The 55044-nt window shown below is 56.8% G+C and carries 38 protein-coding genes and 3 pseudogenes; 20 read left to right on the top strand and 21 right to left on the bottom strand.

Features of this window, described 5'->3' with window-relative positions:
- From G5380_RS19665 to G5380_RS19695, 7 genes are all read right to left on the bottom strand, one after another.
- The coding region (locus G5380_RS19665; RefSeq protein WP_421206388.1) for a retention module-containing protein at nucleotides 1-956 on the bottom strand (956 nt) is incomplete at its 3' end.
- 269 nt (nucleotides 957-1225) lie between these two features.
- Nucleotides 1226-3151, bottom strand: coding sequence for an EAL domain-containing protein (locus G5380_RS19670; RefSeq protein ID WP_216953336.1), 1926 nt, complete (start codon nucleotides 3149-3151; stop codon nucleotides 1226-1228).
- A gap of 3 nt (nucleotides 3152-3154) precedes the next feature.
- A complete protein-coding gene (locus G5380_RS19675; protein ID WP_254204305.1) occupies nucleotides 3155-3907 on the bottom strand; it encodes a transglutaminase-like cysteine peptidase in 753 nt (250 codons plus the stop codon).
- A 138-nt stretch (nucleotides 3908-4045) separates the two neighbouring features.
- The gene (locus tag G5380_RS19680) at nucleotides 4046-5371 is read right to left on the bottom strand and encodes a TolC family outer membrane protein (RefSeq protein ID WP_216953335.1); all 1326 of its coding nucleotides are present in this window, start codon (nucleotides 5369-5371) and stop codon (nucleotides 4046-4048) included.
- A 37-nt stretch (nucleotides 5372-5408) separates the two neighbouring features.
- Nucleotides 5409-6842 (bottom strand): HlyD family type I secretion periplasmic adaptor subunit, encoded by a 1434-nt coding sequence (locus G5380_RS19685; RefSeq protein WP_216953334.1) that lies wholly within the window; start codon nucleotides 6840-6842, stop codon nucleotides 5409-5411.
- Nucleotides 6835-8979, bottom strand: a complete 2145-nt coding sequence (locus G5380_RS19690) for a type I secretion system permease/ATPase (RefSeq protein WP_421353047.1) — start codon at nucleotides 8977-8979, stop codon at nucleotides 6835-6837. Before G5380_RS19690 ends, G5380_RS19685 begins: the two co-directional genes overlap by 8 nt.
- Nucleotides 8980-9330: 351 nt before the next feature.
- Nucleotides 9331-10260, bottom strand: coding sequence for a TIGR01212 family radical SAM protein (locus tag G5380_RS19695; RefSeq protein WP_216953332.1), 930 nt, complete (start codon nucleotides 10258-10260; stop codon nucleotides 9331-9333).
- A 611-nt stretch (nucleotides 10261-10871) separates the two neighbouring features.
- Here G5380_RS19695 and gltB point away from each other — a divergent pair.
- The 4 genes from gltB to G5380_RS19715 all read left to right on the top strand — a co-directional run bounded on the left by gltB (nucleotide 10872) and on the right by G5380_RS19715 (nucleotide 19144).
- The gene (gltB, locus tag G5380_RS19700; RefSeq protein ID WP_421353048.1) at nucleotides 10872-15329 is read left to right on the top strand and encodes a glutamate synthase large subunit; all 4458 of its coding nucleotides are present in this window, start codon (nucleotides 10872-10874) and stop codon (nucleotides 15327-15329) included.
- A 12-nt stretch (nucleotides 15330-15341) separates the two neighbouring features.
- Nucleotides 15342-16757: an FAD-dependent oxidoreductase gene (locus G5380_RS19705; protein ID WP_335819269.1), complete on the top strand. Its 1416-nt coding sequence runs from the start codon at nucleotides 15342-15344 to the stop codon at nucleotides 16755-16757.
- A gap of 342 nt (nucleotides 16758-17099) precedes the next feature.
- Nucleotides 17100-18395, top strand: a complete 1296-nt coding sequence (locus G5380_RS19710; protein ID WP_266135581.1) for a DEAD/DEAH box helicase — start codon at nucleotides 17100-17102, stop codon at nucleotides 18393-18395.
- Nucleotides 18396-18493: 98 nt separating this feature from the next.
- The gene (locus G5380_RS19715) at nucleotides 18494-19144 is read left to right on the top strand and encodes a DUF2913 family protein (RefSeq protein ID WP_202005516.1); all 651 of its coding nucleotides are present in this window, start codon (nucleotides 18494-18496) and stop codon (nucleotides 19142-19144) included.
- A 99-nt stretch (nucleotides 19145-19243) separates the two neighbouring features.
- Here G5380_RS19715 and G5380_RS19720 read toward each other — a convergent pair whose 3' ends face one another.
- The 3 genes from G5380_RS19720 to G5380_RS19730 form a co-directional block, all read right to left on the bottom strand.
- Nucleotides 19244-19483, bottom strand: a complete 240-nt coding sequence (locus G5380_RS19720; protein WP_005350974.1) for a FeoC-like transcriptional regulator — start codon at nucleotides 19481-19483, stop codon at nucleotides 19244-19246.
- Nucleotides 19480-21753 carry a Fe(2+) transporter permease subunit FeoB gene (gene feoB, locus G5380_RS19725; protein ID WP_421208749.1) on the bottom strand — a complete coding sequence of 758 codons (2274 nt, stop codon included), beginning with the start codon at nucleotides 21751-21753 and terminating at the stop codon, nucleotides 19480-19482. The genes G5380_RS19720 and feoB overlap by 4 nt, the downstream gene beginning before the upstream one ends.
- Nucleotides 21754-21881: 128 nt before the next feature.
- Nucleotides 21882-22109, bottom strand: coding sequence for a FeoA family protein (locus G5380_RS19730; protein WP_005337384.1), 228 nt, complete (start codon nucleotides 22107-22109; stop codon nucleotides 21882-21884).
- 119 nt (nucleotides 22110-22228) lie between these two features.
- Here G5380_RS19730 and G5380_RS19735 point away from each other — a divergent pair, with 119 nt between their 5' ends.
- From G5380_RS19735 to G5380_RS19770, 8 genes are all read left to right on the top strand, one after another.
- A complete protein-coding gene (locus tag G5380_RS19735) occupies nucleotides 22229-22558 on the top strand; it encodes a translation initiation factor (protein WP_139428489.1) in 330 nt (109 codons plus the stop codon).
- Between the two features lie 259 nt (nucleotides 22559-22817).
- Nucleotides 22818-23375 (top strand): TMEM165/GDT1 family protein, encoded by a 558-nt coding sequence (locus tag G5380_RS19740; RefSeq protein ID WP_005337386.1) that lies wholly within the window; start codon nucleotides 22818-22820, stop codon nucleotides 23373-23375.
- Nucleotides 23376-23531: 156 nt separating this feature from the next.
- Nucleotides 23532-24470 (top strand): DUF2157 domain-containing protein, encoded by a 939-nt coding sequence (locus G5380_RS19745; protein WP_421171943.1) that lies wholly within the window; start codon nucleotides 23532-23534, stop codon nucleotides 24468-24470.
- The gene (locus tag G5380_RS19750; protein WP_421208748.1) at nucleotides 24463-25467 is read left to right on the top strand and encodes a DUF4401 domain-containing protein; all 1005 of its coding nucleotides are present in this window, start codon (nucleotides 24463-24465) and stop codon (nucleotides 25465-25467) included. Before G5380_RS19745 ends, G5380_RS19750 begins: the two co-directional genes overlap by 8 nt.
- Nucleotides 25464-25982 (top strand): GDYXXLXY domain-containing protein, encoded by a 519-nt coding sequence (locus G5380_RS19755; RefSeq protein WP_227342433.1) that lies wholly within the window; start codon nucleotides 25464-25466, stop codon nucleotides 25980-25982. Before G5380_RS19750 ends, G5380_RS19755 begins: the two co-directional genes overlap by 4 nt.
- A 71-nt stretch (nucleotides 25983-26053) precedes the next feature.
- The gene (locus tag G5380_RS19760; RefSeq protein WP_216953323.1) at nucleotides 26054-26800 is read left to right on the top strand and encodes a substrate-binding periplasmic protein; all 747 of its coding nucleotides are present in this window, start codon (nucleotides 26054-26056) and stop codon (nucleotides 26798-26800) included.
- Between the two features lie 120 nt (nucleotides 26801-26920).
- Nucleotides 26921-27676 (top strand): substrate-binding periplasmic protein, encoded by a 756-nt coding sequence (locus tag G5380_RS19765; RefSeq protein WP_421353049.1) that lies wholly within the window; start codon nucleotides 26921-26923, stop codon nucleotides 27674-27676.
- A gap of 127 nt (nucleotides 27677-27803) precedes the next feature.
- On the top strand, nucleotides 27804-28559 hold the full coding sequence (locus G5380_RS19770) for a substrate-binding periplasmic protein (RefSeq protein WP_216953321.1): 756 nt from the start codon (nucleotides 27804-27806) through the stop codon (nucleotides 28557-28559).
- 391 nt (nucleotides 28560-28950) lie between these two features.
- On the opposite strand, the gene G5380_RS19775 is transcribed toward G5380_RS19770, so the two are convergent.
- The 3 genes from G5380_RS19775 to G5380_RS19785 are packed head-to-tail and all read right to left on the bottom strand — an operon-like array spanning nucleotide 28951 to nucleotide 34062.
- Nucleotides 28951-30936 (bottom strand): MtrB/PioB family decaheme-associated outer membrane protein, encoded by a 1986-nt coding sequence (locus G5380_RS19775; RefSeq protein WP_421353050.1) that lies wholly within the window; start codon nucleotides 30934-30936, stop codon nucleotides 28951-28953.
- An 11-nt stretch (nucleotides 30937-30947) separates the two neighbouring features.
- Nucleotides 30948-31922, bottom strand: a complete 975-nt coding sequence (locus tag G5380_RS19780) for a DmsE family decaheme c-type cytochrome (RefSeq protein ID WP_421353051.1) — start codon at nucleotides 31920-31922, stop codon at nucleotides 30948-30950.
- Nucleotides 31923-31977: 55 nt separating this feature from the next.
- Complete coding sequence (locus tag G5380_RS19785) at nucleotides 31978-34062, bottom strand: OmcA/MtrC family decaheme c-type cytochrome (RefSeq protein ID WP_421353052.1); 2085 nt, start codon at nucleotides 34060-34062, stop codon at nucleotides 31978-31980.
- A 246-nt stretch (nucleotides 34063-34308) separates the two neighbouring features.
- Here G5380_RS19785 and pdsA point away from each other — a divergent pair, with 246 nt between their 5' ends.
- From pdsA to nrfD, 4 genes are all read left to right on the top strand, one after another.
- The gene (gene pdsA / locus G5380_RS19790) at nucleotides 34309-34920 is read left to right on the top strand and encodes a periplasmic diheme shuttle PdsA (RefSeq protein WP_216953317.1); all 612 of its coding nucleotides are present in this window, start codon (nucleotides 34309-34311) and stop codon (nucleotides 34918-34920) included.
- 153 nt (nucleotides 34921-35073) lie between these two features.
- Nucleotides 35074-35694, top strand: coding sequence for a cytochrome c nitrite reductase pentaheme subunit (nrfB, locus tag G5380_RS19795; RefSeq protein ID WP_421171939.1), 621 nt, complete (start codon nucleotides 35074-35076; stop codon nucleotides 35692-35694).
- Nucleotides 35691-36359 (top strand): Nrf-like electron transfer protein NetC, encoded by a 669-nt coding sequence (gene netC / locus G5380_RS19800; protein WP_323912211.1) that lies wholly within the window; start codon nucleotides 35691-35693, stop codon nucleotides 36357-36359. The genes nrfB and netC overlap by 4 nt, the downstream gene beginning before the upstream one ends.
- Nucleotides 36360-36428: 69 nt before the next feature.
- The gene (gene nrfD / locus G5380_RS19805; RefSeq protein WP_421353053.1) at nucleotides 36429-37382 is read left to right on the top strand and encodes a cytochrome c nitrite reductase subunit NrfD; all 954 of its coding nucleotides are present in this window, start codon (nucleotides 36429-36431) and stop codon (nucleotides 37380-37382) included.
- Between the two features lie 177 nt (nucleotides 37383-37559).
- Here nrfD and G5380_RS19810 read toward each other — a convergent pair whose 3' ends face one another.
- From G5380_RS19810 to G5380_RS19825, 4 genes are all read right to left on the bottom strand, one after another.
- The gene (locus tag G5380_RS19810) at nucleotides 37560-40994 is read right to left on the bottom strand and encodes an ImpA family metalloprotease (RefSeq protein WP_421353054.1); all 3435 of its coding nucleotides are present in this window, start codon (nucleotides 40992-40994) and stop codon (nucleotides 37560-37562) included.
- Nucleotides 40995-41291: 297 nt separating this feature from the next.
- The gene (lpxH, locus tag G5380_RS19815) at nucleotides 41292-42047 is read right to left on the bottom strand and encodes a UDP-2,3-diacylglucosamine diphosphatase (RefSeq protein ID WP_421353055.1); all 756 of its coding nucleotides are present in this window, start codon (nucleotides 42045-42047) and stop codon (nucleotides 41292-41294) included.
- Entirely contained in the window at nucleotides 42044-42835 is a 792-nt protein-coding gene (locus G5380_RS19820; protein WP_421353056.1) for a DUF4269 domain-containing protein, read from the bottom strand. The genes lpxH and G5380_RS19820 overlap by 4 nt, the downstream gene beginning before the upstream one ends.
- Complete coding sequence (locus G5380_RS19825) at nucleotides 42825-43322, bottom strand: peptidylprolyl isomerase (RefSeq protein ID WP_005337417.1); 498 nt, start codon at nucleotides 43320-43322, stop codon at nucleotides 42825-42827. The genes G5380_RS19820 and G5380_RS19825 overlap by 11 nt, the downstream gene beginning before the upstream one ends.
- 212 nt (nucleotides 43323-43534) lie before the next feature.
- Between G5380_RS19825 and cysS the strand changes: the two genes are divergently transcribed.
- Nucleotides 43535-44911: a cysteine--tRNA ligase gene (gene cysS, locus G5380_RS19830; protein ID WP_216953310.1), complete on the top strand. Its 1377-nt coding sequence runs from the start codon at nucleotides 43535-43537 to the stop codon at nucleotides 44909-44911.
- 118 nt (nucleotides 44912-45029) lie between these two features.
- A complete protein-coding gene (locus tag G5380_RS19835) occupies nucleotides 45030-45671 on the top strand; it encodes a hypothetical protein (RefSeq protein WP_421353057.1) in 642 nt (213 codons plus the stop codon).
- A 131-nt stretch (nucleotides 45672-45802) separates the two neighbouring features.
- Here the strand turns inward: G5380_RS19835 and G5380_RS19840 are convergent, their stop codons facing one another.
- Complete coding sequence (locus tag G5380_RS19840) at nucleotides 45803-47452, bottom strand: MBL fold metallo-hydrolase (RefSeq protein ID WP_421353058.1); 1650 nt, start codon at nucleotides 47450-47452, stop codon at nucleotides 45803-45805.
- Nucleotides 47453-49366: 1914 nt separating this feature from the next.
- Between G5380_RS19840 and G5380_RS19845 the strand changes: the two genes are divergently transcribed.
- Together G5380_RS19845 and G5380_RS19850 are read left to right on the top strand one after the other, a co-directional pair.
- Complete coding sequence (locus tag G5380_RS19845; protein ID WP_421353059.1) at nucleotides 49367-50722, top strand: 8-oxoguanine deaminase; 1356 nt, start codon at nucleotides 49367-49369, stop codon at nucleotides 50720-50722.
- 176 nt (nucleotides 50723-50898) lie between these two features.
- Nucleotides 50899-51533, top strand: a pseudogene (locus G5380_RS19850) (integrase core domain-containing protein); the annotation flags it as partial.
- Nucleotides 51534-51596: 63 nt separating this feature from the next.
- On the opposite strand, the gene G5380_RS19855 reads toward G5380_RS19850, so the two are convergent.
- From G5380_RS19855 to G5380_RS19865, 3 genes and pseudogenes are all read right to left on the bottom strand, one after another.
- Nucleotides 51597-52775 carry an acyltransferase family protein gene (locus tag G5380_RS19855; protein ID WP_216953306.1) on the bottom strand — a complete coding sequence of 393 codons (1179 nt, stop codon included), beginning with the start codon at nucleotides 52773-52775 and terminating at the stop codon, nucleotides 51597-51599.
- 220 nt (nucleotides 52776-52995) lie between these two features.
- Nucleotides 52996-53847 (bottom strand): annotated as a pseudogene (locus G5380_RS19860) (IS5 family transposase); the annotation flags it as partial.
- Between the two features lie 93 nt (nucleotides 53848-53940).
- Nucleotides 53941-54676 (bottom strand): annotated as a pseudogene (locus G5380_RS19865) (IS3 family transposase); the annotation flags it as partial.
- Between the last annotated feature and the right edge of the window lie 368 nt (nucleotides 54677-55044).

Below are 55044 nucleotides of genomic sequence, written 5' to 3' on the forward strand. Positions count from 1 at the left end.
TCGCCATCGCTGATACTCACCGTGTTGGTCAGCAGCACCTGTACCGTGCCATCCGTTTCGGTCGCACCCGCATTCAGGGCCTCGACGTTGAAGTCGATGTCACCTTGTGGCGTCACTATCAGCGTCAAGGTCGAAGTAACAACATCAGAACTATCGGTGACCAGATAACTTACTGTAGGAACTGCACCAGAATAGTCAGGAGCGGGGGTAAAGGTGAAAGAGCCATCACTGTTGATGATCAGCGTACCAATGCCAGTAAGGGTCGATGTAACACCTGCGGGAACATCAATATTACTACCCCAGCTATAGCTGATGATGGATTGAGCCAAGGGACCATCCGGGTTGGAGCTATTGGCCAAAAGATCACCACTGACAGGGTTATCTTCATCCATCGAAAATACTTCACTCTCATCCAACAAGAGATTAGTTAGTGGCTCCGGTTCTAACAGTGGTTCAGCCGCTTGCTCAGTGTTGATAATGGGTTCAGCCTGATAATTGGTATCAAAACCGGCCTCGGCAATGGTCGCATCACCGGTTCTATCAATGGTGACAAAGCCACCATTGCCGCTTGCTCCTGCTACCCCGCCAATACCACCGCCACCACCGGCAGCAGGTGCACCACCTGCTGCTGAAGCCTCAAAGTTTTGCGTCGGGTCAACGCCTTGCAAAATTGACTCTTGCAATGCAGCAATGTCAGAAGGAGTGCCCTCCGTGCTGGCACCACCTTGCGGTTGTCCCGGTTCTGCTAATTCGGAACCGGTGGGTACATTCTGCGCTGGTGTATCGTCATAGGGGGAAAGAACAAGCTTGGCATCATCCGCTATGGTCAATTTGGCACCGGGCTGGAGTATTTCCCCCTTTTGCAGGGGGCGACTGCTGCCATCAGCCAGCACAATCTCCACATTCCCTTCGATAGCTGAGACAACCACGGACTTGTCGATGATTTGGGTACGCATATCCATTGCTCCAACGTGACAGATCTTGATGTCTACACCGTAGAGGGAGATAACGTGCTTTTCCGTTGCAATAATCTATAGGTTTGACTGCCCTCAAACCGATATAGAGAATAAAATCGAAAGGTTATTTTTTCTTCATTAAAATCATAACGATATAAATGGAACCAAATAACACCCATATTAATTTGATAATAAAAAAATCAAAAAATATATTGTATTGATATAAAAAATGACCCCATTCGGGGCCATTTCTACACTGCACATATCAATCAAGACAAGGGGAAAGCAGGATGCACAAATCCCTGATAACCATCGATATGCAACTTGGAAAGCAGTTCCACTTGATGTTGATCTTCGACGCGGGTTGCAATGGTGGTCACACCGGCATTGTGTGCAGCTCGGCACACTGCAGCCAAGAATGAGGTGTCAGCACCCGGCTCCATGACCTGACTGGTATAACCGTGATCCACCTTGACATAGGCAGGCGCTAACTCCTCCAGATAGCCCAGTGACTGGAAGTGACGGCCGTAGTGGTCAACCCCCCACTGGAAACCATGGACCTGCAATGCGCCTACCAAAGCGGCCACATGATCTTTGTGCTTCATAATGGCTGCCTCGGGTATCTCGAATAACAGCCGTTCTTTCAATTCGCCATGTTCGACCAGATAGTGCGTCAGCCAGGTCAAAAACTCATCCGAACAAAGCGAACCTGCCGTTATATTAATTGCCAGCACTAGATCCGCTTGTTTGTGCAGTAAGGGAACACATGCATCAAGTATTGCCTGATCAAAATCGCCCCCCAATTTGAACTGTTCGATGGCAGGCAAAAACTGACCGGCAAAATAGTCCGTGCCATCGCGAGAGATAGATGCAAACAACTCGGCATGCAACCTGGCCCCGTTATCAAATCGGCAAGCTGGCTGAGCCTTGAATCGCCAGAGGTGATGCGAAATAGCATCCTGAACCAAATCACGCCATGCCAAGCGCCCCATCAACCCCTGCTCGGCTCCCCCTTCCATGACAACAGCACCACGGCGTTCATTACGCGCCTTGCCGAGTGCATTATCCGCTTTAGTCAACAGGACTGAGAGATCATCATTACCATCACGGCCTGCAATACCAATGACGGAGAGAGGATTACCCTCCGCCATTGGGTTCACGACCAGATCAGCAATACGAGAATTGATAATTTCTGCCAACTCCTTAAGCTGACCCAAATCATCTGTCGGGCAGAGCAGAGCATATTCGGTCGCTGATATCCGCGCCACAGCTGCACCATCCCATCCCTTAAGCTGTTCGCGTAAGATTTGTGCTATAGATTTGACCATATTATCACGGGCAGCAAAACCTTCATCACGGTAGATATCATCGAGCATATCTACCGCAACCAACATGATGCCCCCTTGGCCAGATTCTGCAATCCAGGCATTAACCTGACCAACAAAATAGGCTCGATTACCCAAGCCAGAAACGGCATCCACATAAACTCGTTCACGCAGTTTCTCCGCCTCGTCGGCCTGCTCTTTGAACTGCACCGCCAACTTTCCGGATAAGATGTTGATCGCTTGTACAACCTGCTTCAATTCATAGGTCTTGGGCTCTGGAATGGTATGCCCAAAATGATGCAATTCAATCTCGACGGCCTGCTCACAAATCTGCTTGAGCGGTTTTAACAGGAAATTAAGTGCACGCATAAGCAAGATCGTGGTTACCAAAAATCCAATCACAAACCAGGTCGCCAGTTCGCTCATCCCTGCCCACAGTTCGTGATAGGCTTGTCCTGGGTGGCCCACCACCTTGAGCTTGCCAAGTTGCAGCCAGCCAGACGTCAGAATTGACTCATTGGATACTTCCGGAAACAAGCCAAGTTCAATAAACCAGTCAGGTACACCTTGAATACGGCTGCTGTTTTCTTCTTCAATCACATCTTTCGACGCAAGCAGGTCAAGACGAACCATACGGTAATAACCACCATCAAATATGGCCTTAATCACCGACTCAGCTCCCACCTTGTCGCCATTTTCAAGATAAGGAGTTAATGCCAGTCCCAGTGACGTAGCGGTGTTGATTACCGTTGTCTCCTGCTGTTGTGCCAGATAAGTTCGTGTCGAATTGAATTGCACCCAATACGTAGCTGCAAACAACAGTCCAAACAACAGCAACATGGTGGCCAATAACTGTCTATAAAGCGTCATAGGTTAATCATCCAAATTCACCACAGGCCTAGCCAATCGCCCCGATGTCATGCGATTGCGTAAATCATTCCATAATCCCAAGCGAGATGATTGGCCAGCCAGCTCCCCTTGGCCTCGCGCCTTCATCAACCACAAGTGACTACCGTTAAAACTATAGATAGGTACCAAATCTCGCCGTTGGGTAGCAGGTCGAATAGAGCCTATCAAATTATCCAAAATAACCGGAACAGAAGAGGGGGTCTCATAATATGCCACCACCATGTGGAACTGGTTGTAATCAAGGGCCTTGACATAAACCATCCGCATTTTTTCATCCGGGATCCCCAATTCCAGTAGTGTGGAATATTTGGCAATACTGAAATCTTCGCAATCTCCTCCGGCAGCTCCCAGAAACTCGAGCGGGGTTGCCCAGTAATCTTTCTTGCGCCACAACTTGATGTCATCAACAAAGCGCATTTGATTAAAAAAGTTGTTCACTCTTTCGAGCTTTTTCGTCTCGCTCAGTGCCTTTCCCTTCGTTTCCATCACCAGCATGCGCCAACTGGTTACACGCTTGCCAGCTCTGGCGCCATAGGTCTGCTCCGCCCGCTTGATCAAGTTGAGGTCTTCCTGTGGCAGAGGCTGGCTGGCACAGAGCAAAAGTGAGAAGGGTAACAGCAGGATCCATAAGGAGTGGCGCAGAGTACGTAGAGATCGGTATCTCCATTTATTGAGGAGATCATACCATCTGCCTCCGGTACCACGCTGGAGTGTCACGTCATATGCCTGCTGCATGATTGCTTCTGCACTCCTCAAAAACCGCGCAACCACCTGCTTTAGCCAAACATGGTGACTGCCAGCTGCAGTCACCATGTTGGCGTTCATCATCATCCCGGCGGGATCATTGGCAAACGGTTATTGCCTGGGCTGCCATTCAGCGGGTTGCTTGACGCTAAATGCGTTGAGCAGACTTCCAGTCGCATTGAGGATGCGATAGTCCGCCAGCAATGCATCATACTCAGCAGTGATATAACTGCGACGCGCTTCGAACAATTCGTTTTCGGTGTTCAATACGTCCAGCAAGGTTCGCTGACCCAAGCCAAACTGCTTCTTGTATGCCTGAACGGTATCGTAGCTTGCATCCACATGCTCTTTAAGGAAGGTTTTCTGTTTGGCCAGCGACTCTTTCGCATTCCATGCCAAACGGGTTCCCTCTTCTACCTGACGAAATGCATTCAGATGAATGTCTTTCGCCTGAGAGTACAGTGCCGAAGTTGCATTGCTCTCGGCTACGTCAGAACCACCTCGGAACAGGTTGTAACGCATCCGCACCATAGCTGTCAGATCGTCATTGCGACCTTTAACGGCATCAATATCCTCATTCCAGTTTTGGTCCACTTCAAAAGTGACGTTAGGGTAGAAACCGGATTTGGCACCTTCATGCTGATACTTGGCCGCTTCAATATCTTGCAGGGATGAGAGCAGGGTCGGGTGAACTTCTGTCGCCGTTTTCAGGGCAGTATCGAGACTAGCCGGGACCAACTCGGCATTAGGTACCGGTTGAACGAGATCTTTTGGTACCTCGTTAACCACCCGAATAAACTCGCTTTCCGCATCACGGTAGTTGTTTTCAGCGGCGGCTTGGTTGGCGTAGGCCCTGGCAACACGACCATCAATCTGGGTCTGATCAGCAGTAGAACCAAGCCCTGAATCAGTCCGTTTCTGAATGTCGCTACGGATCTGTTCGTGGGTTTCCAGGTTCTGTTTGGAGAGTTCCAGGATCTCCTGCTGGCGCAGCATATTGAGGTAGACCTCAGCCACTCGCAGCGCGGTATTCTCTGCTTCGGAGATCATCGCCAGACGCTGGGCGTTGGCTTCAGCTTCAGTTCGGGAGACGTTGTTGCTGACATCAAAGCCATCAAACAACATCTGCCGCAAACTGAGCCCAGCCTCTTTGCGAGTCATGGAGTCATCAATATTGCTGTTTGAACCAGCAGCCCGGGTAGAAGGGCTGTCAGTCTTTTCATAGCCTACGCCGCCACGCAGATCGATCGTTGGATAATAGCCACCCTTGGCGCCATCATGCTGATAGAGGCGTGCCTGGTAGAGATCAAACGCTTCCTTGATCTTGGGATGCGTAGCGAGTGTCTGTGCCACCGACTCTTCCAGAGTCTGGGCCTGACCCAAACTAGGGATCAGGGTGATGCCACTGACCAGCATGGCAACAATCGTTTTTTTCATGTTATCTCCAGTCATGTTTTGTTTTTAGATTGTTGGCTTATCGTTCTCTCAGTGCCGACTGCTTAGCCCGTAAAATCGGCTTAAGTAAATAGTCTAGGACACTTTTTTTACCAGTAATGATATCAGCACTGGCTAACATACCGGGGATGATGGGAAGTGCGTTAAGCTCATCGCCCAAGTAACTCTTCTCGGTACGCACCCGAACCAGATAAAAGGAGTTCCCCTCCTCATCCTGGATCGAGTCCGCACTTATCTGTTCAACCTTGCCATGCAATCCTCCATAGATTGTAAAGTCGTAGGCAGTGATCTTGACGATGGCATCCAGCCCCGGTCGCAGGAAGGCGATATCTTTCGGCGACACCTTGGCTTCAACCAACAAGGTGTCCTCCAGCGGCACTATCTCCATCAAATCCATGCCGGGCTGCACCACGCCGCCCAGAGTGTTGATCTTGAGTTTCTTGATGGTGCCCTTGAGCGGAGCAATCACGCTGGTCCGATCAACCCTATCTCGCAAGCCAACCTGCCCTTCTGACAACTGGCCAAGTCGCCCCTGCTTCTCATTCAGTTCCGTCTGGGAGTCAGCACGGAATTTCAGCGCTATGTCATTGCGCTTGGAAATAGTCTCACGCAACACCGAATTGAGTTTTGGGATCAGCAGACGGTTGCTCTCCAGCTCCCCCTGCATCTCGTTGACCTGCCGCTCCAGCTTGATTAGCTCCACTTGAGGCACTATACCCTCTTTTGCCAGTGGACGGCTAATATTGAGCTCTTGTCTGGCCAGATCCACACTGCGATTCACGGTGCGAATTTTGGCATTCAGTTCAATCAGTTCCTGCTCTTTCTGCTCGATCTGTTGACCAAGAATATAGAGCTGGTTCTTCAGGTTATTAAGGCGATCCCGTTGTACCGAGCGTTCACGGTTGGCATATTCGGGAAAGACGGTTTCATAGCCATCCGGAAACTGAATTGGCGCTTCTCCCACCACTACCTGTTCACGCCACCCCAGTGCAGGGTCATTTTTAACCTCAACACTGGCCATTTCGGCCCGTAACCGGGCAATATCTCCTTTCAGAGTGACCAGCTCCTGCTCACGCTCTCGAAAATCGGAGCGGAAACGGGTGTCATCGATACGCAGCAGCGGCTGTCCCTTCTCGACGATATCTCCCTCTTTGACGAAGATCTCTTTTACTATCCCCCCTTCCAGATTCTGGATCACCTGCAGTTGGCGGGATGGGATCACCTTGCCCTGACCCACGGTGACTTCATCCAGCTCGGCCCAGGCAGCCCAGACGATGGCACTCATGAAAAAGAGGAAACAGCACCACAACAGGATGCGGGCACCGGTTGGGGTAGTAAGCAACACAGCGGCCGCGCCGTCATCGACAAACTCCAGATGCTCGGGGGCCGGCAATACATCACCGGAAGGCGCCTTTTTGCTGCGTTTTAACCAGTCCATGAGCCCCTTAACCATGGGACACCTCCTGCACGCGCACCTTGCCTTCCTTCAACTGCTGCAACACCACCTCTTTGGGGCCATCTGCCACAATCTGTCCCTGCTCGATGACAATAACCCGCGAGGCCACATCCAGCATTGAGGTCTTGTGGGTGATGAGGATCAAGGTGGTTTCCGGGCCCAGTCTGGCGAGCTCCTGTTTGACCTGCATCTCGGACTGGTTGTCCATGTTGGAGGTAGGCTCATCCATCACCAGAATGGGGGGATCATTGAGCAGGGCGCGTGCCAGCAGGATCGCCTGACGCTGGCCACCGGAGAGCTGGCGGCCACCCTCGCCGATCTGCCGATCCAACCCGTTGGGATCACGGTTGGTAAAATTGGTGACGCCCGCCCGCTTGGCAGCGCGCAAGACTCTCACGTCATCCACCAGCGGATTACCCAGCATGATGTTGTCTCGCACCGAACCAAAAAAGAGAATGACATCTTGGGGAACACAACCGATATTGCGACGAATCACCGAGGGAGGTAACTGGTCTATTTCGAAACCATCGATCCGGACCGAACCGTCAGTCGGCCGATACAGCCCCATCAACAACTTCTCGAGGGTCGTTTTACCCGCCCCAATCCGGCCGATAATTGCCACCTTTTCACCCGGCTGAATACGCAAATTGATATGGTGCAGGGTGCTGGTTTCCATTCCTGGATATTTGAACGAAACATTTTCGAATTCAATTCGACCGGCAATCACCGGATGATGGATATATTGCTTGCCCTCCTCCTGCTCACCCGGGGTTTGCATGATTTTTTCCAGAATATCCAGTGCAGATTTGGCCTGGTTATAACGGGTCGACAACACTGAGAGTTGCACCATGGGCGCAATGGCACGGCTGGAGAGCATCACGGCAGCAATCATCCCCCCCATGGTGACCAAGCCTTCGGAGATCTGGTAAACACCGACGATCACCAGACCGACCGTCACCACCTGCTGGATATAACTGGCCAGTGACGACATGGAGTTGGTAATTCGCCGTGTTTGTACACCCCAGGTGGAAATATGGGAAACAGCCTGCTCCCAACGGTGCTGGAACAGACTCTCGGCGCCAAAGATTTTGACCGTTTCCAGCCCGGAAATACTTTCGATCAGGTTGGCATTTTTCTGAGAGGCCAGCCGGGAACCCTCTTCGATGGACTTTTTGAGCGGCTCTTGAATATAGAAGCTGTAGGCGATCAGGATCAGCATGGCGACGATGGGGACCACCACCATCACACCGGCAAACATCCAGATAATAAAAAGGAAGAAGACGGCAAAAGGCAGATCGATAAGAGTAGAAACCGTCGCGGAAGTGAAAAACTCCCGCACCGATTCAAATTCCTGCAGATGTTTGGCGAAAGCGCCGGTGGAAGCGGGACGAGACTCCATCCGCATGCCCATCACCTTGGCGAAAATCTTGGCGGACAGCAGCACATCAGACTTTTTGCCAGCGATATCGATAAAGTAACTGCGCAACTGCCGCATCACAAAATCGAAGGTAAAGACCACCATGGCCCCGACCGCCAGCACCCAGAGCGAATCAAATGCCAGATTGGGCACAATCTTGTCATAGACGTTCATGGTAAAGAGGGGGCTAGCGATGGCAAACAGGTTGATCAGAATGGAGGCGATCAGCACATCGCGATAGATTCCGCGAGATTCAAACAAAGTGCTCCAGAACCAGTGGCCATCACGGGTCTCCAGCACCTTGGGAGAGCGCTCGTCAAATTTGAACTGCTTCTTAACGTAAAAGAGACGCCCCAAATACTCATCACCCAGCTGGGCAGCAGTCAGCCATTGGGCGGCATCACCTGCCTGCGGGAAAATCACTTTCCCCTGGCTGCGATCTTCGTTCCACTCCAGCAAAATACAGGCGCCACCGTTACGCATCTGCAATACGCAGGGCAGCAGCAAGGGAGAGATCTGATCAAGCGGCTGGATCACTTCACGGGCAGATAGCCCGCCCCGCTCGGCAGCACGACAAAAGAGTGCTGTAGTCAGTCGTCCGGAGACCAGTGGCAACCCGGTCGTCAGGGCATCCTGGCTGTTGGGCACACCATAAAAGCGGGTCAAGAAGACCAGACACTCCAATAACTCATCGATACGACTTGTTTCTGCTTGCATAGCATCCCGTCACTGCATTAATAAGGTCGATACGAGAGGGGTATCACTCATATTTTCCTGCTATAGCGACTCTAAAAACGAGCCCCCTCCCACAGATGAGCCTGATCAGGGAATAAACCTATCCGGATACATCGTGACACTCACCACCAATTTTCCTTGCATGATGATTGGTAAAACCAGCCTGTGAGCATCATGCCGACGCCTCCCTCAGGTAAATGGAGGTGTTAATTGATAATGGCATTTATTGTGGCGCATCACTATATCAACCTGCAGGTACCAAAACTATAGTTTATGGTATGAACTTTTTATATAACCCTATGTTTTACGTGAAAATAATAATTACGAACTCAATTATAGGTCAGGAAGTATGAAGGGTCTTCCCAGTGCATGACCCTGAGGGCCACTCAAGGAGAGTGCTCGTGCAATGTCCGCCATCGCAGTCCAGCGATTCTCGCACCAGGCGGGAGCAAGCAGGGTTGGGCGGCGCGCCGATGCCGAAATCCGGTGATACACCACCTCGGGTGGTGTGTGCTGGATCATGGCGACAGCGGCTTCCACATACTGCTCCAGCGTCAATACCTCAAGCCGCCCCGCTTGCCACGCTTTGCCAAGAGTACTGCCCTCTACCACATGAAGCGGATGCAGCTTGATCCCCTCAACACCGGTCCCAACGATACGATGCAGGGTATCGAGGCTGTCCATCGACACCTCGCCCGGCAGGCCGACGATCAGATGAGCACATACCTTGATGCCGCGCTGATGGGCACGTCTTACCGCATCCTCATAGGCGGCATAACCGTGGCCGCGGTTGATCCGTTGCAGAGTCTTGTCGTTGGCGCTTTGCAGCCCGAGCTCCAGCCACACCTCGTAGCCCCGGGCCTGATAGCCCGCCAACAGATCCAGCACCGCATCCGGCACGCAATCGGGGCGAGTGCCCACACAGAGCCCCACCATATCGCTCACCGACAGCGCCTCTTCATACATCCGCTGCAGATATTCGACCTCGGCATAGGTGCTGGTATAGGCCTGAAAATAGGCAAGATAGCGCTTGGCACGGGTGACTTCGTCCCGGCGAGCCAGCAGTTGTTGCACCACTGAGAGTTGCTGAGCCGACTCGTCGGCAAAAGAGGAAACGTTGCAGAAGGTGCAGCCACCACGGCCCAGGGTGCCGTCACGGTTCGGGCAGGTGAAGGCCCCGTGGATGGAGAGTTTGTGGATCTTCTGACCATGACGCTGCTTGAGATCCTGACCGAATGTATTGACGAGTTCGTGTAACTGCATGACACCTCCGCTAAAGGAGCGCCATTGTACGAGCTTGCGCAAAACAGGGGCTGAGCTGGATCAAGCTAGCGGATAGAGTAAAACATATAAATACCCGACCAATTTTGAATAAATATAGAGAAAAAGCGCAAAAAAAGGATTTTTACTGTTCTTTGACGATTCAAACAGTAAACATCCATATGAAAATGAGACCTGATAACCCACTGTTGAACAATGAAAAATTCAAAGAGACCCGACAGCACACAATTGCAAGCATGGGATATTGAAAATGTGATCCCTTCCGCTGTCAGCCACATCGGGTTGGTAAAATTACTACATTCGCCCATCGTCGCCGAGCACACCATTGAGCCCGTCAATTACGATATATTTAACCAACAAAATCAAACTATACAGAATAAAAACTACATAACTGCGAGCAAATCCCCCTAACCCGACATTTTGTTATGCGAATGTAACCATGAAGACAAACCTGACCTGCGATTGACCTCGCCAGAAAATCCCATTAGTTTGGAGATTCGCCACGTCAGGCAGACGGAACCACAAGAGCCAATCGCAATTTATGCAGTCAGGTGATGACTGTGCGATACAAGGCCGAGCAAGGGAGAAATGCAATGTCACTATATGATCCAAAGCTGGAGAGGGATAACTGTGGCTTCGGCCTATTGGCCCACATGGAAGGGGAAGCCAGCCACAAGCTTGTCCGTCTCGCGATGTCAGCATTGGCTCGCATGCAGCACCGCGGCGGGATCTCCGCCGATGGCAAGACCGGCGATGGTTGCGGTCTGCTGCTGCAAAAACCGGACAGCTTCTTCAGAGCTGTCGCCGAGGAGAAGGGATGGCACCTTGGCCGCAACTATGCGGTCGGCATGCTGTTTCTCAACCCTGACCCCGTATTGGCCCAGCAGACCCGCGACATCATCGACGAAGAGCTGGAAAAAGAGACCCTGAGTCTGGTCGGCTGGCGCAAGGTGCCCGTCGATACCAACGTACTGGGTACTATCGCAAAAGCCTCCCTGCCCAGCATTGAACAGGTCTTTGTCAACGCCCCGCCCGGCTGGGTCGACAAGGATCTCGAGCGCCGTCTCTATATCGTGCGTCGCCGCATCGAAAAGCGCGTCAACGACGACTACTTCTATGTGGTCAGCCTCTCCAACCTGGTCACCGTCTATAAAGGGCTGTGCATGCCGGTGGACTTGCCGCGCTTCTATCTGGATCTCGCCGACATCCGTATGCAGGCGGCCATCTGCGTCTTCCACCAGCGTTTCTCCACCAACACCAGCCCGCGCTGGCCGCTGGCCCAGCCGTTCCGCTATCTGGCTCACAACGGCGAGATCAACACCATCGCCGGCAACCGCCAGTGGGCCAAGGCGCGCAGCTACAAGTTTGCCACCCCGCTCATTCCCGATTTGCAGGAAGCGGCCCCGTTCGTCAACACCACCGGCTCTGACTCCTCCAGCCTCGACAATATGCTGGATCTCTTCCTCGCCGGTGGTATGGACCTGTTCCGCGCCATGCGCCTGTTGATCCCGCCTGCATGGCAAAAACATCCGAACATGGATGATGACTTGCGCGCCTTCTACGACTTCAACTCCATGCACATGGAGCCGTGGGACGGCCCGGCCGGTATCGTCATGACCGACGGCCGCTACGCCACCTGCGCACTAGATCGCAACGGTCTGCGTCCGGCCCGCTACGTCATCACCAAGGACAAGTTCATCACCCTCGCCTCCGAAGTTGGCACCTGGGACTACACCCCGGACGAAGTGCTGGAGAAGGGCCGGGTCGGCCCTGGCGAGCTGTTCGTGGTGGATACCAGCAACGGCAAGGTGTGGACCAGCTTCGAGATCGATGACGACCTCAAGAACCGTCACACCTACAAGCAGTGGATGGATAAACACTGCCGCCGACTGGTCCCCTTCGAGCAGATGGACGACAGCCAGACCGGTAGCCGCGAGTTCTCCGACGACCAGCTGAAAACCTATCAGAAGCTATTTGGCTACTCCTTCGAGGAGCTGGATCAGATCATCCGGGTTCTAGGTGAAAACGGTCAGGAAGCGGTCGGCTCCATGGGGGATGATACCCCGATGGCGGTGCTCTCCTCCGGCCCGCGCACCCTCTATGACTACTTCCGCCAGATGTTTGCCCAGGTGACCAACCCGCCCATCGACCCGCTGCGGGAGAACCACGTGATGTCGCTGGCCACCTGTATCGGTCGCGAGCAGAACGTCTTCAACGAGACCTTCGGCCACGCCCACCGGGTGCTGTTCCAGTCGCCGATCCTGCTCTACTCCGACTTCCACCAGCTGCTGGCACTGGAAGGTGAGTACTACCGTCATCAGGTGATCAGCCTCAACTTCAAGCCCGAAGAGGGACTGGAAGCAGCCATCCTGCGTATCTGCGAGGAGGCAAAAACTGCTGCCAAGAGTGGCACCGTACTGCTGGTGCTGTCGGATCGCGATATCAGCGCCGACACCCTGCCGATCCCGGCCGCCATGGCGGTGGGCGCGGTACAGCGCACCCTAGTGGACAACAACCTGCGCTGCGACGCCAACATTCTAGTGGAGACCGCAAGCTGCCGCGATCCGCACCACTTCTCGGTGCTGCTGGGCTTTGGCGCGACCGCCATCTACCCCTATCTGGCCTACGAAACCCTGGCCAAACAGGTTGAAGAGGGTGTGCTCGCCATGCCCCTGCGCCAGGCGATGGTCAACTACCGCAACGGCATCAACAAGGGGCTCTACAAGGTGATGTCCAAGATGGGCATCAGCACGGTCGCCAGCTACCGCTGCTCCCAGCTGTTTGAGGCAGTGGGTCTGGCCAAAGCCGTGGTCGAGACCTGTTTCCGCGGCGTATCGAGCCGTATTCAGGGCGCCGACTTTGCCGACATCCAGCAGGATCAGCTCAAGCTGGCCCGTCAGGCCTGGCTGGCCCGCAAGCCCCTCGCCCACGGCGGCCTGCTCAAGTTCGTCCACGGCGGCGAGTACCACACCTACAACCCGGATGTGGTGCAGACCCTGCAAACCGCGGTGCGTTCCGGCAACTATGCCGATTACAAGGAGTACGCCCGTCTGGTCAACGAGCGCCCGGTCTCTACCTTGCGTGACCTGTTGGCCCTGAAGAAGGTCGACAATCCGGTCGCACTGGATCAGGTTGAGCCGGCCGACAAGCTGTTCCCCCGCTTCGACTCCGCCGCCATGTCCATCGGTGCCCTCGGTCCTGAGGCCCACGAGGCACTGGCTGTTGCCATGAACCGCCTCGGCGGTCAGAGCAACTCCGGCGAAGGTGGCGAAGATCCCAAGCGCTTCGGTACCGAGAAGAACTCCCGCATCAAGCAGGTGGCTTCCGGCCGCTTTGGCGTCACCCCCCACTACCTGATGAACGCCGATGTAGTGCAGATCAAGGTGGCTCAGGGGGCCAAGCCCGGCGAAGGGGGCCAGCTGCCCGGTGACAAGGTGACTGCCCAGATCGCCCAGCTGCGCTATTCCGTGCCCGGCGTGACCCTGATCTCGCCGCCGCCGCACCACGACATCTACTCCATCGAGGATCTGGCCCAGCTCATCTTCGACATCAAGCAGATCAACCCGAGCTGTCTGGTGTCGGTGAAACTGGTCTCCGAGCCCGGCGTTGGCACCATTGCCTGCGGCGTGGCAAAGGCCTATGCCGACTTCATCACCATCTCCGGTTATGACGGCGGTACCGGTGCCAGCCCCCTCACCTCGGTCAAATATGCCGGCTCCCCGTGGGAGCTGGGTCTGGCTGAAACCCAACAGGCGCTGGTCGCCAACGGTCTGCGCCACAAGGTGCGGCTGCAGGTGGATGGCGGCCTCAAGACTGGTCTGGACATCATCAAGGCGGCCATCCTCGGCGCCGAGAGCTTCGGCTTTGGCACCGGCCCCATGGTGGCGCTCGGTTGCAAATACCTGCGGATCTGCCACCTGAACAACTGTGCCACCGGCGTAGCCACTCAGGATGAGAAGCTGCGTCGCGAGCACTTCACCGGCCTGCCGGAGATGGTGATGAACTACTTCAAGTTCATCGCCGAAGAGACCCGCGAGCTGATGGCTCAGCTCGGCGTCACCCAGCTGACCGACCTGATTGGCCGCACCGATCTGCTGGAAGCTCTGCCCGGCCTCACCGCCCGTCAGGCCAAGCTGGATCTCTCCGGCATTCTGGCTCGTCCGGTGGCACCGGCAGGTTCCAGCCTGTTTAGCCAGCAGCACAACCCCACCTTCGACAAGGGGCCGCTCAACCTGAAAATGGTGGAGGATCTGCTGGAGGCGGTGGAAACCTCAAGCGGCGGCGAGTTCCGCTACGACATTCGCAACACCGACCGCTCGGTGGGTGCGCGCCTCTCGGGCGAGATCGTCAAACGTCACGGCAATCAGGGGATGGCGGCGGATCCGGTCAAGGTGCACTTCAACGGCACCGCAGGCCAGAGCTTCGGCGTCTGGAACGCAGGGGGCCTTGAGATGATCCTCACCGGTGACGCCAACGACTACGTGGGCAAGGGGATGACCGGCGGCAAGCTGGTGATCAAGCCCCATGTCGGCGTGGCGTTCAAATCCCACGAAGCAGCCATCATCGGCAACACCTGCCTCTACGGCGCCACCGGCGGCAAACTCTACGCCGCGGGCACTGCCGGCGAGCGTTTCGCGGTGCGCAACTCAGGTGCCCTGGCGGTGGTCGAGGGGATTGGCGACAACGGTTGTGAATATATGACCGGCGGCATCGTCACCGTACTGGGTCAGACTGGCGTCAACTTCGCGGCGGGCATGACCGGCGGCTTTGCCTACGTGCTCGACGAGTGCGGCAACTTCGCCAAGCGCACCAACCCCGAGCTGGTGGAACTGCTGGACGTGGCGGATCTCGCCATCCATCAGGAGCACCTGCGCGGCATCATCACGGCGCACCTCAATGAGACCGGCAGCTCGCGCGCCGAGGAGATCCTGGCCAACTTCGACTCCTATGTGCCCAAGTTCAGGCTGATCAAACCCAAGTCCAGCGACGTGAAATCGCTGCTGGGTCACACCAGCCGTTCCAGTGCAGAACTCAGAATCCAGGCGCAATAAGGAGGGAACCCTATGAGCCAGAACGTATTTCAGTTTATCGATGTCCAGCGGGTCGACCCGCCCAAGAAGCCGCTCAAGATCCGCAAAATCCAGTTTGTGGAGATCTACGAGTCCTTCAATCAGCCGCAGGTACAGATGCAGGCGGATCGCTGCCTCGAGTGCGGCAACCCCTATTGCGAGTGGAAGTGTCCGGTCCACAACTACATCCCCAACTGGCTGAAACTGGCCAAAGAGGGGCGCATTCTTGAGGCGGTGGAGCTCTCCCACCAGACCAACAGCCTGCCGGAAGTGTGCGGTCGGGTCTGCCCGCAGGATCGCCTCTGCGAGGGCTCCTGTACCCTCAACGATCGCTTCGGTGCGGTGACCATCGGCAATATCGAAAAGTACATCACCGACAAGGCGTTCGAGATGGGCTGGAAGCCCGATCTCTCGAACGTGGTCAAGACCGGCAAGCGGGTCGCCGTCATCGGCGCCGGCCCTGCTGGCCTTGCCTGTGCCGATGTGCTGGCACGCAATGGCGTCACCCCGGTGGTGTTTGACAAATATCCGGAGATCGGCGGCCTGCTCACTTTCGGTATCCCCTCCTTCAAGCTGGAAAAAGAGGTGATGCAGCGTCGCCGCGAGATCTTCCAGGGGATGGGCGTGGAGTTTCGACTCGAGACCGAAGTGGGCAAGGACATCACCTTCGCCGATCTGCTCGGCGAGTTCGATGCGGTCTTCCTCGGGGTCGGCACCTACAAGTACATGAAGGGCGGTTTTGCCAACGAAGAGGCGCCGGGAGTCTATGACGCTCTGCCCTACCTCATCGCCAACGCCAACCGCTTGCTGGGGTTCGAGAAGGCGCAAGCCGACTATATCGACTTCGCTGGCAAGCAGGTGGTGGTGCTGGGCGGTGGCGATACCGCCATGGACTGCGTGCGAACCGCCATCCGTCAGGGGGCTGACAAGGTGGTCTGCGCCTATCGCCGCGACGAGGAGAACATGCCGGGCTCCAAGCGGGAGGTGAAAAACGCCCGCGAGGAGGGGGTTGAGTTCATGTTCAACCTGCAACCGGTAGCGGTCGAGCTGGATGCCAACGGTCGCACCGTCGGCATCAAGGTGGTGAGCACCGAGCTGGGTGAACCCGATGCCAATGGCCGCCGCAATCCGGTGGTCATCGAAGGCTCCGAGCAGGTGCTGGCTGCCGATGCGGTGGTGATGGCATTTGGCTTCCAACCCAACCCCCAACCCTGGATGGCGGAGTTCGGCATCGAGCTCGACAACCGGGATCGCATCAAGGCGCGCGAGCAGGCGGAATATGCCTTCCAGACCAGCAACCCCAAGGTGTTCGCCGGTGGCGACGCGGTGCGTGGCTCCGATCTGGTGGTGACCGCCATCTACGAAGGGCGCAAAGCGGCCGAAGGGATCATGGACTATCTGGCGGTCTGATCTGACCGGCCACAGCCGTGATGTTCCCTAACAGTCAGCCCCGCCAATGCGGGGCTGATTTTCTATGCGCGCTCACCAACCGCTCATACGCTCCTGGCAGCCGTGAAGATAACTAGATGCAGTGCCTTGCGATGGCTCCTACACTGGGCAACTGCCACGGGAAAAACTCCAACCATTTGAGGCAGAATTTGTGACGTCTATCTGTTACACTTCGCGCCCGCCATTTTCCGGCTCACTCTCTGACTTGATGTCAGGCGCAGCCGTCGGTGGTTACAACCTCCGTCTCGCTCATGCCGAGCTAACCAAGCCAAACACAGCCCAGCTGGAACACAGGAACCCATTATGAGATTTGAATCGTTCGATTTTGCCCCCGAGATTTTGCGTGCTGTCTCAGATTGCGGTTATCAGGAGATGACCCCTGTGCAGCAACAGGCGATCCCGGCCATTCGCCGTGGCCGCGATGTGCTGGCCAGCGCCCAGACCGGTACCGGCAAGACCGCCGCCTTCGCCCTGCCCATCTTGCAACGTCTGGTAGACAATCCGGCTCCGGTCCAGCCTTCCAACGCCCGTGTGCTGATCCTGACCCCGACCCGCGAGCTGGCGGCTCAGGTGGCGAGCAACATCAATGACTTCGCCAAGTATCTCGATATCACCACCATCACCATCGTCGGTGGTGGCAAGCAGGACGTGCAGGCCAAGAAGCTCAAAGCGGGCGCACACATCATTGTGGCCACCCCGGGCCGTCTGCTGGAGCACCTCACCGCCTGCAACCTCAGCCTCTCCGGCGTCGAGTGTCTGGTGATGGATGAAGCGGATCGCATCCTCGACATGGGCTTCAGTGCCGATGTGCAAAAGATCCTGCAAGCGGTCAACAAGACCCGTCAGAACCTGCTCTTCTCCGCCACCTTCTCCGACGCGGTGAAGAAGCTGGCCAACCTGATGCTGGATCGCCCGCAGATCGTCAGCGTCAACAAGCAGAACTCCACCGCCGACACCGTCAGCCACACCGTCTATCCGGTCGAGCAGAAGCGCAAGCGCGAGCTGCTCTCAGAGCTGATTGGCAAACAGAACTGGCAGCAGGTGCTGGTGTTCGCCAGTACCCGCGAAAGCTGTGATGTGCTGGTCGAGGAGCTGAACCTCGACGGCATCAAGTCCGCCGTGGTCCATGGCGAGAAGGCCCAGGGCAACCGTCGCCGCGCCCTGCGCGAATTCATGGAAGGCAAGGTACGGGTACTGGTGGCCACCGAAGTGGCCGCCCGTGGTCTGGACATTCCGAGCCTGGAATATGTGGTCAACTATGATCTGCCGTTCCTGGCGGAAGATTACGTGCACCGTATCGGCCGTACCGGTCGTGCCGGCAAGCGCGGCATGGCCATCTCCTTCGTCAGCCGTGAAGAGGAGCGTACCCTGCTGGAGATCGAGGCCCTGATCGGCCAGAAGATCCGCCGCATCATGGTGCCGGGCTATGAGGTGAGCAGCCGTGACGAGTTGATCAAGCATTTGCAGGAGCGTCGCCGCTTCGGCAAGCGGCCGCAGCGTGAAGATAACGCCGTAGCCCAGGTGATGGCCGAAGCCAAGCTGCAGGGTCAGCGCCTCAAGCGTCTGGCCGCCGCCAAGAAGCCCCGTCAGCCGAAATAAGGCGGGCAGTTGCTCTATTGAACCGCAAAGGCGCCACTGGCGCCTTTGCCATCTCTGTCATCGGTGTTGACCCCTGGTGGTCAACTGAAGGATTGCTTATGACCTCTCCGACCTACAATCAGGCCCTGCTCGAGATGGCCACCCAGAGCCTGGCCGAACTGGCCCGCACCGCCGAACAAAAGGCGGGCAAGCGCACTCCAGCCCAAGAGAGCCACTTTCTCTGCACCTGGATGGCCGACTCCCTCAAGGAGAAGCGCTTCTCCCGTCTGGTGATGGAAGATTTGAAAGCTTGGGTGCAGCTTGGCCGCACCCTGGGCGCGGGTGCCGATCTCAAGGGATTGCTTGCGCGCATCGCCTTCCAATACCAGTGCGCCATGACCAACCCGCAACAACTGGGGGCCAAGCTGGCTGCCCTGCTGGAGGAGCTCTCAGCGGCAGGCTGGCTGGTGCTGACCGAGAGCGAGGTGGACGCCAAGCTGCGCCTGCAATCGGGCGGTCAGGCGAGTCTGGTGGTAAGCCATAGCGAATATGAAGGCCATATCGAGGACGGTGAGCTTGTCAAACCCCTCACCCTCTATGTGCGCGGTGACGAGAAGGTGCTGGCCGAGGCGGCCTTCAAGCACGGCCTGCTGCTGAGCCAGGGCAACAAGAAAGCCACCCTGGTCAAACACCACAAGGCCTACCGGCTGATGCCGGACAACGCCCAACCGGCGCTGGCACTGCTGAGCGAGGCTCGCCAGAGCGCCTGATCTCGCCTGTTTTCAGCAATAAAAACGGCAGACCCTCATTTAAAGCAGGGCCTGCCGTTTTTTATTGTTCGATGTTTGGTGATGAGGTCTGGTAGTCGTTTAGCGGATCTTGATGCCAATCTGGCCCGCGTCACACCACTCGAACATCACCTCCTCGCTCTTGCCGCAGCAACTGCCACCACAGACCCGACTCTCGCGCTTGATGACCCGCCCCTTGCGCATCCAGACGCCGAGCATGGCCTCCACCGCATCTTCCGAGGTGTGGAAGTGGCGAGCCAGATCACGCCGGCTCACCTTCTGCTGCGCGGCGAGGTAATCCCCCAGCTCGCGCAGGATCATAAGGTCACCACCTTGCGGGCGACGATGTCACCGTGACGGCGACCGGCCCACCAGAGCAGTACCAGAGAGAGGCCATAGCTGACGATCCAGAACAGGCTCTGTTCCGGATGAGCGGCGAAGGTGGCCACCTGATAGAAGAGGGTCGCGCACATAAAGGCCATATAGTTGCACCAGGCCGCGGTAAAGAGGGCCCACTGGCGACCGGTTTCCCGCACCAGGGCACCCATGGCGGCGGCGCAAGGCATGTAGAGCAGCACGAACAAGAGGTAGGCAAAGGCACCGGCCGCCCCGTCGAAGTGGGTCTGCATGTTGCCGTAGGTGGAGACATCGACCTCCTGCGCCTCGGCGGCAGCTTTCTGGTCGTCGAGGTTGCCAACATCAAGCCCCATAGGGTCGCTCGGGTTGATCTCCGCCAGATTGGCTGCCACGGCATCGATCGCCTCGTGGAAGCTGGCCACCAGCGAGAACTCGCTCGCCTCCTCTTCATCTGCGCCACCACCGGCGTAGAGGCTGTTGAGGGTCCCGACCACCGCCTCTTTGGCGAAGATACCGGTGACGATACCGACCGTGGCCTGCCAGTTGTCATCGCGTACACCTATGGGGTGCAGCACCGGGGTCACCGCTTGGCTTATCTTGCTCAGGACCGAGCTCTCCTGCTCCTGATGGCCAAAGCTGCCATCGGTACCCAGGGAGTTAAGCACGCTCAGCACGGCAACCACCAGCACGATGGTTTTACCGGCGCCAAAGACGAAGGATTTGAGCTTCTGCCAGGTCTTGATGGCAACGTTGACAGGACGCGGCCACTCGTAATCCGGCATCTCCATCAGCATGGAGTCGCTCTTGCCCGGCAGCAGGGTATTGCGCAGCAGCAGGCCAGTGAGCACCGCCACCAGAATACCGATGAGGTAGAGACCGAACACCAGGTTCTGGCCTGACTCGGGGAAGAAAGCCACCGCAAACAGGGCGTAAACCGGCAGACGGGCACCGCACGACATGAAGGGGGCCATGGCGGAGGTCATCAGCCGCTCCCGCTCGGAGTTGAGGGTACGGGTCGCCATCACCGAGGGGACGGTACAGCCAAAGCCCATCAGCATCGGCACGAACGCCTTGCCCGGCAGGCCGAGGCGGCGCATCAGGGCATCCACCACGAAGGCGGCGCGGGCCAGATAGCCGGAGCTCTCCAGTACCGCGAGGAACAGATAGAGGCAACCAATCACCGGAATAAAGGTGGCCACGGTCTGCAAACCAACCCCGAAGCCGTCAGCCAGAATGGCGCCCAACCATTCGGGGGCATTGATCAGCCCCAGCAGGTGGTGCACCCCATCGACAAACAGGGCGCCGCCCATGATGTCGAAGAAGTCGATAAAGGCGCTGCCCACCTTGATGGCGAACATGAACATCAGGTACATGACAAACAGGAAGAAGGGGATGCCAATCCAGCGATTGAGCAGCACCCGATCCAGCCACTCACTCTGGGCCTCGGTGAGCTTGCCCTTCTGCTGGCGAGCCTGTTGTACCCACTGGTGGATATGGCCGTAGCGAATATCCGCCAGTTGCAGGTCGATATCCTGCCCTTGATGAGCGCGAGCTACCACATTGGCGGCGGCCGCCTGCTGACCGGGCAGCAGAGTCTCCTGCATCACCGCATCCTCTTCCAGCAGGCGCAGGGCGCGGCCACGGGTAGTGAGGTGATGCGGGGCGAGCAGGGTCTCCAGCTCCGCCAGATCGGTTTCAAACTCTTGGCCGTAATCGAGTTGCAAGGCTGCTTGCGGCTGACCGATAAACTGCCGGATCTGCTGCTTGAAGGCGGCAACCTGCTTGCTGTTGTGGGCAGAGAGGGCCACTACAGGGCAACCGAGGGATTTGCCGAGTTTGCTATCGTCGATGACGATGCGGCGCTTTTGCAGGATATCCAGCTTGTTGAGCACCACCACCATGGGCAGGCCCAGTTCGCGCAGTTGCAGCGTGAGGTAGAGGGAGCGCTCCAGATTGGCGGCGTCGATGACGTTGAGCAGCAGGTCGGGTTGTTGGCCCTGGGCAAAGCGGCTGGCGATCTGCTCGTCCAGACTGCCATCCTGACCCGCCAGGCTATAGATGCCGGGCAGATCCATCAGCTTGAAGTGATGCTCACCCGCGCTGAACTCACCCATCTTCTTGTCGACGGTGACGCCACTCCAGTTGCCTACCTGCTGGCGGGCGCCGGTCAGGGCGTTGAACAGGGAGGTCTTGCCGCTATTGGGGTTACCTACCGTTACCAGGGAATAATTCATACCAGCTCTACCTCTATTTTCTTCTGAACCCGCCGCGTGCGAGTGGCAAGCTGCTTTGCAGGTTCGACTTCTTGTCTCTGAACCGCTCCCGGTGACTTTCTTGACCGAAGCGGTAGCCGAACAGGGGGTTATACCGGCTCGACTTCTATTTGCTGGGCCAGACTCTTTTGCATGGAGAGACAGATCCCCTGGCACTGGATCTGGAGCGGGTCCCCCAGGGGGGCGGAGCGCAGATAGATGACTTCAGTCTGGGGCAACAGGCCCATCACCATCAGTTTGCGGCGCAGCGGCCGGGCGAGCTGATTCATATTCTTGATGCGAGCACTCTGTCCCGGTGACAACTGCGTGAGTACCATGACTGACTCCTGAAGTTAAACAATAATAATTCTCTTTTACTTGGGGCATTATAAGCTGTGTCTTCAACTTTTATTTGAGTAAAATCAAACTCCGCTTAGCTAACCCATAAAGTAATGCCATGAATCACGACAACAACAGCCGCCTCGTTTACAGCACAGATGGCGGCATGATCAAGGAGCAGAGCGCTCCCCAATCCGCCTCCCCCTTCCCCACTGACGGCACCGTGCGCATTCGCCGCGAGACCAAAGGGCGCAAGGGCGCCGGGGTGATCACCATTCATGGCGTACCCGCCGATCAGCAAAAATCCCTGGCCACCCTGCTCAAGAAAAAGTGCGGCACCGGAGGCGGTATCAAGGAGGGAGTGATCGAGATCCAGGGGGATAAACGGGACCTGATCAAAACCGAGCTGGAGAAAGCCGGTTTCAGCGTCAAGCTGGTGGGTGGCTGATCCCCTTGTCACTCATGCGGTTTTTCCCTAGAATGCCCGCTCCCATCGAGGGGGAGTAGTCTCGCACGCCGGTGCCATCCATTGCATGAATACCGGTTTGCGACCCTGATCAACATACTTGGTGCCAAATCACCATGGTCAGGGTGATCCATGCCAGCCATGGATTTGACAAGACCTTTGACGGGCCAGTGCCAATACCGGGGACGGATGGCGCAGGCTTGTCTTTGGTTTATAACAATTCCGTCCCCCGGTCATTTTTATGGAAGCCTTGTTAACCTCAACCCTCAGCGTCGCTATTGCCGAGATCGGCGATAAAACCCAGCTGTTGGCGTTGCTGCTCATCTGCCGTTTTCGCAAGCCCTGGCCCATCATCGCCGGCATGCTGGCGGCTACCTTGCTCAACCATGCGGGCGCCGCCTGGATTGGTGAGTTCATCAGCCGCTGGCTCGATCCCAAGATAATGACCTGGCTGGTCGCCATCGCCTTTATCGCCATGGCTATCTGGATTTTGGTGCCGGACAAGATGGATGACGAGGAGAGCTCGCTGGATAAATACGGCCCCTTTATGGCCACCTTCGTGCTCTTCTTCATCGCCGAGATTGGCGACAAGACCCAGATCGCCACCGTGCTGCTGGCCGCCAAATATGATTCGCTGGTACAGGTCATTACCGGCACCACCCTCGGCATGATGCTGGCCAACGTGCCGGTGGTGCTGATCGGCAAGCTGGGGGCAGACAAGCTGCCGCTCAAGGGGATCCGCATCGCCTGCGCCATCCTCTTCGTCGGCCTCGGGGTGAGCACCCTGATCTTTGCCTGATCGCCTTTTCCGCTGACCAAGCCCTCCACCTCGGAGGGCTTTTTTGTTTGCCTAGTGCGTAACCCGCTGTCGCAACCACCTGCCCTACAGCCAAGGGGCAGTGCACGGTTGCGGGGACCTCATGCCATAATGGGGCAAACCTCGTGGAGTCCCCCCATGCACAACGTATCAAGAGAGACGCTTCTCGAATGGGTCAAACAGGGACGGCTGGCGCCAGAGAAGCTGGCGGACGCCCTGACCCTCGCCGATCTTCCCCCCCATCCGGCGCGCTGGCAGTGGCTGTTTGACCGGCTGCTGCTCTGGCTCGGCGCCCTCTGCATCGGGGCTGGCCTCATCTTCTTCGTTGCCTTCAACTGGCAGGAGTTGGGCCGGGTCTCCCGCCTCGCCCTGCTGGAGGCGCCGCTGCTCGCCATGCTGCTTCTGCTGTGGCGCAAACCCCTTGGGGATACCCCCCGTCAGGCGCTGCTGCTCGCCATCGCCCTCAATATCGGTGCCCTGCTGGCGCTGGTGGGTCAGACCTACCAGACCGGCGCCGATCCCTGGCAACTGTTCGCCACCTGGGCGCTGATGCTGGTGCCGCTGGCGGCGTTTGGCCAAAGTCCCCTGCTCTGGACCTTAAGCTGGCTGCTCGGCCAGCTGGCGCTGGTGCTCTACTGGCGGCTCGGTTTGTTCACGTTCTTCTTTACCTTCGATGAAGAGGGATTGGGCTGGTGCCTTACCCTTCTCAACGCTGTCCTCTGGGCTCTGCTTCTGCTGGCGCCAAACCGCTGGCGCCTGATGCCAAGCTGGCTGGCGGGCCTTGCTGCCGGTCTGGGGGCCACCCTGCTCACCCTGCTGGCGCTGTTTGATGTCGCCTCCCCGCTGGTGTGGCCGCTCTGGCTTGGCTGGCTCGCTGCGGCCTATGCCCTGTGGCACCACAGATTTATCGCCGGACTCGCCATGGGGTGCCTCAGCCTGATTGCCGTCATCCTCGCGGCGCTGGGCAAGTGGATGGAGCCCGACATCAACGGCTTCTTGCTGCTGAGCCTGATTGCCATCGGCCTTTCTGTCACCGCCGCCCGCTGGCTGCAACAACAACGGAGGTCTCATGAGTGATCTGACCCTTTGGCAAGCACTGCAACAGGCCAATCTGGTGGAAGGGGATCAGCCCAGTGATACCCAGCCCCACTGGTCGAGCCGCTTTATGCTGGGGCTGGTGGGGTGGATTGCCGCCCTGTTCCTGCTCTTTTTCCTGTTTCTCACCTTCGAACAGCTGACCCGCGAGGCCAACAGCGCCCTGCTGCTCGGGGCCGTGCTGCTGGCGGGGGCCTACGCCCTCAATCGCAGCCAAAGCGGCGATCTCTGGGATCAGTTCGTGCTGGCCCTCACCCTGGCGGCCGATGCCTGGCTGCTCTATGGCCTGCTCGATCAGCTTGATCTCCATCATGCCCTGCTCTGGTTTGGGTTGTGCCTGCTGTCCCTTGCCATCGCCGTGCTGTTCGATCACTGGCTGGTGCGGCTGTTTCACAGCGTGGCGGCGGCCCTGCTGCTCACCCTTGGCCTCGCTTGCATCGGGCTGCAACTGCTGGCGCTGCCGCTGGTGATGGCGGCCATCACCTTCTGCTGGCTGCGGGCAGATAGGGATCCCGCCCGTCACCAACTCTACCACTCCATCACGCTGGGGCTCGCCCTCTCCCTGCTGGTGCTGGGCCGCCTGCACCACCCGCTGTGGGATGGCGGCAGCAGCGTGCTGGACGAACTGGGGCTGTCCCGCCTGCCGCTCTGGCTCAATCCCCTGATCTGCGCCGCCCTGCTGCTGGCGGTGATGGTGAAGCTCAAGCTCCCCCTGCTGTTTGGCCTGCCGCTGGTGCTGATCAGCGCCATCATCCCCGGCATGGGGGCAGGCGCACTGGTGCTGATCCTCGGGTTTTATGCCGGCAGTCTGGGGCTGATGACCCTCTCGGCCCTGCTGCTGCTCGGCTATGGCTCGCTCTATTACTACGACCTGGGGCTCACCCTGATGACCAAATCCTGGCTGTTGCTGGGCTCCGGCATCCTGCTGCTGGGTGCCCGCCAGCTGCTCACCACCTTTGCGGCAAGGAGCGACTCATGAAACCCGTCACCCGACAACTCGCCCTGTTGCTGAGCGGCCTCGCCATCCTGGCAGGCATCAATGCCACCGTCTGGCGCTATGAGCACGCCATGAGCAGCGGCGAAGTGGTGCTGCTGCGGCTCGCTCCGGTCGATCCCCGCTCTCTGATGCAGGGGGATTACATGCGGCTCAACTATGAAATTGCCCGCGAGCTGACCAGCCGCGACGCCCGTGCGACTCAAGACAAGGGCAGCGACACCCTAGTGATCCGCCTCGATGCCCATCAGGTAGCCACTCTGGTGGTCGATGGCAAACCGGATCGGCTCGCCAGCGATGAGCGGCTATTGCAGGTACACCAGAGCGAGCGGCAGTGGCAGATCGGCCCCGATGCCTACTTCTTTGAAGAGGGCACGGGGGAGCAGTACGAAACGGCCCGCTACGGCGAGTTCCGGCTGCAAGCCGATGGCAAGACCCTGCTGGTGGGGCTGCGGGATGAGGCCTACCAGCCCATCGGGCAGACCCGCGCCCGCTGGTAACGGCCGTGAGTGGCTATTTACTCTGTTCATGGTCACACTCAAGGGAAGGTTGATCGCTAAGGATGTTCCCAATGAGGATATGGCTGATCTGTCATCTGTTGCTGCTCTGCTGGGCCTCGACGGCCCGGGCTGATCTGGGCAAGCTCGAGTACCTCACCGAAGAGTACCCCCCCTACAACTACAGCGATCCGCAAGGCCAGCCCACCGGGCTTGCGGTCGATCTGCTGCAGATGATCTGGCAACACAGCGGCGTGACGCCCCAGCCGGTGCGCATCCTGCCCTGGGCGCGAGGTTATTACTTGCTAACCCAGAAGCCCAACGTGGTGCTCTTCTCCACCGCCCGCACCCAGGCGCGGGAGGATCTCTTCAAGTGGGTCTGCCCCATCGGCTACTCGGAATACATACTGCTGGGCCGCAAAGCGCGGAACATCACCCTGACCGCCTTCGATCAGATGAGCCAATACAAGATCAGCGCGGTGCGCTCGGATGCAGCCGAACAGCTGCTGCTCAACAACGGCATGGATGATAACAACATCATCCCGGCCAACCGCCTGTCGCAGGGGTTGAAGATGCTGCTCTCCGGCCGCGCCGACCTGCTCGCCACCAGCAAGCTGGCGGGATATGACGCCATCCGCGAACTGAAGCTGAGCAGCGACGACTTCAACGTCGCCATGGTGTTGAGCGCCGAGCAGCTCTGCTACGCCTTTAGCCGTCAGGTGCCCGACAGCGAGATCACTCTCTTTCAGCAGGGCCTGACCCGCGCCCTCGCCTCGGAGGAGTTTCGCAAATTGCAGGCCAAATACCTGCCGGTGCGCTGACTCTCGGCTGCGGCTGGGATGGTCCCTCAGTCGCACTATGGTTGCCCTCAAGGAGCTGGCTATTGCGAACTCGAGCCGTCACACTGTTTGGCAGTGTCGATATAGTGAAGGATCTCTTCCATGCAGAAATGGCATCTCTCCCACATCCTACTCCTTCTGTGGGCCAGCTTTGCCCGTGCAGATCTGGACAAGCTCGAATACTGCACCGAAATCTCCCCGCCTTTTAACTTCAGTGACGCAGAGGGTCAGCCCACCGGCCTTGCCGTCGAACTGCTGCAGATGATCTGGCAATATAGTGACCTTTCCCCCCAACCAATACGCATTCTGCCGTGGGCCCGCGGCTACAAAGAACTAAGCAGCAAGCACAATGTGGTGCTGTTTGCCACCGCACGGACACCCGAACGGGAAGCGCTTTTCAAGTGGGCCTGCCCCATCGACAACTCGGACTTTGTGCTGCTTGGCCGCGCAGCTGACAAGCTGACCCTTGTCTCTGCCGAACAAATGAAACAATACAAGATTGCGGTGGTGCGCTCGACCGTATCGAGTCAGCTGTTGCAGGAGCGGGGTCTGGATGAAAGCAACCTTGTCGAGGCAAACCGTCTCAGCCAGGCGGCCAAAATGCTCGCCTCGGGCCGTACCCATCTCTTTGCTACCAACAAGCTGGTCGGCTATCAAACCCTCAAGGACCTCAACATGGATCTGAATGACTTCAATGTGGCCTTTGTGCTCGACAGCAAGCCACTCTGCTATGCCTTTAGCCGTCAGGTGCCAGACAGGGATATAAGCCGCTTTCAACAAGCTCTGGATCGTGCCCGGGCCTCCCCTCAATTTTCGCAACTGCAAGCCAAATACCTGCCACTGCGCCAGTCTCTCTGACCCTCGCAACACAGCACAACATGCCGGCGGCCTCCTGCACTTTTTGCCAAACTGCAAACCCGCCTTGGCGAAATCATCCGGCTTGGTCACAATTGAGCATAGGTATTCCCTTGAGCAGGATAGAGAAATGAAACCATGGATCGGGTTGGCCACACTGCTTGTTACCTCCTTTGCCAACGCCAGCCCCGAGCTGGCAAAGCTTCACTACATTACCGAAGAGTACAAACCCTACAACTACGCCGATGCCAGTGGCGCCCCCACCGGCCTCGCGGTCGAACTGCTGCAACTGGTATGGAAAAAGACCAATACCCCGGCGCAGCCCATCACCATCATGCCTTGGGCGCGCGGTTACTACCTGCTCACCCAAAAGCCCAATGCGGTACTCTTCTCCACCGCCCGCACCCAGGCGCGGGATCCTCTGTTCAAATGGGCCTGTCCCATCGGTTACGCCGAAATCGTGCTGGTAGGGTTGGCCGAGCGCAATATCACCATCACCAAGCTCGATGATGCCAAAGCATTCAATATCGGGGCGGTACGGGCTGATGTGGGAGAACAGTTGCTACTCAACAACGGCTTTGACGAGACCAAGCTGATGGCAGCCAATCGGCTGGCACAAGCGCTGAAGATGCTCACCTCAGGTCGGATCGATCTGGTCTCCACCAACAAAACCACCATGGAACAGCTGATCGTGGAGCAAAAACTCGACCCCGCCCGCTTCAAGGAGCAGTGGGTACTTAGCTCGGAGCAGTTCTGCTTCGCCTTCAGCCATCCGGTAAGCGACGAACTGGTCAAAGAGTTCCAGACCGGCTTGACCCAGGTGCTGGCGAGTAGTGAATACCCGCTGCTGCACAGCAAATACTTCCCTGCCCCCGCCGCCAAATAGCGGCGCAGCGAAAAGCGCCAACAACAAGGGGCCCGCTGCGGGCCCCTTCGCTTTTTACCATTTGCTCTCACCTGGCCACGTACCAGCACAGCAGCAGCCACCTTGTGAAGGGCGATAAGCTGTTCGATATCGAGCCCCACGACGGCGCCATTCACACCCGCCACTTGTCGCCCACCATCACCCGATCGGCCCGTTCGGCGCCACACAAGATCAGCGGCCTAACGTCGCAGTGCCGCCATGCAACCCAGCTGCTGGGAAGATCTGAAATATAGAAAATCAATTAGATAGCAACATGCCTCGCGGCATCCAGGCATCAATTGCTATCCGCATTCGGGTGTCTGTGCTGGGCATGAAAAAGGGGAGCCAGGCTCCCCTTGTGGCACTTGCGGCGTTAGAACTTGTAGAGCCAGGAGATAGCGGTGAAGTAACCGTTATAGTTCTGGTTAACATGACCCATGCTGTACTCCTCACCGGTGTAGAGGTAGTCCACATCGTGGTAGAACTCGTAGCGCATATCCCAGCGCAGTGACTGCTTCTCGTCGAGCTGATAGAGGGCATAGCCTTCCAGACGGTGTTGCTTGCTGGTCAGGTCGGGGTAGTCATAACCCTTGCTGGCATCTGTCTGGCCACGGCCATAGGAGAAGCTGTAATCCACCCCCAGTTCCAGCGCCAAATCAAACGCCTTCTTCTGGCTTAGACCCACTCCCAGAGTAGTGATTTGGTCACGAACCCGGGTCGAATAGGGATCCCAGTCCGGGGCACCGGTGTAAGCATGGTTCTGGCTTGAGGTGATCCACTGTACATTGCTGAATAGATGGCCACTGAGATTCTCATCAAACTGCTGGTTAAGGGTCAGATCGATACCATAGTCCTCCCCTTCACTGAGTCCGATGTCAGGCTCCGGATAGTTTGCCCGTGCCCACCACCCTTCCAGCGAGGAGCTTAACTGCTCGCTGAAGGCATACTGCAGATCGCCACGCAGCTCGAACCTGTCACGATTGGCCAGATAGAACTGACGCAAGGTCGGGCTGACATTGGTATTGTTATTCTTCCACTCAGAGCCATCCCGGGTGCTCCAGGAGAGTTTCCCCCCCAGTTGCAGATCACCCACCGGGCGATAGCGACTCTTGAGGAACAATGTCTGCTCATCCGTCTTGCGACGATCCGCGTACTCCCGTTCATCGGCACGATACTGGTAACCCCCGGTTACCTTGACCGATCGACTAAGGCGGTAATCCGCTTCCAGATTGGCTTTACTGTGAGAACGATCCCCCGGCTGCCGTTGTTTGCCAATAACAACCTGCTTGTCCGAGTTGTCCTGCCGATCCCGGTATTCGCCCCCGGCACGCAGAGTCAAATCCCGGCCAAAACGCCCCACCCATTTGGCATTGGTCTGGATGGTATCGATCTCGCCATGGAAATCGCTCTGGGTGATCGGCACCTGCCGGAAGGCGGCTAGATTGCCATCCGATGTTGCTCGACTGCTGAGAATGCGACCGCTCAGACTCTGCCGGTTCCAGTTGTACTGGCCGGATAAACTGACCTGATGGAAGCTGTTGTCGGGTTCGTAAGCCCGCTCATTGGCATAGGGGTCGCTGGCCGAACCGAAATAGAATGCGGTCTCCTCGTTGCGATAGAGTGAGCCGTTGTAGGCCAGATCAACCAGCCAGCCTTCACCCAGGTAGCTGATGCCACTCTTGACCAGGGTGGTACTGCTGCCATCGACCAGCTTGGGTACAAAGCCCGGCATGCTGCCTATCCCCGGGATGCTGGACTGATAAGTGGCCAGCGTTGCCTCTTTTTTCTCATAAGAGAAATCGGCATAAGGGCGCCATGGGCTCTTGGGGGTATAGGCAAGCCCCATGGTCAGCTTCTTGCGGACCACCTCCTTGTCAAATTCGGCCAGCGCACCAGCCGCCATAGGCGCATCGTCAGAGCGATAGACACTCTTGCCATGGCTGTTCCAGTAAAAGGGGGTTTCGGAGTAGCCAATTTTGGCGCGCGCGCCATCATAGAACCCTTGCTCCAGTGACATGCTGAAACGGCGCATTCCAAGATTCCTGGCCTCGAGTGCGCCATAACGGGATCCCTCTCCCCGATACTGCAGGTCAGCGTTAAAGATCCCCAGCATGCCGGTATCGTTGACGGCGGGCACCCAGTTGCGAAAACGGGTCGCGCCATCATCGTTGATGTAGCCTGTGCCCAGCCCCACCTCACCAAACCAGCCACTCTCGCTTTCACAGGATGCACAGCGCCAGCGTGCGGTTTTGGCCTCCTTGGCCGATTGCAGAGAGTAATCCTCGACAGCCAGCGACTCCTCGGCGGCATGGGCCGAGAAGATGGTCAGCAAGGAGAGCCAAAGTGTTGATTGTTTCATGACATCTCTCCTCAACGTCGCAGGGACTGCCCATTCGGATGGTTGGTCCCGTGGATCTGGTTATGACAATTCAGGCAACTGCCGCCACGTACCTTGAGATCCCCCTCTGGGATGGACACGTTGGCATGGGGGGCGCTGTGACACTCCTGACACAGCTGGGGAACGCGCTTGTTGAGCAGCGCCTGATTGATGGAGCCGTGGGGGCTGTGACACAGGGAGCAATCCTCGGTCACCGGCTCGTGCTCCCACAGGAAGGGGCCCCGCTTCTCGGCATGGCACTCGTAGCAGCTCTCGTTGACGGTCGGCTGTTTCAGACTGGCCTCATTTTGTGACTGGTGCGGGTTGTGGCAACTGGAGCAGGGCATTTCGCCATTCAGGATGGGATGACTGGTGCGCTTGTGCAGATCCGATTTCTCTGCGGCATGGCAGCTGGTACAGGTCTCGACCTGTTTCTTGCTGTCCATCACCGGATCCTTGGCCTGGTGCAATGTGTGGCAGCTGGTACAGGAGAGATCCTCCACCGCATGAACACTGGCATGCCAGCCCATCCGGTTGGTATCGGTGTGACAGGAGAGACAGACGCTGTTCTGCTTCTCGACCGGCACAGGTGAATCGGGACCAAAGGTGATCATCGGCTCCCATTTCTCTCCTTTGCGAGGATTGCGCGTGTGGTTACCTGCCGGACCATGACAAGCTTCACACTGCCGGTCGGCCATGGGGCCATTCTGGTTGCCCAGATTGCCGTGCACACTGTGGAATATGCCGGTCGCGGGTTTGCGTGAATCTGAATCGTGGCACTTGAGGCAGGTATCTGCTCCCTTCGGGGAGTATTTCCCCTGATCAAATTTCTTGTCCAGAGCCAATTCCACCTGGAGGCGCGGATCTGCATCGCCAGCGGGTTGCGCGGCATCGCTCCCGGCCCAGGCTGACAGGCAGCTCAGGGCCAGTATGCCAGCCAATAACCACTGCGAGATGGTCTTTTTCATCTTGTTTCCTTCAACGGCGAAGGGCCTGGGGTTACCCCCTGACCGCAGGATTTCATCAACGGAAGTCGTAGACCTTGTGAACCTTGTCGACCCCCTGCTCCTGCCCGACGGCATGGCAAGAGGCACACTGTTCAACACCGGTTGCGGCTTCGATCGTCTCTGCACCAAAGACGGCGCCGTTATTCTTCATGTGGGTAGCCCACTCATCCCCTGCCACCGGGCTATCCGGCTTGACCAACCCCAGCGGTGATTTGAGGTGACAGCTGGAGCAGACCACCAGCACCGGGCTGAAGTATTTGGGCTGTTTGTTGTCAGCCGTGGTAGCGACCAGAGAGGGGCGCGCGTTCTGCTGGTTGGGCAGGTTGTATTGCCCCTGGGTATGACAGGACTCGCAGTTGCCGATATCGCCCGGGAAGGTAGCACTTCCCCCATGTTTGGCGCCCAGCGCGTGGAAGGAGTGGACGTGATATTTCAGGTCCCCCGGCACCCCCGCATAGAACGAGGTACGGGTCGCGTTGTGGCAACTGGTGCACTGGCTCATATCCTTGGCCGCATGATTGCTCATGTGGACTGCCAGATCCTTGTGACAACTGTTGCAGGAAGCGAGATCCGCACCGGCCTTGAGCAGATAGCTGCTGTCGATGCCCCCTTCGGCACGGAAGTAGGCGTTGACCGGATTGATGGCGATCAGGGAGAGTGCGCTGGCAGTGCCGCTGCAAGGCAGCAGATCCCCTGCGGCAAACGCCCCGTTGCGATCGGCTTTACGCGCCACACAGACTCTCAGATCGGCGATGGTCGCGGCCAGGGTGCCGTTGACCTCGTTGCCTGTCTCTTTGCTGCACAGGAAGCGACCTGTGCCCTGGCTGACACACTTGCTGAACTCGATCTTGTTGCCAGTGGCGAAAGTCTGCGGGTTGGTGGTGGCCAGCTCGAATCCCTGGCCCTGATCCCAATTGACCAGAATGGCCGGATTGCCATCTTTGACATATTTCAGCACGTCATTAACGCTCTCGGCCGGCGTACCGTCGACGGTGACGGTCAGTTCGATCTCGATATTGGGAGCGGCATAGCGAACGTCATCGAACGTGAACTGCAGCTTGTCGCGTCCAATCGCCTCGTTGGCCATGTAACCCAGGTGGACCATGTAGGGGGACTTGCTGCTGGCCGGATCAGCGCCATGGCACTGGGTGCAGACTGCGCCACTGTTTATCTTGCCAGTGATGTGAGCATCAAAACCTGTGGAGCTGGTTGAATCGGCATGACAGGCACCACACGCTTTTTCCTGGGCATGTTGCCAGTTACCGGCATTGAGGGTGGCTGGCGTGGCGTCCTTGTGACAGGTATCGCAGTTGCGCGAGTCTTGCGGGAAGTGGCTGACCGTCTTGGTATCCGTACTATCCAGATTGCCATGGTACTTGTGCACTATGGTCGTCAGAGAGCGGCGGGTAGCAATGGCCGGATTGCTCTCGTTGTGACAGGTGACACAGAGTTTGGGGTCAGCGCGATCCGCGTGTTTGATCGCTTGCTTCATGTGACAACTGTTACAACTGCTCTGATCCACGATATCCCGGGTCAAAGCGGCGCGCGTCCCAGCCGGCACCCAGTCCAGCACATAGTTGGTGACGGGGACATTGTTACTGCCACCAAAAAAGATACCCACACGATGAGTCGCAGTTTCATCCCAACTAATCACGCCATTGTTGCTCTGTGAATCAGCAGGATAGGGATCCGACACGGTGGTGGGGTTAATAGCAAAGGTGTAGCGATATTGCCCATTGCCCAGTGACTCCAGCTTGCCGCTGTTTTCACTGGTGGCTTTGCCGGAACGGTAGATAAAACTCTTCCAGATGGCCGGGTCTTCACGTGTGGCATCGCGGCCGGGGATCACCTTGTTGAGGGTGAATGAGGGGATCGTAGCGCCTAGGTCGTAACCCGAGCCCTGTTTGTCCGTCACGTTGAACTGTACCGAGAGCTGACCATCCGGGGTGAGAACCGGTGTCGACGCCGAGATAATCAGAGATCCAGGGGTTCCTGGAGGAGGGGTGGGTGGCTCACTCTTGTCACTGCCATCCCCCCCGCCACCACAGGCCGAGAGGGTGAGCACCATTGCTGCTGCCACCAGCGCTTTCCAGTATTTCATCTTGTTTATCCTTTTTTATCGGATTTTTTATTTCATGTATGAGCTGTCTCAGAAAAGTCCCAAAAACATGCAACATTGAAGCCTTTTGAGCCCCACCTTGGTCAAAAACCATTTCCACCCGAATTATAAGGTTTATGTGGCTCTCGACGTTGACAGAAGTCTCAAAAGCGGGACTAAGCCCACTTTTTCGAATAAAAAAACGGTATAAGCTGTCTTTTTCGATTTTTATGTCAAGAGGAGTGCAAAATGAAGCGAAGCATGAAATGGGAAGTGGTGGGGTTATCTCTGTTGATTGGTTCAATTGGGCCAGCCTTTGCCGGGGTCGACGAGATGGCCAAAACATGTAACGCATGTCACGGTAATCAGGGGATCAGCTCACATACAGATATTCCGACAATCGCCGGAATAGCAGAATCTAATCTTGCGGAGCAGATGCGAAGCTACCTAGATGGCCGCCCTGCTAAGACCGTTAATCATGTCACCGGTGACACCAGCAAACAGGGAAACATGACCGACATTGTTAAGGGTCTTAGCGACGATCAGATCGACGAATTGGCAGCTTACTATGCCGAACTGCCCTACCAGCCGATGAAGCAGCCGTTCGATGCCGCACTGGCCAAAGCAGGACAAAAACTGCATGAAGAGTCTGGTTGCAAGAAGTGTCACTCCGAAGGTGGCTCCGTTGCCGACGATGAAGCCTCCATCCTCTCCGGTCAGCCAAAAGGTTACATACTGATGGCCCTGCAAGAGTTCAAGGCCGGCAAGCGCAGCAATGACGAGAAGATGAATAACGCCATCATTGCCATGAGTGATGCCGATCTCCAGGCGTTGGCCGAGTACTACGCCAGCCAGCAATAACCAAAGCGGTCAGGTTTATCCATTGATCAAGCCCCCACTCTGTCGTGGGTGGGGGACTCTTGCCCGTTTCTGGCATTTTGGGAGGTATTTGTCGCTCTTTTTCTTGTCAGGGGGTGGATAACGCCGCTGAACCTCTTTGATCCGGAGTCCAGTATGAAAAAAATAATGCAGTGGGCCTTGCTTGCCACGATCTGTCTGGGTGCAAGCGAGTTTGCCCTCGCAGCGACCGCCGTCGAACCAGCGTCTGCAGCCGTCAGCACTGTGGCCGATAGCAGTGCCGCCGATGCACTGGCCGCACGCCAGGCCAAAGCCGCGAAGAAAGCCGCAGCCGAGAAAACAGCGGCCGCCCGTTTCGCCAAGTGTGACAAGTGCCACGATGGAAACGAGGGGATGCATGGCAAGCATGCCAGCGTCACCAACCCCAATACCAATGAAGCGGTGACCTGTACCAACTGTCACGGCAACCCGTCAGCCCAGCACCGCAAACAGCGTGGCGGCATTGTCGACGTGATGCGCTTTGGCGACGATGCCTTCCCGCTCAGCCAGCAAAACGGCGTCTGCATGAGCTGCCATGAGCCCGATGATCTGCGCAAGGCGCTGTGGGCTCACGACGTGCATGCGACTCGCGTGACCTGCACCAGCTGCCATCAGTTGCACCCGGCCAAAGAGCCCATGGTCGGCATCCCCGAGAAGGCCCGCATCAAGCTGTGCGTCGACTGCCACAGCAAGCAGCATGAGGCCAGGCAGCAAGCCGCGGCCAAGGAGGGCGCATGAGCACGACCCGTCGCGAGTTTATGGTGGGGATGAGTGCCAGCGCCTTGATCCTGATGACGGGGTCGCCCCGCGCCCTGGCCAACAGCATGACCATCGGGGGGGTGCGCTACGGCATGATCCACGATGAGACAGCCTGCATCGGTTGTACCGCCTGCATGGATGCCTGCCGGGAAGTCAATCAGGTGCCACAAGGGGTAGCCCGCCTGCAGATCCTGCGCTCCGGCCCTGTGGGTGAATATCCGGATCAGGAGTACCGGTTTTTCCGCAAGTCCTGCCAGCACTGTGATAACGCCCCCTGTGTGCATGTCTGCCCGACGGGTGCATCCCATATCCGGGCCGAGGATGGCATCGTCGACATTAACCCCGATCTCTGTGTCGGCTGCCGCTACTGTCTGGCGGCCTGCCCTTATCAGGTACGCTTTATCAACCCGGTCACCCGCATTGCCGACAAGTGCGACTTTTGCCGCAAAACCAATCTGGCCAACGGCAAGCAACCCGCCTGTGTCGAAGCCTGCCCTACCAAGGCGCTGGTGTTCGGCAATCTGGATGATCCTCACAGCCCGATCGCCAGACGGCTGGTGCATGAAACCACCTATCGCTACAAACAGTTCCTCGGCACCTCGCCCAAGATGTATCGGGTACCAAAAGGGGAGATAAAATCATGAGTCCACATAACCCGCATCATGGCGGTATCCCTCTGCAGATGGTGAGTAGCGAAACGGGAGGTGTGTACCATGTGGCATAACGCATTTCACTTCGACTCACTGGTCTGGGATGGTCCCATCGCCATCTACCTCTTTCTGCTGGGGATCTCCGCCGGTTCAGTCACCCTCTCGGTGCTGTTGCGCCAGCGCGGGGCCGGCAGCGAGAACGGCATCATCAGGGCGACCGCCATTCTGGCCCCGCTCAGCGTGATACTGGGGCTGCTGATCCTCATCTTCCACCTGGCTCGTCCCTGGACCTTCTGGAAGCTGATGTTCCACTATCAGTTCGATTCCGTGATGTCGATGGGGGTCATGCTGTTTCAGGTCTATATGACGGTGTTGTTTGCCTGGCTGGCGGTGGTCTTCAGAGCCGAGCTCGAGGGGTTGCGGCGACACCTGCTGGCGGACAGGTTCGCCTTCATCGATACCCTGATAGGCAAGGTGGCACAGCTTGAGCGACTGCTTACTCCCCTGTTGTTGTTGCTGGCCGTACTGCTGGGGGCCTATACCGGCTTCCTGCTCTCGGCGCTCAAGACCTACCCCATGCTCAACAACCCGATCCTGCCGGCGCTGTTTCTGGTATCCGGTATCAGCTCGGGGGTAGCCTCCACCATCTTGCTGGCGGTGACTCTGTTCAAGGAGAGCAGCCATAGCAAGGGGGTGAGCTTTGTGCACCGCTTCGAGCGTCCCATGGTGGCTATCGAGATCTTCTTGCTGGTCTGCTTCTTCACCGGCCTCTACTTCGGTGGCGGCCAGCGGGAGGCAGCGATGTGGGCGGCCATAGGCGGCGGCTTCTGGTCGCAGGTCTTCTGGTTTGGCGTGATTGGCATAGGCATCCTGCTTCCCCAACTGTTGGGGCTGTTCAGCTCGCCAGCTCGCCAGCACCAGCACTCCCACCTGGTGCTGGTCTGCAGCCTGAGCCTGGTGGGGATCTTGCTGCTGCGCTACTTCATCCTCTATGCCGGTCAGATGACGGTGCTGTAACATTGCTGCGTGGATGGGCCAGAGATGTGTTTAGTCCTTATACAGGCTTACACATTTTCGGCTCGTTCTTCTCCACGCAGACTCCCCAACCTTCTCGGCATCCACCATGGGGCCAAAGGCCGGATAAACAACAAGCGCCCAGCCGGGCGCTTGTTGTGGTTATCGTGATGACCGGATTCAGGGTGTTGGGCAGGCGCTTGGCGAGCCACTGTTGCGGGGCCAGAGGGTGGATCCGTCGCTTTCAGAGAGCGGCAGGAATGTGACGCCTTCGCTCATGTTGGCTGGGGGCAGGTCATCCTCCAGCACATACATCCCCATCGGCAGGCTGCCATAACGCTGGTTGGCCTGCACCTGAGCGACCGCGAGGCTTGAGTAACGCAGGCCGAGCAGATCGAAATGATTGCGCCAGTCCCAACCGGTGAGCCGACTGAGTGCAACCAGCATAAAGTCATTGCCCGGTATGTCGCGCACCCGTTTGCCGCCATAGACCGCATGCCCCGAGTAGGGGAACAGGCTAAAGCCGAGCCTATCCTTGCTGGCATTCCACTGCACTTCACTGTCGGCTGCCGCGCCGAAGATCCGTGAATGCTGATAGAGCAGGGTGAAGAGAGTGAAGCCATCGTTCAGCCGGGTGCCATCAGTCAGGATCATACCGTGGGCGCGCAATGCCATCTGGATATAAAACGCCATGCGATAGCCGTTGTGGACGGCGTAGGCATTGCTCTTCCAGGGGGCTTCGTAGCGACTCTCGCCGGTATCGAGCACCTTGCAGTTGGCCCCGAGCACGAGGCGGTTGCCACTCCTGTCCCTTACCTGCGCCGCATCAGACATGAACACATAGAAGAGATCCTTGTGATTCATGTGCCCATCCTTGATGGGCGCCGTGTTGCCATCCCTCAGATAATGGGCGCGCCACTTCACCACATAAGGGAAGATGTTGTTGGAGTTTTCCCCCGCCCGGCTCCCGTAGCCACTCCAGTTGTCGGCATCGCCTGCCGCAGCGTACTGCACGTTCAACCGGTTGGTCTGCAGGTTGTGGCCCAGCTCGTGATTGTCGAGCCAGCCGGTCGGGCTGATGCTGCCGGAAGAGTCCCACGGGTTGCCGCTGCAACCGCTGCCGCAATGGGCATTCTGGTCATAGTTGGCATGCTGGATGATGGTGCGGGTATGGAGCGATTCATCGAGACACCCCTCCCCCAACAGTGCCACGCAGGCGTTTTTAACATCCGCAGGCAGCGACTCATCGAGCCCCTTGCTCTGAATTTTCAGGCCCGCCAGGGTGTAGACACCATTGATGTGATCCCGGGCGATGCTGTCGAGCAGGGCATTGGTGTCGGGGATGACGCCACCAACCGCCTTGGTGAAGCGATCCCGGCGCAGATGCTGTTCGGCGCCATCGGCCCGCAGATCGATATGGGGCAGCTCGGTTTGTTCCAGCCGCTCGTTGAACTCTCGTATCTGCTGCTCATCACTGAAATCCATGATGGCCGGATGACGGGTGACGCCCGTGGCGCTCACCTGGACGGCCAGCGATGCAGCCGCCCCTTCCAGATAGAGGTAGATAGGGCCGCCATAGGGCGAGGTGAAGGTGACACTGCCCCCCTTGGCCAAGATCAGCCGCCCGGTGGCCAGCTCCAGCGGGGCTCGATAGATCTTCTGCTCATAGGCGCGATTGGTATTGGGCCTGTGGTAGTTGAGTCGGACGGTAGCGGACACATCGGCGTTATCGGTGCGTCTCAGGGTGATGGTTTGTCCCGGCAGGGCATACCAGCCGGTGGTGGTCCACTGCCCGCTGTAGGGAACCGCAATGCGCCGACTGTCGGTGAGCGTTGCGGGATAGGCGTAGTGAGCCGCTTGTCCCTTCACCACCTTGTTGCGATCGGTGACGTACTCCCCCAGATCGGGCTGGGCCGGGGTACGGGTGCGGGCATAGCTCACCAGCCAGTCGGCAAACATCGCCTGCTGCCAGGATTGATGCTCATCCCAGGCAATCGGGTAGTCGATGGCGGCACGGTATTTGTCGGCCAGCAGCAGGGTGGCGGGCAACAGTGTCACGCCGTCACGGGCAAAGGGACTGATCCCGGCCTTGTCGAGGGTGATGGCCCCATTTCTCAGCCAGTCGGCACCCAGCTTGAACTGCTGGTTGAAGCTCTCCGAGCCACCGCAATTGATAAAGTTGCCGCCGCAGCTATCGAGCCACTGGGTAGTGAAGTTGCGATCCAGAAGGTTGCCAAGCAGGGTATCGACCGCCATCAGCTGGGCGTCGGGTGCCATGATGGTGTTCACTGCCAGATCGCTGGCTCTGAGTTTTGACCAGTAGTTGCCCCAGGTAACCAGCCCCATATCGAGATAGAGGGGGCTTAGCAGCGGGCTGGCATCGCGCCGATAGTTGGAGAGCAGCAGCGGGATCCCGGCCGCTTTGGCCTTGGCAATCCCCTGTGCGATCCCCTGATACCCCAGCCCCTGGCGGTCGATATCGCTGATCACGATAAGCTCCGGCGCCATGGTGTCGATACAGTTGCTCAGCGCCTGATAATCGCAGGCATTGGCCGGGTTGATGCTGTGCTTGTCGGGATAGATCGCCTTGAGCCAGTCCCGCACGCCTTCGTTGTGGGGAAAATAGACGCTATCGGCGCGGCTTGGCATCTGGGTGGTAATGATGCGCAGGCCATCGCTATCCTTGCCCCGGGTCAGCCAGCCAATCAGCCCCTTGAGCAGCGCCTCGCTCTGCGCTGTGCGGTCAACGGAAAACAGGTTCGCCCCCATGGCAGCCTGACGGTAATCGGCTTGCTCTGAGACCATCACCAGCCCCCGGATCTCGCTCTCCCCCTTGCCATTGATGTTGGAGGGGAGCAGGGTCACCGTGCTCTCAGGCTGGAAGCTGGAAAAGGTGATGGAGTCGTGGCTCGGGTTCCAGCTGATCTGTGCCATCCCCTGATAGAGGCTGCGAACCAGCTCGGTGCGGTGCGTCTCACTGTCAGCAATCGCCGCGCGGGCATGGGCGATCAGGGATTGCTCGCTGGCAAGGGTATGATCTTCCCGGGTAATGGCATTGGCGGCATCGCTGATAAAGCTGGCCGAGATTTGGCAATCACCACGCATGGGGCCTGTGGTGTAGGTGTTACCCGTCAGGGTGCCTTCACACCCTGTGATGTTTGCCAACACGAAGCCACTCTCGGGCTGCACGGTGAAACGCCCCTGTTCACCCGCATTCAGGCGCAGGTAGTCGGGACTGACCGCGCCTCCCAGAGAAGCTTGGGTGGTGGCGTTGAAATAGACGGCGGCACTCTCCTGCGTGAAGCTGGCCGAGATCTGGCAATCGCTGCGCATGGGGCCAGTGGTATAGGTGAGGCCGTCCAGGGTGCCATCACATCCGCTTATCTCGGTCAGGAGGTAACCGCTGTCAGCCTGTACCGAGAAGCGCCCCTGTTCTCCCGCCGCCAACCGCAGGCTGGTGGGGTTCAACTGTCCGCCCGCGCTGCTCTGGCTGGATGCCTCGAAATAGTTGGGGGTGACAGGGGGGCGGATAGGGGTCTCTTCCTGTTCGCCATCACCGCCGCCACAGCCTGTGATCAACAGCGCCAGTAAGGGAGTGAGAACCGTCTTTTTCATTGTCTGATACGTTCCTTGTGTTACGACGGGTAGGGGAGTCGGTAGTCTAATGAGCTGCCTTGCTTATTTCAACGCTGATTGAATGGTCATTTTGCTTTATTTTCAGTATCTTGGATGTTTTTTTGGCCGGATTTTGCCGTATTTGGTGTTGCTGGCGCAGCAGAACCGATAGGGATGGGGCGAGCACCCCATCAGCACAGGCCATACCAGCCTGAGCTCACCGTAATGAGTCGCTTCACCGGGTTAACAGAGGATGCTGGGCCGCAGGTTTTGCCTGTAACCCTCGCAGGGGGGATGTCAGACGGATGGCTGAGCGGCGGGGCCGATCGTTGCCAGCGCCCGCATTTCCAGCCGCTGCTCGCCGGGGCGGCAGACCAGCACCGAGCCTTGCTCGAACCAGTCTCCCAGCACGATGCGGCGGGCGGGCTGGCCATCGAGGATGAAGTCGTGGATGGCGGGTCTGTGGGTGTGGCCGTGGATCATCATCCGGCAGTCATGGGCGCGCAGCATCTCGTCCACCGCCGCGGGCGTCACATCCATGATGATCTGGCTCTTGTGGGCATTCTCCATCTGGCTTTGGCCGCGCATCTTGCAGGCGATGGCCTGACGGCGGGCGAGCGGCAGTCGCAAAAAGAGCCAGCGCAGCCACTTGAGCTGGGTGATGCGGCGAAACTTCTGATACCCCTCATCCAGGGTACAGAGCAGATCGCCGTGGCTCAGCACCACCCGCTCCCCATAAAGGTCGATCACGCAAGGGTCACCCAGCAATGTCATCCCCGCGCGCTTGGCGAACTGCTGCCCCAGCAGAAAGTCGCGGTTGCCGTGGATAAAGTAGATGGGCACGTTCTGCTGGCTCAGGGCCAAAAAGGCATCGGCCATCTGTTGATGGAGCGGATTGGGGTCATCGTCGCCAATCCAGAATTCGAAGAGATCCCCCAGCACATAGAGGGCATCGGCGCCGGGGGCGTCGTGCTCGAGAAAGCGCACCAGTGCCGCGGTCATATCGGGCCGCTGGGCAGAGAGGTGAATGTCACTGATAAAAAGGGTGCTCATGATGTGGAGGTCGGGCTCTCGGTCGAAACAGGGCAAACAGGGGTGGCAGAGATAGTAGACACAACAGGGGACGAATAGTGCGCTGCGGGCGCCATCGCGCCAGTTAAGGTATGGATATCGTCACGGGATGGCGGCTGCCATGACAGCTCGGCCAGATTGCGCCCCTCCAGCGTCAGCAGTGCAGCATAAGGATCGCCCGCTAGACCCAGCAACCGGCACATGGCCGCTTCCCCTTTCAATCCCTCTTCAAGGCGCAGACGCAATACCTCCTGATAGAAAGCATCGCCAAAGCGTTGCAGCAAAGCCGCCATCAGGGTGAGGTGGCGCCAGCCATTCAGCTTCTCGATGGGGGCGGGGGTGACATAGAGCTCCAGCGGCCAGCTGGCTTCGCTTTGATCGCAATCGGCACTGTGTTGGTCAAGGCAGGAAAAGGTGCGCTCCAGCAGCCAGATATTGTCGCTCTTGTGGCTCGCCTGCCAACCTTGCTCTGCAAAAGTAGCGGCAAACTCGGCGGGATCTGGATGCTGGCAGAGAATATCGAGATCGCTGCCCGGCCGATCCAGCCCGATGGCGAGCGTGCTCACCAGCGCCATATCGCTGCACTGCGTGGCCAGCTCATCCCACACACCGGCGGTGAGCAGGGCATGGGCCGAGCGCTGGCGCGGGTTGCCGTGGGCCAGATAGTCGAGGCGGCGCCAGTTTGGGCTGGCAGTGGAAGAGGCAGATGGAAAAACTGCGGCCGGGGCCGCAGTTTTGTCAGTGCCGAGTCGGCAGAGATCAGTCAGCAAGGGTCACCTTGGTGATCACCACGTCTTCTACCGGCACGTCCTGATGGATGCGGCCGTAGTTACCGGTCTTGACGCCCTTGATCTTGTTGACCACGTCCATACCGGCAGTCACTTCACCGAATACGCAGTAGCCGAAGCCCTGAGTGGTGGCGGATTTGAAGTCGAGGAAGTCGTTGTTGTTCACGTTGATGAAGAACTGGGCGCTGGCAGAGTGCGGCTCCATGGTGCGGGCCATGGCGATGGTGCCGATCTTGTTGGAGAGACCGTTGGCCGCTTCGTTCTTGATGGGAGCGCGAGTGTCTTTCTCTTCAAAGCCCGGGGCATAGCCGCCGCCCTGGATCATGAAGCCGTCGATGACGCGGTGGAAAATGGTGTTGTCGTAGTGACCGTCACGGCAGTATTGCAGGAAGTTGGCCACGGTTTCCGGGGCTTTTTCAGCGTTCAGGGTGAGGGTGATGTCGCCGTGATTGGTGTGCAGAGTGACCATGATATGTCCTTTCATTTGATGCGGACGACGAAGTGCCCGCAGGTGTATGGCATAAAGTGGTGGCAATTCTAGCCCATCAGGGGCTGGCGGCATAGTCTCTCTGGCGCCGTAACCGTGCTGGCAGGCGGGATTGGCCACGTTTTCTGCCTCGTTTTCTGCCCCTGAACGGGGTATTATGACCAACCATTTTACTCACAGGCAGTGGTTAGAAGATGCTGAAGATATACAACACACTCACTCGTCAAAAAGAAGAATTCAAACCTATCCACCCGGGCAAGGTGGGCATGTATGTGTGTGGTGTCACCATCTACGATCACTGTCATATCGGCCACGGCCGCACCTTCGTCGCCTTTGATGTGGTCGCTCGCTACCTGCGTTACGCCGGTTATGACCTCACCTACGTGCGCAACATCACCGACGTGGATGACAAGATCATCAAGCGTGCCGCTGAAACCCGCGTCACCTGCGACGAGCTGACCGAGCGCCTGATTGGCGACATGCACGCCGACTTCGACGCCCTCGGCATGGTGCGCCCGGATATCGAACCGCGTGCCACCCAGCACATCGAAGAGATCATCGAGCTGGTGCAATCCCTGCTGGATAAAGAGCACGCCTATGTGGCCGATAACGGCGACGTGATGTTTATCGTCGAATCCTACGCCGACTACGGCAAGCTCTCCGGTCAGGATCTGGAGCAACTGCAAGCCGGTGCCCGCGTTGACGTGGTCGATGCCAAGCGCAACCCGCTCGACTTCGTGCTGTGGAAGATGTCCAAACCGGGCGAGCCGACCTGGGAAAGCCCCTGGGGTCCGGGCCGTCCTGGCTGGCACATCGAGTGCTCCGCCATGAACTCCAAGCACCTTGGCAACCACTTCGACATCCACGGCGGCGGCTCCGATCTGCAGTTCCCGCACCACGAGAACGAGATCGCCCAGTCCTGCTGCGCCCACGGTGGCGACTACGTCAACACCTGGATGCACAGCGGCATGGTGATGGTGGATAAAGAGAAGATGTCCAAATCCCTTGGCAACTTCTTCACCATCCGCGATGTGCTGGCCCACTACGACGCCGAAACCGTCCGTTACTTCCTGATGTCTGGCCACTACCGCAGCCAGCTCAATTACTCGGAAGATAACCTGAAGCAAGCCCGCGCCGCGCTGGAGCGCATGTACACCGCTCTGCGCGATCTGCCGGTAGCCGCTGCTGCCGGTGGTGACGAGCAGGTGGCTCGCTTCGTTGATGCGATGGACGACGACTTCAACACCCCGGAAGCCTACTCCGCCCTGTTCGATCTGGTGCGCGAGATCAACCGCCAGAAGGGCGAGGACATGGCCGTTGCCGCCGCGCTGGGCGCCCGTCTGCGCGAGCTGGGCGCCGTGCTCGGCATCCTGCAGCAAGACCCTGAGGCTTTCCTCAAGGGTGACGAAGCGGACGAAGAGGTTGCCGAGATCGAGCGCCTGATCGCCGAGCGCAATCAGGCCCGTGCCGACAAGAACTGGGCTGCGGCGGATGCCGCCCGCAACCGTCTCACCGAGATGGGCATAGTGCTGGAAGACAGCGCCGGCAAGACCAGCTGGCGCCGTGCCTAAGGGCCGCCGGTTGACGACCTGACGCAGAGCGCAGCCCTTGGGCTGCGCTCTTTTTTTCAGGGCCCTGCGCTTTGTTCAAGGCTCGGCCCATGCAAGCGAACATAAGGAAGATGGCATCATGAAGATATCCAGCTGGCCCTTGCTGGCACTGGCCCTCTCTGCGGCGGCCCTGATCGCCCCGGCCCATGCGGGCACCACCACCAGCGGCAAACTCGATCCAGCCGCCAGTGCCCGCGCCAAGGCCAAGGTGGCCCAGTTTCTCGACTGGGAGCGCGCAGTCAAACCGAGTGGCCTCTATCAGAGCGATCTTGGCGGCGCGCTGCCCACTATCGTCTCCCCCGAGCTGCTCTGCCTGCTTAATGCCGCCTCAAAGGCGCGGGAAATAGCCACCCGCGAGGCCCCTGACGAGAAGCCCCCCTTTGTCGAGGGCAACCCCTTCCTGCCCAACGCCTGGGATAACCTGCTGGGCTCGGAGATCCTCTCGTCGCGCGCCATCGCCGGCAGCCGGGATCGCAGCGAGGTCAAGGTGCGTTTCACCTTTGGCGAACCGGGCACCCCGCTTGACGCCCCCAGCGGCACCTACCGTTTTGTCAGCACCTATCTGGTACTGGACGGGCCGCAAGGCGCCCGCATCACCGATATCGACGCTGGCGGCAGCTGTGATTTCTGCCAATCCGGCAGCCTGCGCGCCGCCCTCTATGAGACGCTCACCGCCTATCCCGCCGCAGGGGGAGAGCAGTGCAAGGGGTTGGGGAAATAGAGTTTTGGTTGGAATAGAAGCGTATTTGGGGAATAGAAATAAAAACCGCAGCTCAAGGCTGCGGTTTTTCATCTTCAAAATAACGTAAGATCATATTGACGTCAAAAATCCAAAATAATATGAATGACAGTTCACTTCTTTAGTGTAGTTTTTCTCAGCAGTCTTCTGAGCATGATCTTTATTTCTTTCAATTCATTTCCTAACAAGTCTATTTTTTGATCTAATGATAGAGTGAGCGTATCATCTGATGTATCTGGAAGATAGGTACCCGCGTCAAGATCAAACCATTGTGAGCTTGCAAGATATATGTCTTTTATTTTTCTCTTTGACAGATCTCCACCTTCAATTAATTTGTTTTTTAGTCCAGCCTTACTATCATCTGAACCGTGATTAATGAATATTGTTACGGGGTTGCAATTGGATTGTTCAGTGTTTTGAGTGTTCAAAACGAAATCAACTAGACCAGACTGATCAGCATGGGCAGAGTAATAACTGGAGAAGTCAAAAATAGATGCTTTGCTATTTTTCATTCTTTGAGTTAGCGTGGAGCTACCATTGGCTTCTTTGGCCTGATAACCAGTAATTATAATCGCATTGTTGGAATTATCAGATAATAAATCAAGATAATCGACAACAGGCCCTGCATTGCACATTCCTGAGCTTGCAATAATTATTTTGTGTCTTTTTCGGATAACATCTTCTGGTGTCTTGATTGAGGATTTTTGATTGGTACCAATCTTTCTTAAAATTTGACGTTCGGACACATTATTATCTTTTTCAAAAAGGTCTTTTAATTTTGAATAGTCATCAAACCCCAGTGTTTGCAATAATGACTCATTTATGTACATGCCTTTTCCAGTCGATGTTTTATCAAATAGTCTATCGCTATAAATAGTTGATATTTTATTACCAAGAGGCGAGTGGACACACCATGGAAATCTCTTTGGCTTGTTATTTTCATCATAAGTTGGTGGCATGTTTTTTTCAATTGCAGCCCAGATGTCACATATTAACTCCTGAGTTCTATGCAATGAAAATGCAGGAACTAACAGTGTACCGTCATTATTTATACAAACGTTGTTAATAACTTTCCACAGTTCAGCGATACGATTATCTTTTGATTTAACTGTTGGTTCTCTGTTTCTAGAACCATATGTTGACTCTATGACCATATAGTCAGTTTGCGGAAAAGGGTAATGTTCAGATTTGAGTAACGGTAAATATTCAGCACCATCTACATTAACACCGATATCGCCACTAAACAAAATAGTTTTCCATTTGCTGTCAGGACTATTTGGGGTTTTCCAAGATAATGAAATATGAGCAGCTCCAAGAATATGGCTACTTCGTAAATATGTAAACTTTAGTCCATCTGATAGAGATATTGTTTGCCCCCATTTAAATGGTTGTTCATCAATCAAAAACCATGATATTTCTTTTAAAAGACATTGGTCCATTCCGCTTATTTTTAATGAGTCCAACAACATTACCTCTACAATTTCTTTAGTAGCTTTAGTGGCATAGACTTTTCCAGTGAAACCATACTCAATTAATGTAGGAATTAAACCGCAATGATCTAGGTGGGCATGGGTAAGTAAAATAAAGCTAATTTGCTCTGCATCGAATGGAAAATCCTCAAACTTTTCTACTCTTTGCGGCTCATCACCACCTTGATAAGCACCACAATCGACAAGAAATTGAATGTCCGAGTCAGTGTGATGTAACCAAGAACAAGAGCCACTGACGCCATTAACAGCGCCAACAAAGTTCACTTTTAGCATAAAACCTCCTTGTTTTTTCAATAAAAAATTTAATTGATTCTGATGCCTTTTAGGTGGCTAGTTAGTTTTCATATTGCTGTGCTAAAGAAAAATATTTTTGGATTTCGTAGAATCAAGCATTAGATCATCGTTTAGAAGGCCGTAGGTTCGATTGACGAAGCATAATCAGAGGTTCGAGAAATAAGTCGTTATTACGGTGAAATACTTACTATCGGGCCTTCAATATAAAACCGCTTCCCGAAAGGGATGGGTGCCGCTTGCCGTTATACTCACCATGATTTTTCACCTATGCAACCATGGCGATGACACCTGTTGCATAGGAGTGACAATCTGCTCTCGCCATAGGGTGGTCGAGGGGCTGGCTGCGAGCTAACAACCCGCCCAATCTGTGCCCCGAATAGGCAGGGGACGGTTACCTTGGTGCAATGCGCTGCGCTTGGTGCACCCTACGCCTGTTAACCGGCCTCGGCGTTGCGGGTTGGGTGTTGCCCCTTGTTGTTCGCCGGGGTGATCCCGTTTGTCCCATACCGTAGGGTGCAATGAACGAAGTGAATTGCACCTCTATTCGACGCGGGTTTGCTTGCGGCAACAGGCTTGGCGGATTGCGCCATGGGCTTCACCTGCAAGGGGAGCGGTTAGCACGGACGATTACGCTACGCTAATCGACCCTACCGACCCTGCTGGCGAAGTCATGCCAACGGGGTTGATGATCCCTCACCCTCTCCCACAGAGAGAGGGGACGGTTACCTTGGTGCAATGCGCTGCGCTTATTGCACCCTACGCCTGTTAACTGAACTCGGGGTGGTGGGCTGGCTGTTGCCCCCTGTTGTTCGCCGAGGTGAGCCCGTTTGTCCAGGCCGCGAAGCAGGACGCCGAGTGAGCGCCGCGGTGCCATGGGCCAAACCGGTATTGGACGAGCAACGCTCGGCCCGGTTTGGCGCAAGGACATGGATGTCCGTAGCGGACTTTGACCGACGCCATGGATGGCGAAGGTCAAAGCCCATCGACGCATGCCGTGGGACAAACGGGTGAACCGAGGGAACCCGACGCAGGAGGGCGAACAAGTGGGGGTGGCCTTTCTTTTGGTGGCTTTTCTTTGGCCACGCAAAAAAAGTCACTCGCCAAGCCGCGCAGCGGCGGCGAAACCCCGTCGAGGACGGAGTCCTCGTGTCCTGCATGGCGAAGCCGTGCCAATTAGACGGCGATATTTCGTCAAGCAATGACGTTACCGACCCCCTCACCCTCTCCCGCAGGGGGAGAGGGAACGGTTACCTTGGTGCAATGCGCTGCGCTTATTGCACCCTACCGCTCACCCGCAGGGAAAGGGGATGGTTACCGCGGACGATTACGCTTCGCTAATCGACCCTACTCGACCCCATTCGACCCGATTCGACCTTACAAATTGCCCCAAGCGTCGCATCCGCATGGTGGCATGGGCACAGCCCCGGAGGCTGACGGGAACGCCAGTCGAGGGTGCAACCCTCGCACCTTGGCGCAGGGTCGGGAGACCGGCTGGTCTCCGTGAAAGACGCTACCGCCCCTGACTGTCGCTGCCACATTGCGCCGTTGACCTTGGTTTGGAAAAAGGGGCCAACAGGCGCCGCCAAATATCTTACGGATTCATTGAGCGCTTAACTATGGCGGCCATCACGCAACTATCAGAAACCAGAGGTTTTTTGCGCTGGCACAAGCTTTTGTTAATTACTGATTGATTAATTGCGGGGTAAACCTTGTGCGGTTGGTCGCCTTGGGTAATCCGTCGCTATCACCTTGATTCAAAACGGCGATCACAGACTTTTTGCGCCGTATGTCTAGACTGGGTTGGCCGCGGTCGCTGACCGCCGCCTCTGGATCAGCAGACAGGGTATAACTGAGCTGGCTCACCCCTATGTGTCACTGATGGAGGAGTCGGCCATGTCCGCTACCCGTATCTGGATTAAAAACCCCCTTGCCACCTTTACCCCCGAAGCGGTCGATGGCCGCGGCGGGCTGGTGATTGAAAACGGCCAGATAAGCGAGGTGCTGGCGGCAGGCCAACAGCCTGCCCGACCGTGCGAACAGCTGTTCGATGCTCGCGACCATGTGGTGCTGCCGGGCCTTATCAATACCCACCACCACTTCTACCAGACCCTGACCCGCGCCTGGGGGCCGGTGGTCAATCAGCCGCTCTTCCCTTGGCTCAAGACTCTCTATCCGGTCTGGGCCAGATTGACGCCCGACGCTCTGGCGCTGGCGAGCAAGGTGGCGATGGCAGAGCTGCTGCTCTCGGGTTGCACCACGGCGGCCGATCACCACTACCTCTTCCCGCGCGGGATGGAGGAGTCCATCGATATTCAGGTGGCGGCGGTGCGTGAGCTGGGGATGCGCGCCATGCTGACCCGTGGCTCCATGAGCCTTGGCGAAGATGAGGGGGGCTTGCCGCCGCGCCACACGGTGCAGGGGCAGCAGCAGATCCTCGATGACAGTCTGCGGCTGGTGCGCCAGTATCACGAGCGCGGCGCCGGGGCGCAGATCCAGATTGCGCTGGCCCCTTGCTCCCCCTTCTCGGTGACCGAGGAGATCATGGTGGAAAGCGCCAGACTCGCGGCCGAGCTCGATGTGCGGCTGCACACCCATCTGGCGGAGACGCTGGATGAGGAGGCGTTCTGCCTTGCACGCTTTGGCCTGCGCACCGTCGATTATCTCGAAAAGGTGGGCTGGCTTGGCGATCGCACCTGGCTGGCCCACGGCATCCACTTCAATCCGGACGAGATTGCGCGGCTGGGGGCGGCGGGCACCGGAGTGTGCCACTGTCCGGTCTCCAATATGCGGCTCGCCTCCGGCATCTGCCCGACCCTGGATCTGGAGGCGGCCGGTGCGCCGGTGGGGCTAGGGGTGGATGGCTCGGCCTCTAACGATGCCTCGAACCTGATGCAGGAGGCCCGTCAGGCGCTCTATCTGCAGCGGCTGCGCTACGGCGCCGAGCGCATCACTCCGCGCAAGGTGCTGGAGTGGGCGACCGTAGGCTCGGCCCGGCTGCTCGGGCGCGGCGATCTCGGTGAGCTGCTGCCCGGCAAGCAGGCAGATCTGGCGCTGTTCAAGCTCGACGACCTGCGCTTTAGCGGCAGTCACGATCCCATCGCGGCCCTCATCTTGTGCGGCGCCGAGCGTGCCGATCGGGTGATGGTGGGCGGCAAGTGGCGGGTGGTGGATGGCGCCATCGAGGGGCTGGATATCGAGGGGCTGATTGCCCGTCACAAGGTGGCCGCCGCCGCGCTGGTGCATGGCTAGCCGACTCTGGTGCCACTCCCTGGCTGTATGGAGTTGGTATTCACCTGACAGTTGTCCACAAAAGGGAGTGGTCATATGGCTTCAAACCGGATAACAAAACAGTGCCCCCTACTGTGTTATCTGGAGTCACCGTAGACCTGCAACGAGAAAAACTCAGCCTGCCAGAGCTCGCCAAAGAGCTCAATGACGAGTAACTTCGCCTGTTCGAGCGTCTCAGCCCAGAGTTTCGAGAACGTCAGATTGAGGTCCACTACACCGGAGAACTGGTGGCTGTTGGCACCTTCTTCGTCGGCGCGATCCAAGGGGTTGGCAGGTGTATCTGCAAACCGTGCTGGACTGCTACAGCCGCCACGCCTGGGGACGGCTCTACACCAGCAAGCTGCCGGTGACCTCGGTCTATGTGCTCAATAAAACGGTACAGTCGTTTTTCGAGGCCCACGAGGCACGGGTCTATACCATCCTGTCGGATAACGGGCGCGAGTTCTGTGGGCGCCCAGACCATCATCCCTACGAGCTGTTCCTGCAACTGGAGGGGATTGAGCACCGGACAACCAAGGTACGCAGGCCGCAGAGCAACGGCTTTATCGAACGGCTGCATCGCACACTGCTGGATGAACACTTCCGTATCAAGGGGAGGACGACCTGGTATGAGTCGGTAGAGCAGATGCAGACAGACCTGGGTAGCTACCTGGCGCACTACAACACCCAGCGGCCGCATCAGGGCAGGATGATGGAGGGACTGACGCCCTACAGCATGTTCAAGAAGGGTCTGAAATTGATACCGAAGGAAGTGCGCTCTAAAGTAGCGTAAACAAGACACCGGCTTGAGGCCGGTGTCAGGTGATAACTAGATCTGTACAGCAGCTTAATAGACTTAATTTAAATGACTAACGGCCACTTCATTATTAACTCTACAGTCATTTTTTTTGATAATAAAGTAGCCAGCCAATTTTTTACCAACTCGTTGGGATGGCTTTTCCACTAGCTTATGTAAAACCCAAGATAAAAATATGCACCCACCAGTCACAATCAACAGTGAAACCCAAGCTTTCATGCCAAGATCGAGTAAGATTCTAAGCGCTACATAGCCAGCGACACCATGTATCACATAAAGTGGGTAGCTTATATCTGCCAGGAAATCGAAGAACTTGTTTGACCTGAAAAAATCCTGATACGTAAATGCAAAAATGAAGGTCAGCAATGCAAATGCATAGCTCCATGCTACCGTTATTCCGGCAGCTGCGGGGCCAATATACCATTGCAAACAGAAAAGGCAAAAAATCACTCCAATTAAAAGATATGCTTTGTCTCTTTCAATACGACCACGTTGGACATAGTGAAACACCACCCCAATGAACATATATATAATATATTGCGACACTGTCATAAAGGTCATTGCCAATTGCCACAACCTTGCATCCGTATTACCCCAACCGGGAATATACTTATTAATAACAATCGATGCTATGAAGATAAATATCGGGGCTAAAAAAACCATGGTTGATTGCTTTCGAAATAGCACAATCAATAACGCACAGACAAAATAAAACTTCATTTCTATCTCTAGCGTCCACACTATTCCATCAATACCTCTTGACCATAAGACATCTCTAATACCAGGTATGTAATGAATCAATACCTCTTGAGTAGTGAATGGCCACTCCCTTGAAAAATAATGTGAGCTAATTAAAATGGCAACCAACGTAATACTAAAACCTACAATATATGTTGGCACAATTCGCAGCATTCGATTGATAGTGAAACCAAACCAACTTGTTTTTTGCAAAGAAAATGGAATTACGAAGCCACTAATGATAAAAAATAATGCTACACCATATGCCCCCCAATTAAATAATGAAAAGGCGTTTAATAATGAAACATAAATAGGAATTGCATGCGTTTCAAAGGGAAGCATTGGCGCATTTGTTAACACCTCTACAGCTGCACGGCTTGACCAAAAAACGCCATAGTAATGTGAAATAACTACAGCTAATGCAGCAAAGCCTCTTAGAGTGTTTGCGAAATCAATCCTATTGCTTTTCTGGTTTTGCATATGGTTGACGTAGATAGTGAAAGATTGACAAATTGTAACATGAACTCAAGCACAGTCTGTAGTGGTCAACTAAATCCGGACTCTTGATTAGGCGGATCCTCGGCTTTTGCTGGCGTGACCCCGTAATTGTGTTGATGTGGATGCCGCCAGTTGTAGTAATCGGCGTTGTTGCCCAAATCCCCCAGCAAGTCATGACTTCCCCAGCCCCTGGTGACCGCAACACTCGGGGTTTTCTGACAGGTAGACCCAGGGTATTGAGTTTGTTTATGGCGCTTACATACGCCATGACGTCTCCCACTTGGCCGTTTAGTTACGCAGACTGATTTTCCCCGCCAACAACTGCTTGAACCGATACATCACCGTCTCGGCCAGCGAGCGACGGTGATACCCCGATATCTTCTTCCAGTCCGCTAGCCCTTCCTTGCGCATCACAACACAGCATCATTTCTCGGGTGTCCCTTTTCCATAACGCCGTGCTTTCGCTAGTCAGGATACAGGCTGTCGCCCCCTGTGCGCTAGATAAGCTGATGGCTGGCTTTACTGTCGTCGGCGCCATCCGCATAAACATGTCCCAGCGAGACTTCCGCCGCCACGATATCGTGGCTCACCGGATCTACCGCCAGATGCAACTTGCGCCACACTCGCCGTTTTTCGGCGCAGTGTTTGCTGACCTTTCACTCACCTTCACCAAACACCTTCAGCCCGGTTGAGTCGATAACCAAGTCGGTAACGCGTCCCCTTGGGGGGAGCGATAAGCCACTTTCACCATACGGGCTCGCTTGCAGACACAGCTATAGTCCGGTGCGCACAACGCCAGATTCCTCAACTCGAGCAGGGAGTCGAGTAGTCCCCGAGTGGCCCGCGGGGTGAAGTTGAAAATTCCCTTGAGCATCAGGAAGGTACAGATGATCTGGTTGGTGTAGAACTAGCTGCGGCCTTGCCGTCCGTGATAGTCGTGGTGAAACCAGTTGCTCATGGCCTCGGCATCAACCCAGAAAGTGGGTGAACCACGGTGAATCAAAGACTTGTTGTATTTAGGCCAGTTGGTGATGGGGTGCAGCGAAATGCCCATGATGCAAACTTGAAGAGGATGGTGATGAGCAGATCACCGAGTCCTCAGCTAGTTCCATTCAAGCTGCATCGATTTGGGCAACAACGCCTAGCAATCCATCAGGTAATAGCTGATATCCAGCTTCGCTTCCCGCAGGTTCAGGTATCCCGTTGCTGGGAGCCACTGTGACTTCAAGCTTCTGAACAGCAACTCCATCGGGACGTTATCCCAGCAGTTACCACCATGATTCATGCTCCAGGCCATGCGATAGCGCCACTGTCGTTGCCGAAATGCCCGACTGCCCTATTGGCTGCCCTGGTCGGAGTGAAACAGCACACCCTGATTGACAAGCCCGCTGCTGATAGGGCATCTCCAGAGCTTTGATGGCCAGATCTACATCAGGCTTACCAGAGATCGTCCAGCCCACAACTCGCTGGGTATGCAGGTCGAGCATCACAACCAGATAATGCCAACTAGCCCCTGCCCAAACCTAGGTGATATAGCCACACCTGATTGAGTTGCTGGACATCAAATTTGCGGGCCAGCAGATCGGGAATATCCGGTCGTGCAGACCGGGCACCTTATAAAGGTGTGCGCCCGGCTGTTTGGATGCCAACCCGGATTCCTTCATCAGGTTACGGACTTTGAATCGGCCAATCTGATACCCCAGCGTTCGCATCATCGACATCAAGGCGCGACTGCCTGCGGAATCCCGGCTCTCTTTGAACAAACGGCGCAACTAACGGCACTGTTGCATGCACTCACGGTTAATTACTCTCCTACGAACCAGATAATCATAAAAACAGAACGAGGGAGCATCGCAAGCGCAGCAGACCAAAGTGATGAGGGCTTTCCTCCAAGTCCTGTCAGGGATATCTAACGGGCTAAATGATCTGAGAGTAGTAACCAAAGCGAAAACAGGGACCGTAGAGCAGGACGGAGCCTCTCAGACCACCAGTCAGAGAACATTAGGCACCACGCAGCGCTTTCATGGCCATGAATACCCGGTTGGAGAATGGAATAACTTACCGGGTAAGGAGTGGTGGAAGTAAGCGGCCATACCCTGCCCCACGAGGTAAATCCCTCGGCTATATACAGACCCCTATAAAAGCCTGCCTTCAGCAGGCTTTGTTGTTATGAATGTCCCGTCCTGAATATGGTTTACACCTTTCCCCCCAATAAATGGAGAACCCGATGGGACAAGGTGTGAAACGGACA

Origin of the sequence: Aeromonas sp. 604443 (assembly GCF_049170315.1) — a bacterium.
Taxonomy (GTDB): domain Bacteria; phylum Pseudomonadota; class Gammaproteobacteria; order Enterobacterales; family Aeromonadaceae; genus Aeromonas; species Aeromonas veronii_A.

Excerpts from the sequence above, each read along its gene's own strand:
- G5380_RS19670 (WP_216953336.1), bottom strand. The coding sequence starts at position 3,151 with ATGACGCTTTATAGACAGTTATTGGCCACCATGTTGCTGTTGTTTGGA.
- G5380_RS19680 (WP_216953335.1), bottom strand. The coding sequence starts at position 5,371 with ATGAAAAAAACGATTGTTGCCATGCTGGTCAGTGGCATCACCCTGATC.
- G5380_RS19685 (WP_216953334.1), bottom strand. The coding sequence starts at position 6,842 with ATGGTTAAGGGGCTCATGGACTGGTTAAAACGCAGCAAAAAGGCGCCT.
- G5380_RS19690 (WP_421353047.1), bottom strand. The coding sequence starts at position 8,979 with ATGCAAGCAGAAACAAGTCGTATCGATGAGTTATTGGAGTGTCTGGTC.
- G5380_RS19695 (WP_216953332.1), bottom strand. The coding sequence starts at position 10,260 with ATGCAGTTACACGAACTCGTCAATACATTCGGTCAGGATCTCAAGCAG.
- gltB (WP_421353048.1), top strand. The coding sequence starts at position 10,872 with ATGTCACTATATGATCCAAAGCTGGAGAGGGATAACTGTGGCTTCGGC.
- G5380_RS19705 (WP_335819269.1), top strand. The coding sequence starts at position 15,342 with ATGAGCCAGAACGTATTTCAGTTTATCGATGTCCAGCGGGTCGACCCG.
- G5380_RS19710 (WP_266135581.1), top strand. The coding sequence starts at position 17,100 with ATGAGATTTGAATCGTTCGATTTTGCCCCCGAGATTTTGCGTGCTGTC.
- G5380_RS19715 (WP_202005516.1), top strand. The coding sequence starts at position 18,494 with ATGACCTCTCCGACCTACAATCAGGCCCTGCTCGAGATGGCCACCCAG.
- G5380_RS19720 (WP_005350974.1), bottom strand. The coding sequence starts at position 19,483 with ATGATCCTGCGCGAGCTGGGGGATTACCTCGCCGCGCAGCAGAAGGTG.
- feoB (WP_421208749.1), bottom strand. The coding sequence starts at position 21,753 with ATGAATTATTCCCTGGTAACGGTAGGTAACCCCAATAGCGGCAAGACC.
- G5380_RS19730 (WP_005337384.1), bottom strand. The coding sequence starts at position 22,109 with ATGGTACTCACGCAGTTGTCACCGGGACAGAGTGCTCGCATCAAGAAT.
- G5380_RS19735 (WP_139428489.1), top strand. The coding sequence starts at position 22,229 with ATGAATCACGACAACAACAGCCGCCTCGTTTACAGCACAGATGGCGGC.
- G5380_RS19740 (WP_005337386.1), top strand. The coding sequence starts at position 22,818 with ATGGAAGCCTTGTTAACCTCAACCCTCAGCGTCGCTATTGCCGAGATC.
- G5380_RS19745 (WP_421171943.1), top strand. The coding sequence starts at position 23,532 with ATGCACAACGTATCAAGAGAGACGCTTCTCGAATGGGTCAAACAGGGA.
- G5380_RS19750 (WP_421208748.1), top strand. The coding sequence starts at position 24,463 with ATGAGTGATCTGACCCTTTGGCAAGCACTGCAACAGGCCAATCTGGTG.
- G5380_RS19755 (WP_227342433.1), top strand. The coding sequence starts at position 25,464 with ATGAAACCCGTCACCCGACAACTCGCCCTGTTGCTGAGCGGCCTCGCC.
- G5380_RS19760 (WP_216953323.1), top strand. The coding sequence starts at position 26,054 with ATGAGGATATGGCTGATCTGTCATCTGTTGCTGCTCTGCTGGGCCTCG.
- G5380_RS19765 (WP_421353049.1), top strand. The coding sequence starts at position 26,921 with ATGCAGAAATGGCATCTCTCCCACATCCTACTCCTTCTGTGGGCCAGC.
- G5380_RS19770 (WP_216953321.1), top strand. The coding sequence starts at position 27,804 with ATGAAACCATGGATCGGGTTGGCCACACTGCTTGTTACCTCCTTTGCC.
- G5380_RS19775 (WP_421353050.1), bottom strand. The coding sequence starts at position 30,936 with ATGAAACAATCAACACTTTGGCTCTCCTTGCTGACCATCTTCTCGGCC.
- G5380_RS19780 (WP_421353051.1), bottom strand. The coding sequence starts at position 31,922 with ATGAAAAAGACCATCTCGCAGTGGTTATTGGCTGGCATACTGGCCCTG.
- G5380_RS19785 (WP_421353052.1), bottom strand. The coding sequence starts at position 34,062 with ATGAAATACTGGAAAGCGCTGGTGGCAGCAGCAATGGTGCTCACCCTC.
- pdsA (WP_216953317.1), top strand. The coding sequence starts at position 34,309 with ATGAAGCGAAGCATGAAATGGGAAGTGGTGGGGTTATCTCTGTTGATT.
- nrfB (WP_421171939.1), top strand. The coding sequence starts at position 35,074 with ATGAAAAAAATAATGCAGTGGGCCTTGCTTGCCACGATCTGTCTGGGT.
- netC (WP_323912211.1), top strand. The coding sequence starts at position 35,691 with ATGAGCACGACCCGTCGCGAGTTTATGGTGGGGATGAGTGCCAGCGCC.
- nrfD (WP_421353053.1), top strand. The coding sequence starts at position 36,429 with ATGTGGCATAACGCATTTCACTTCGACTCACTGGTCTGGGATGGTCCC.
- G5380_RS19810 (WP_421353054.1), bottom strand. The coding sequence starts at position 40,994 with ATGAAAAAGACGGTTCTCACTCCCTTACTGGCGCTGTTGATCACAGGC.
- lpxH (WP_421353055.1), bottom strand. The coding sequence starts at position 42,047 with ATGAGCACCCTTTTTATCAGTGACATTCACCTCTCTGCCCAGCGGCCC.
- G5380_RS19825 (WP_005337417.1), bottom strand. The coding sequence starts at position 43,322 with ATGGTCACTCTGCACACCAATCACGGCGACATCACCCTCACCCTGAAC.
- cysS (WP_216953310.1), top strand. The coding sequence starts at position 43,535 with ATGCTGAAGATATACAACACACTCACTCGTCAAAAAGAAGAATTCAAA.
- G5380_RS19835 (WP_421353057.1), top strand. The coding sequence starts at position 45,030 with ATGAAGATATCCAGCTGGCCCTTGCTGGCACTGGCCCTCTCTGCGGCG.
- G5380_RS19840 (WP_421353058.1), bottom strand. The coding sequence starts at position 47,452 with ATGCTAAAAGTGAACTTTGTTGGCGCTGTTAATGGCGTCAGTGGCTCT.
- G5380_RS19845 (WP_421353059.1), top strand. The coding sequence starts at position 49,367 with ATGTCCGCTACCCGTATCTGGATTAAAAACCCCCTTGCCACCTTTACC.
- G5380_RS19855 (WP_216953306.1), bottom strand. The coding sequence starts at position 52,775 with ATGCAAAACCAGAAAAGCAATAGGATTGATTTCGCAAACACTCTAAGA.